Source organism: Rhodococcus sp. NPDC003318 (assembly GCF_042879035.1).
In the GTDB taxonomy this organism is placed as follows: domain Bacteria; phylum Actinomycetota; class Actinomycetes; order Mycobacteriales; family Mycobacteriaceae; genus Rhodococcus_G.
Map to the genome: position 1 here is coordinate 950,548 of NZ_JBIAOU010000001.1, position 56,569 is coordinate 1,007,116.

The 56,569-nt window shown below is 70.9% G+C and carries 55 protein-coding genes and 1 pseudogene (2 of these 56 running past the window's edge); 15 read left to right on the forward strand and 41 right to left on the reverse strand.

Features of this window, described 5'->3' with window-relative positions; all coding sequences use genetic code 11:
* The 3 genes from ACFYVR_RS04230 to ACFYVR_RS04240 all read right to left on the reverse strand — a co-directional run.
* Nucleotides 1-73, reverse strand: the 5' portion of a protein-coding gene (locus tag ACFYVR_RS04230) for a 6-phosphofructokinase (protein ID WP_387469894.1). Its footprint begins 959 nt before the window's first position; the window shows 73 of its 1,032 coding nt (coding positions 1-73); it begins with the start codon at nt 71-73; its stop codon lies off the left edge, out of view.
* 93 nt (nt 74-166) lie between these two features.
* Nucleotides 167-829: a response regulator gene (locus ACFYVR_RS04235; protein WP_387469896.1), complete on the reverse strand. Its 663-nt coding sequence runs from the start codon at nt 827-829 to the stop codon at nt 167-169.
* A 9-nt stretch (nt 830-838) separates the two neighbouring features.
* On the reverse strand, nt 839-2,041 hold the full coding sequence (locus ACFYVR_RS04240) for a sensor histidine kinase (RefSeq protein ID WP_387469898.1): 1,203 nt from the start codon (nt 2,039-2,041) through the stop codon (nt 839-841).
* A 232-nt stretch (nt 2,042-2,273) separates the two neighbouring features.
* Here ACFYVR_RS04240 and ACFYVR_RS04245 point away from each other — a divergent pair, with 232 nt between their 5' ends.
* From ACFYVR_RS04245 to ACFYVR_RS04255, 3 genes and pseudogenes are all read left to right on the forward strand, one after another.
* Nucleotides 2,274-3,002: a hypothetical protein gene (locus ACFYVR_RS04245; protein WP_387469900.1), complete on the forward strand. Its 729-nt coding sequence runs from the start codon at nt 2,274-2,276 to the stop codon at nt 3,000-3,002.
* Nucleotides 2,999-4,345 (forward strand): alpha/beta-hydrolase family protein, encoded by a 1,347-nt coding sequence (locus tag ACFYVR_RS04250; protein ID WP_387469902.1) that lies wholly within the window; start codon nt 2,999-3,001, stop codon nt 4,343-4,345. The genes ACFYVR_RS04245 and ACFYVR_RS04250 overlap by 4 nt, the downstream gene beginning before the upstream one ends.
* Before the next feature lie 94 nt (nt 4,346-4,439).
* Nucleotides 4,440-4,990, forward strand: a pseudogene (locus ACFYVR_RS04255) (SLC13 family permease); the annotation flags it as partial.
* On the opposite strand, the gene ACFYVR_RS04260 reads toward ACFYVR_RS04255, so the two are convergent.
* A complete protein-coding gene (locus tag ACFYVR_RS04260) occupies nt 4,935-5,582 on the reverse strand; it encodes a succinate dehydrogenase (RefSeq protein ID WP_387469904.1) in 648 nt (215 codons plus the stop codon). The pseudogene ACFYVR_RS04255 and the gene ACFYVR_RS04260 overlap by 56 nt on opposite strands.
* A 229-nt stretch (nt 5,583-5,811) precedes the next feature.
* On the opposite strand from ACFYVR_RS04260, the gene ACFYVR_RS04265 reads away from it, so the two are divergent.
* The 4 genes from ACFYVR_RS04265 (at nt 5,812) to ACFYVR_RS04280 (ending at nt 10,525) form a co-directional block, all read left to right on the forward strand.
* On the forward strand, nt 5,812-6,549 hold the full coding sequence (locus ACFYVR_RS04265) for a hypothetical protein (RefSeq protein ID WP_387469906.1): 738 nt from the start codon (nt 5,812-5,814) through the stop codon (nt 6,547-6,549).
* 64 nt (nt 6,550-6,613) lie between these two features.
* Nucleotides 6,614-7,750, forward strand: coding sequence for an NAD(P)/FAD-dependent oxidoreductase (locus ACFYVR_RS04270; protein ID WP_387469908.1), 1,137 nt, complete (start codon nt 6,614-6,616; stop codon nt 7,748-7,750).
* Between the two features lie 97 nt (nt 7,751-7,847).
* A complete protein-coding gene (locus ACFYVR_RS04275; RefSeq protein ID WP_387469910.1) occupies nt 7,848-9,998 on the forward strand; it encodes a molybdopterin-dependent oxidoreductase in 2,151 nt (716 codons plus the stop codon).
* An 8-nt stretch (nt 9,999-10,006) separates the two neighbouring features.
* On the forward strand, nt 10,007-10,525 hold the full coding sequence (locus tag ACFYVR_RS04280; protein WP_387470358.1) for a DUF664 domain-containing protein: 519 nt from the start codon (nt 10,007-10,009) through the stop codon (nt 10,523-10,525).
* Nucleotides 10,526-10,574: 49 nt separating this feature from the next.
* On the opposite strand, the gene gatA is transcribed toward ACFYVR_RS04280, so the two are convergent.
* Nucleotides 10,575-12,047: an Asp-tRNA(Asn)/Glu-tRNA(Gln) amidotransferase subunit GatA gene (gene gatA, locus ACFYVR_RS04285; RefSeq protein WP_387469912.1), complete on the reverse strand. Its 1,473-nt coding sequence runs from the start codon at nt 12,045-12,047 to the stop codon at nt 10,575-10,577.
* Nucleotides 12,044-12,343 (reverse strand): Asp-tRNA(Asn)/Glu-tRNA(Gln) amidotransferase subunit GatC, encoded by a 300-nt coding sequence (gene gatC, locus ACFYVR_RS04290; RefSeq protein WP_387469914.1) that lies wholly within the window; start codon nt 12,341-12,343, stop codon nt 12,044-12,046. Before gatC ends, gatA begins: the two co-directional genes overlap by 4 nt.
* A 284-nt stretch (nt 12,344-12,627) precedes the next feature.
* Here gatC and ACFYVR_RS04295 point away from each other — a divergent pair, with 284 nt between their 5' ends.
* A complete protein-coding gene (locus ACFYVR_RS04295; protein WP_387469916.1) occupies nt 12,628-13,278 on the forward strand; it encodes an amino acid-binding protein in 651 nt (216 codons plus the stop codon).
* An 18-nt stretch (nt 13,279-13,296) separates the two neighbouring features.
* On the opposite strand, the gene ACFYVR_RS04300 is transcribed toward ACFYVR_RS04295, so the two are convergent.
* The 9 genes from ACFYVR_RS04300 to ACFYVR_RS04340 all read right to left on the reverse strand — a co-directional run bounded on the left by ACFYVR_RS04300 (nt 13,297) and on the right by ACFYVR_RS04340 (nt 23,232).
* Nucleotides 13,297-13,785, reverse strand: a complete 489-nt coding sequence (locus ACFYVR_RS04300; protein ID WP_387469918.1) for a GNAT family N-acetyltransferase — start codon at nt 13,783-13,785, stop codon at nt 13,297-13,299.
* Between the two features lie 257 nt (nt 13,786-14,042).
* Nucleotides 14,043-16,136 carry an NAD-dependent DNA ligase LigA gene (gene ligA / locus ACFYVR_RS04305; RefSeq protein ID WP_387469920.1) on the reverse strand — a complete coding sequence of 698 codons (2,094 nt, stop codon included), beginning with the start codon at nt 16,134-16,136 and terminating at the stop codon, nt 14,043-14,045.
* A gap of 41 nt (nt 16,137-16,177) precedes the next feature.
* The gene (locus ACFYVR_RS04310) at nt 16,178-17,209 is read right to left on the reverse strand and encodes a methionine synthase (protein ID WP_387469922.1); all 1,032 of its coding nucleotides are present in this window, start codon (nt 17,207-17,209) and stop codon (nt 16,178-16,180) included.
* Nucleotides 17,206-18,321 carry a tRNA 2-thiouridine(34) synthase MnmA gene (gene mnmA, locus ACFYVR_RS04315; protein WP_387469924.1) on the reverse strand — a complete coding sequence of 372 codons (1,116 nt, stop codon included), beginning with the start codon at nt 18,319-18,321 and terminating at the stop codon, nt 17,206-17,208. The genes ACFYVR_RS04310 and mnmA overlap by 4 nt, the downstream gene beginning before the upstream one ends.
* Nucleotides 18,321-19,592, reverse strand: a complete 1,272-nt coding sequence (locus tag ACFYVR_RS04320) for a cysteine desulfurase family protein (RefSeq protein ID WP_387469926.1) — start codon at nt 19,590-19,592, stop codon at nt 18,321-18,323. Before ACFYVR_RS04320 ends, mnmA begins: the two co-directional genes overlap by 1 nt.
* Before the next feature lie 60 nt (nt 19,593-19,652).
* On the reverse strand, nt 19,653-20,510 hold the full coding sequence (locus ACFYVR_RS04325) for a lysophospholipid acyltransferase family protein (protein ID WP_387469928.1): 858 nt from the start codon (nt 20,508-20,510) through the stop codon (nt 19,653-19,655).
* Nucleotides 20,510-21,301, reverse strand: a complete 792-nt coding sequence (locus ACFYVR_RS04330; RefSeq protein WP_387469930.1) for a GNAT family N-acetyltransferase — start codon at nt 21,299-21,301, stop codon at nt 20,510-20,512. The genes ACFYVR_RS04325 and ACFYVR_RS04330 overlap by 1 nt, the downstream gene beginning before the upstream one ends.
* Nucleotides 21,302-21,444: 143 nt before the next feature.
* The gene (locus tag ACFYVR_RS04335; protein WP_387469932.1) at nt 21,445-22,401 is read right to left on the reverse strand and encodes an electron transfer flavoprotein subunit alpha/FixB family protein; all 957 of its coding nucleotides are present in this window, start codon (nt 22,399-22,401) and stop codon (nt 21,445-21,447) included.
* A 45-nt stretch (nt 22,402-22,446) separates the two neighbouring features.
* Nucleotides 22,447-23,232 carry an electron transfer flavoprotein subunit beta/FixA family protein gene (locus ACFYVR_RS04340; protein ID WP_387469934.1) on the reverse strand — a complete coding sequence of 262 codons (786 nt, stop codon included), beginning with the start codon at nt 23,230-23,232 and terminating at the stop codon, nt 22,447-22,449.
* A 235-nt stretch (nt 23,233-23,467) separates the two neighbouring features.
* Between ACFYVR_RS04340 and ACFYVR_RS04345 the strand changes: the two genes are divergently transcribed.
* From ACFYVR_RS04345 to ACFYVR_RS04355, 3 genes are read left to right on the forward strand one after another with little or no spacing between them, the layout of a single operon-like run.
* Complete coding sequence (locus ACFYVR_RS04345; protein ID WP_387469936.1) at nt 23,468-24,286, forward strand: methyltransferase domain-containing protein; 819 nt, start codon at nt 23,468-23,470, stop codon at nt 24,284-24,286.
* A complete protein-coding gene (locus tag ACFYVR_RS04350) occupies nt 24,283-25,854 on the forward strand; it encodes a 1,4-alpha-glucan branching protein domain-containing protein (RefSeq protein WP_387469938.1) in 1,572 nt (523 codons plus the stop codon). The genes ACFYVR_RS04345 and ACFYVR_RS04350 overlap by 4 nt, the downstream gene beginning before the upstream one ends.
* A complete protein-coding gene (locus ACFYVR_RS04355; protein WP_387469940.1) occupies nt 25,851-27,095 on the forward strand; it encodes a glycosyltransferase family 4 protein in 1,245 nt (414 codons plus the stop codon). Before ACFYVR_RS04350 ends, ACFYVR_RS04355 begins: the two co-directional genes overlap by 4 nt.
* Nucleotides 27,096-27,161: 66 nt before the next feature.
* Here ACFYVR_RS04355 and ACFYVR_RS04360 read toward each other — a convergent pair whose 3' ends face one another.
* Nucleotides 27,162-27,902: an acyltransferase gene (locus ACFYVR_RS04360; RefSeq protein WP_387469942.1), complete on the reverse strand. Its 741-nt coding sequence runs from the start codon at nt 27,900-27,902 to the stop codon at nt 27,162-27,164.
* 174 nt (nt 27,903-28,076) lie between these two features.
* Between ACFYVR_RS04360 and ACFYVR_RS04365 the strand changes: the two genes are divergently transcribed.
* Nucleotides 28,077-29,378 carry a PQQ-binding-like beta-propeller repeat protein gene (locus ACFYVR_RS04365; protein WP_387469944.1) on the forward strand — a complete coding sequence of 434 codons (1,302 nt, stop codon included), beginning with the start codon at nt 28,077-28,079 and terminating at the stop codon, nt 29,376-29,378.
* 56 nt (nt 29,379-29,434) lie between these two features.
* On the opposite strand, the gene ACFYVR_RS04370 is transcribed toward ACFYVR_RS04365, so the two are convergent.
* The 6 genes from ACFYVR_RS04370 to ACFYVR_RS04395 form a co-directional block, all read right to left on the reverse strand.
* Nucleotides 29,435-30,427, reverse strand: a complete 993-nt coding sequence (locus ACFYVR_RS04370; RefSeq protein WP_387469946.1) for a sulfate/molybdate ABC transporter ATP-binding protein — start codon at nt 30,425-30,427, stop codon at nt 29,435-29,437.
* Entirely contained in the window at nt 30,424-31,230 is an 807-nt protein-coding gene (gene cysW / locus ACFYVR_RS04375) for a sulfate ABC transporter permease subunit CysW (RefSeq protein WP_387469948.1), read from the reverse strand. Before cysW ends, ACFYVR_RS04370 begins: the two co-directional genes overlap by 4 nt.
* Entirely contained in the window at nt 31,227-32,150 is a 924-nt protein-coding gene (gene cysT / locus ACFYVR_RS04380; RefSeq protein ID WP_387469950.1) for a sulfate ABC transporter permease subunit CysT, read from the reverse strand. The genes cysW and cysT overlap by 4 nt, the downstream gene beginning before the upstream one ends.
* A 7-nt stretch (nt 32,151-32,157) precedes the next feature.
* Nucleotides 32,158-33,207: a sulfate ABC transporter substrate-binding protein gene (locus tag ACFYVR_RS04385; protein ID WP_387469952.1), complete on the reverse strand. Its 1,050-nt coding sequence runs from the start codon at nt 33,205-33,207 to the stop codon at nt 32,158-32,160.
* A 174-nt stretch (nt 33,208-33,381) separates the two neighbouring features.
* A complete protein-coding gene (locus ACFYVR_RS04390) occupies nt 33,382-33,471 on the reverse strand; it encodes an Ms4533A family Cys-rich leader peptide (protein ID WP_354003507.1) in 90 nt (29 codons plus the stop codon).
* Nucleotides 33,472-33,604: 133 nt separating this feature from the next.
* Nucleotides 33,605-33,817, reverse strand: coding sequence for a hypothetical protein (locus tag ACFYVR_RS04395; protein WP_387469955.1), 213 nt, complete (start codon nt 33,815-33,817; stop codon nt 33,605-33,607).
* A 64-nt stretch (nt 33,818-33,881) separates the two neighbouring features.
* Between ACFYVR_RS04395 and ACFYVR_RS04400 the strand changes: the two genes are divergently transcribed.
* The gene (locus ACFYVR_RS04400; protein ID WP_387469957.1) at nt 33,882-35,876 is read left to right on the forward strand and encodes a glycoside hydrolase family 15 protein; all 1,995 of its coding nucleotides are present in this window, start codon (nt 33,882-33,884) and stop codon (nt 35,874-35,876) included.
* A 25-nt stretch (nt 35,877-35,901) separates the two neighbouring features.
* Here ACFYVR_RS04400 and ACFYVR_RS04405 read toward each other — a convergent pair whose 3' ends face one another.
* From ACFYVR_RS04405 to ACFYVR_RS04420, 4 genes are all read right to left on the reverse strand, one after another.
* Complete coding sequence (locus ACFYVR_RS04405; protein WP_387469959.1) at nt 35,902-36,831, reverse strand: NAD(P)H-dependent flavin oxidoreductase; 930 nt, start codon at nt 36,829-36,831, stop codon at nt 35,902-35,904.
* Between the two features lie 81 nt (nt 36,832-36,912).
* Nucleotides 36,913-38,727, reverse strand: coding sequence for a translation elongation factor 4 (gene lepA, locus ACFYVR_RS04410; RefSeq protein WP_387470360.1), 1,815 nt, complete (start codon nt 38,725-38,727; stop codon nt 36,913-36,915).
* Nucleotides 38,728-38,867: 140 nt separating this feature from the next.
* Complete coding sequence (locus ACFYVR_RS04415; protein ID WP_387469961.1) at nt 38,868-39,734, reverse strand: SGNH/GDSL hydrolase family protein; 867 nt, start codon at nt 39,732-39,734, stop codon at nt 38,868-38,870.
* A gap of 63 nt (nt 39,735-39,797) precedes the next feature.
* Nucleotides 39,798-40,658, reverse strand: coding sequence for an SGNH/GDSL hydrolase family protein (locus ACFYVR_RS04420; protein WP_387469963.1), 861 nt, complete (start codon nt 40,656-40,658; stop codon nt 39,798-39,800).
* A 156-nt stretch (nt 40,659-40,814) separates the two neighbouring features.
* On the opposite strand from ACFYVR_RS04420, the gene ACFYVR_RS04425 reads away from it, so the two are divergent.
* Complete coding sequence (locus ACFYVR_RS04425; protein WP_387469965.1) at nt 40,815-41,363, forward strand: type II toxin-antitoxin system PemK/MazF family toxin; 549 nt, start codon at nt 40,815-40,817, stop codon at nt 41,361-41,363.
* A gap of 58 nt (nt 41,364-41,421) precedes the next feature.
* Here the strand turns inward: ACFYVR_RS04425 and ACFYVR_RS04430 are convergent, their stop codons facing one another.
* The 4 genes from ACFYVR_RS04430 to ACFYVR_RS04445 form a co-directional block, all read right to left on the reverse strand.
* Entirely contained in the window at nt 41,422-42,195 is a 774-nt protein-coding gene (locus ACFYVR_RS04430) for an aquaporin (protein WP_387469967.1), read from the reverse strand.
* Between the two features lie 70 nt (nt 42,196-42,265).
* Nucleotides 42,266-43,108: a transglutaminase domain-containing protein gene (locus ACFYVR_RS04435; protein ID WP_387469969.1), complete on the reverse strand. Its 843-nt coding sequence runs from the start codon at nt 43,106-43,108 to the stop codon at nt 42,266-42,268.
* A complete protein-coding gene (locus ACFYVR_RS04440; RefSeq protein WP_387469971.1) occupies nt 43,105-44,109 on the reverse strand; it encodes an alpha-E domain-containing protein in 1,005 nt (334 codons plus the stop codon). Before ACFYVR_RS04440 ends, ACFYVR_RS04435 begins: the two co-directional genes overlap by 4 nt.
* The gene (locus tag ACFYVR_RS04445; protein ID WP_387469973.1) at nt 44,096-45,730 is read right to left on the reverse strand and encodes a circularly permuted type 2 ATP-grasp protein; all 1,635 of its coding nucleotides are present in this window, start codon (nt 45,728-45,730) and stop codon (nt 44,096-44,098) included. Before ACFYVR_RS04445 ends, ACFYVR_RS04440 begins: the two co-directional genes overlap by 14 nt.
* 217 nt (nt 45,731-45,947) lie before the next feature.
* Between ACFYVR_RS04445 and rpsT the strand changes: the two genes are divergently transcribed.
* Complete coding sequence (gene rpsT / locus ACFYVR_RS04450; RefSeq protein ID WP_387469975.1) at nt 45,948-46,208, forward strand: 30S ribosomal protein S20; 261 nt, start codon at nt 45,948-45,950, stop codon at nt 46,206-46,208.
* Between the two features lie 103 nt (nt 46,209-46,311).
* Here rpsT and holA read toward each other — a convergent pair whose 3' ends face one another.
* From holA to ACFYVR_RS04505, 11 genes are all read right to left on the reverse strand, one after another.
* Nucleotides 46,312-47,274, reverse strand: a complete 963-nt coding sequence (gene holA / locus ACFYVR_RS04455; RefSeq protein WP_387469977.1) for a DNA polymerase III subunit delta — start codon at nt 47,272-47,274, stop codon at nt 46,312-46,314.
* Nucleotides 47,271-49,619 (reverse strand): DNA internalization-related competence protein ComEC/Rec2, encoded by a 2,349-nt coding sequence (locus tag ACFYVR_RS04460; protein WP_387469979.1) that lies wholly within the window; start codon nt 49,617-49,619, stop codon nt 47,271-47,273. The genes holA and ACFYVR_RS04460 overlap by 4 nt, the downstream gene beginning before the upstream one ends.
* The gene (locus ACFYVR_RS04465; protein ID WP_387469981.1) at nt 49,616-50,467 is read right to left on the reverse strand and encodes a ComEA family DNA-binding protein; all 852 of its coding nucleotides are present in this window, start codon (nt 50,465-50,467) and stop codon (nt 49,616-49,618) included. The genes ACFYVR_RS04460 and ACFYVR_RS04465 overlap by 4 nt, the downstream gene beginning before the upstream one ends.
* An 88-nt stretch (nt 50,468-50,555) precedes the next feature.
* A complete protein-coding gene (locus ACFYVR_RS04470; RefSeq protein ID WP_387469983.1) occupies nt 50,556-51,446 on the reverse strand; it encodes a DegV family protein in 891 nt (296 codons plus the stop codon).
* A gap of 5 nt (nt 51,447-51,451) precedes the next feature.
* Nucleotides 51,452-52,228, reverse strand: a complete 777-nt coding sequence (gene octT, locus ACFYVR_RS04475; RefSeq protein WP_387469985.1) for a diglucosylglycerate octanoyltransferase — start codon at nt 52,226-52,228, stop codon at nt 51,452-51,454.
* Complete coding sequence (locus tag ACFYVR_RS04480; RefSeq protein ID WP_387469987.1) at nt 52,218-52,868, reverse strand: histidine phosphatase family protein; 651 nt, start codon at nt 52,866-52,868, stop codon at nt 52,218-52,220. The genes octT and ACFYVR_RS04480 overlap by 11 nt, the downstream gene beginning before the upstream one ends.
* On the reverse strand, nt 52,865-53,356 hold the full coding sequence (gene rsfS / locus ACFYVR_RS04485; protein ID WP_387469989.1) for a ribosome silencing factor: 492 nt from the start codon (nt 53,354-53,356) through the stop codon (nt 52,865-52,867). Before rsfS ends, ACFYVR_RS04480 begins: the two co-directional genes overlap by 4 nt.
* On the reverse strand, nt 53,357-54,109 hold the full coding sequence (nadD, locus tag ACFYVR_RS04490; protein WP_387469991.1) for a nicotinate-nucleotide adenylyltransferase: 753 nt from the start codon (nt 54,107-54,109) through the stop codon (nt 53,357-53,359).
* Between the two features lie 29 nt (nt 54,110-54,138).
* Nucleotides 54,139-55,587: a VWA domain-containing protein gene (locus tag ACFYVR_RS04495; protein WP_387469993.1), complete on the reverse strand. Its 1,449-nt coding sequence runs from the start codon at nt 55,585-55,587 to the stop codon at nt 54,139-54,141.
* 31 nt (nt 55,588-55,618) lie between these two features.
* On the reverse strand, nt 55,619-56,500 hold the full coding sequence (locus ACFYVR_RS04500) for an AAA family ATPase (protein WP_387469995.1): 882 nt from the start codon (nt 56,498-56,500) through the stop codon (nt 55,619-55,621).
* A 32-nt stretch (nt 56,501-56,532) separates the two neighbouring features.
* A protein-coding gene (locus tag ACFYVR_RS04505; RefSeq protein WP_387469997.1) for a glutamate-5-semialdehyde dehydrogenase crosses the window boundary here: on the reverse strand, nt 56,533-56,569 show its 3' end. The gene runs 1,238 nt beyond the window's last position; 37 of the gene's 1,275 nt are visible here — the last part of the coding sequence; the start codon falls outside the window, past its right edge; the stop codon is at nt 56,533-56,535.

Below are 56,569 nucleotides of genomic sequence, written 5' to 3' on the forward strand. Positions count from 1 at the left end.
GCACGGCGCCGCGGATCACGGCGTTGAGCCCCGGGCAGTCGCCGCCGCTGGTGAGAATCCCGACCTTCGTCATCCGCACACCTCATCCCGGCTCCACCGATTCGGCCCCGTGACCAATACTGCACCTGCCCACGGCCCGCGGCATCTCGATGGTTCCGGCGCGGTGTCAGCCGGGCGTGACCACCCCGGTCTCGTAGGCGAGGACCACGGCCTGCGCCCGATCCCGCAGGTGCAGCTTCCCGAGGACCTTCCCGACGTGGGTCTTGACGGTCTGCTCGGCGACGAACAGCGTCTCGGCGATCTCCGTGTTGGACAGGCCCCGCGCGATCAGTTCGAGCACCTCGCGTTCGCGGGGTGTCAGGGTCGCCAGTTGCGCCGGTTCGGCCCGGCGGGCCGCCCGGCGGTGGGTGACGTCGGCGATCAGCCGCCGGGTCACGGACGGCGCCAGGAGCGCCTCGCCGTCCGCCACCACCCGCACCGCACGGATCAGTTCCTCGGCCGGGGCGTCCTTGAGCAGGAATCCGCTCGCCCCCACCCGCAGCGCCTCGTAGACGTAGTCGTCGATGTCGAAGGTGGTCAGCATCAGCACCCGCACCGGCGGCTGCAGCGCCGCCCCGAGGATGCGCTCGGCGGCCTCGAGCCCGTTCAGTTCCGGCATCCGCACGTCCATCAGCACGACGTCGGGCCGCAGCCGCAGCACCTCCTCGACGGCGACCTTGCCGTCGGGGGCGTCCCCGACGACGCTGATGTCGGGCTGGGCGGCGAGCAGCGCCCCGAATCCCTGCCGCACCATCGCCTGATCGTCCGCAATGAACACCGTGATCGCCACCCGGCCAGCCTAGGCCCGGCCGGACGCAGGCTCCGCATACACGGCGCCGGGAACCGACGGGATCCTGGCGCACACCTCGAAGCCGCCACCCGGACGGACGTTCGCGGTGAGCGTGCCGCCGACCGACAGCGCCCGGTCGCGCATCCCCGAAATACCGTGACCACCAACCACATCCGGAACCGATGTCGCAGCCGAACCGACCGCCGGCGCCGGAGCGGCGTCGTTGGCGACCGTCAGCACCGCATGCACGGTGTCACCGAACAGGCGCACGTGGACCTCCGCGCCGGGCGCGTGGCGTGCGGCGTTCGACAGGGACTCCTGCGCGATCCGGTACAGCGCGAGACCGGCCGTGTCCGACAGCGGCGGCAGCGGGCCACGCTCCACCGTCACCGACATCCCGGCCCGACGGCTGCCGTCGACAAGCTCGTCGATCCGGTCGACACCGGGCATCGGCGCGTGCTCGGGGAGGTGGCCGTCGCTGCGCAGCACGCCGAGCATCCCGCGGATCTCGTTCAGCGCCTCCCGCGCGGTGGCCCCGATCGAATCGAACTCCGCCTTGGCCTCGTCGTTCAGGCCGGCGAGCCGGTAGGGCGCGCTCTGCGCCTGCACCACCACCATCGACATGTGGTGCGCGACCACGTCGTGCAGGTCGCGGGCGATCCGTGCCCGCTCCTCGAGGATCGCGCGCCGCGCCCGCTCGACCTCGGCGACCTCCTCCTGCCGCGCGAGTTCCCGGCGCGAGAGCACCAGCCAGCGGATCAGCAGCCCGAACGCGACCAGCGCGGTCAGGCCGAATGCCCAGCCCCGGCCGTCCTGGCCCGGTGCGTACGCGAGGAAGAGCAGCGCGGTGGACACCCAGGCGACGCCCACGACCGGCAGCGGCGATCGCATGCTGACGGCGAGCAACAACGCCATCAGGACCATCACGTGCACGACCTGCCACGGGAAGTCGTAGTCGGGGGTGCGGTCGTACACGATCGGGATCACGAGGGCGCTCGCCGCCGAGATCGCCCATCCCAGAGCGGGATTCGCCCGGACGAGCAGCAACGGCAGTGCCGCGAGGCCCGCAACCACCGGCTGCACACCCGCCGGCACGTGGTGCGTCAGGTGCAGGGTCGGCCAGGCGACGGTGAACAGCACCCCGGTCACGAACACCACCAGGACGTCCGCCCACTGGCTTCCGCTCAGACGCGCCAGCCGCGGTCGGGCCACCGTCGAAGCCCTGCGCGCGCTCCTGCCCAGTGCTCGTCTCGTCGTGCCTGCTCTCATCCTGCCCACGCGAAGAAGACTAGGAACCCGGACACCGAATGTCCTCATACCGTGGAGTGAAGTCGGCCTGCCTCCACAGGGTGAGCTCGCCGGTCGGGGTCGCTCCCCCGGAGGCGTGACGGACGGCACCGCAGGGTGATGTTCGCTGGTACAGGGCATTTCTAGCGTCGGATCCATGCGGAAATCCACCTGGACCGTGATCACCGCGGGGTGCGCGATCGCCCTCGCCACCGCCGCCTCGCCGCAGCAGGCCCACGCCGTCCGGCCGGCTCACCCCGGCCCCGCAGCGACGGCGATCGAGGCACTGACCACCTCCGACCCCGTCGCGGCCGCGGCCGCCGTTCCGGCCGACTTCGCCGACGTCTCCGGCTACCGACCCGTGCTGCGAAACGGGATGCTGGTGAATCCGCGCGGCGACTGTTCGTCCCCCGTTCCGCTGCCCGGCGAGTTCGACGCCGCCTGCCAGGGCCACGATCTCGGCTACGACCTGCTCCGGTACGCGGACCGCGCCGGGGAACAGCTCGGTCCGTGGGCGAGACAGAGCCTGGACCGCCAGTTCGACGAGCGGTTGCACGCCGCCTGCGCGATGCGCCCCGACGACGTCACCGACCCACCACCTTCTGACCGGCTGAAGGCCACCTTCATGCGCCTGGGCGGCACGAAGGTGGCCTTCGGCCGGGCGTGGTGTGACGCGGCCGCGACCGCTGCCGCGGCGGCCGTCGGCGCCAACTCGTGGCGGCAGCACTACGGCGCGCCGCGGCCCGAGCCGATCACCGCCTGTGCGGTGGGTTCGGGGTTCGCGCTGCTCGCCGGTGCCGCGGCGGCACACCGCGGCCGAGCCGCGCGGAATGACCGCGGCCGAGCCGCGCGGGGTGTGCGTTCTGCGCAGGCGGTTCCGGCATGACCGCGGTCCTGACCCGCGCGTGGAGTGCGCCGCGCACGGCGACCGCGCCGCGGGTGGCGACCACGGTGTGCGTGGCGACGGCGGCGACGGTCTCGCTGGCTCCGTCCCTGCTCCCGCGGGCCGCGGCGGTGCAGGCGATCGTCACCGGGGTCCTCGTCGCGGTCGGTTGGGGGCTGGCGTCACTGGTGCGGCGGGCGTCCCGGAAGTCCACTGGGGCAGTCGAATCCGGTTCGCCGGTTCGCATCGCCGTGGCGTGGGCGGGGGCCGTGACGACTGCGGCCGCCCTGCTGCTCGCGCAGCACTGGCAGAACGCAGTGCGGGCGGCGATGGGCGAGCCCCCGACCGGGGTGGCGTACTGGATGGTGGTGGTCGTCGGCAGCGTCGCGGTCGCCGGGACGCTGGTGGTGATCGCGGCCGGAATCCGATCCGTGCATCGGAATCGCGCGGTGCGGCGCGTCACGGCAGCCGTGCTGGCCGCCGCGGTCGCCATCGTCTTCTGGGTCGGTCCGACGGCCCGGGTCGCCGGCGCGATCGACGCGGCGGATGCGGCGGCGGAGCTGTCGCTGCCGCGTCCGCAGTCCCCGTCGCTGTCGGGCAGTGCCGACTCGCTCACGCCGTGGCAGACGCTCGGAGGGCAGGGCAGACGGTTCGTGACGGCCCCCGCGTCGCCGTCGACGGTGCGCACCTACGTGGGGCTGGGCAGTGCCCCCGACCTCGATTCCCGGGTCCGCCTCGCGATCCGCGAACTCGAGCGTGCGGGCGGATTCGCTCGCTCACATCTGGTGATCACGGTTCCCACCGGATCCGGGTGGATCGACGCGAACGCGGTCGCGGGGTTCGAGAGGCGGTTCGGCGGCGACGTGGCCGAGGTCGCGGTGCAGTACTCGTCGGCCCCGAGCTGGGCGACGTTCGTCTTCGACCGCGGGAGTGCCGAGGTGTCGGCGCGGGCGCTGTATGCGGCGGTCGTGCACCGGTTGTCGGAGCTGCCCGCCGAGTCGCGTCCGGCGCTGTACGTGTACGGCCAGAGCCTCGGTGCGGTGGGGGCTGCCGCGGCGGGGGCGTCCTGCGGGGTCCTCCTCGCCGGACCGCCCGGTGGCCGCCTGCCCGCTCCCGGAGTCGCCGTGCTGGCCAATGCCTCGGATCCGGTGGTGCACTGGTCACCACGACTGCTGGTGTCGCCGTTCCGGCGCGACGGGACGCGTCCCGACGCCCCCACTCCGCCGTGGGTGCCGGTCGTGAGTTTCCTGCAGACGACCGTCGACCTGCTGACGGCACTGGACTCGGCGCCCGGCCACGGGCACCGGTACGGCACCGATCAGGGTCTCGGGCTGCCCGACTGCTGACCGCGACACGGGACGGCCCGCACTGAAATCCCCGGTGGCACGGGTGACAATCGATCCAGCCGAGGCACGCCACGCGTCGAATCGAGGATCCGCGATGACGGAGAAGGCCCTGCAGGACCAGCCCACGGCAGCGGACCGGCCCTCCCTGGTGCAGCGGTCGTACAAGGCGGTCGTCCCGATCGTCATCGGCCTGGTCATCTACTCCTGCCCGCACCGGACGGTGTCGATCCGAACGGCATGCACATGCTCGGCATCTTCGTCGGGACCATCGTCGCGTTGATCCTGCTGCCGCTGCCGACCGGCGCCGTCGCCCTCGTCGGCCTGGCCGTCGCGATGATCACCCAGACGGAGACGCCGACCGAGGCACTGTCCGGGTTCAGCAACACCACGATCTGGTTGATCGTCGCCTCGTTCTTCATCGCTGAGGGATTCCTGGTCACGGGCCTGGGCAAGCGGATCGCACTGCTGTTCGTGACGCGCCTCGGACGGTCGAGTCTCGGCCTGTCCTACGGCATGGCGCTGACCGATCTGATCCTGTCCCCGGCGACACCGTCCAACACCGCCCGGGCCGGTGGTGTCGTGTACCCGATCATTCGAGCGACCGGCCGCCGCCGCGGTGTACGCCCTCGCGATGCTCGCGCTCGGGGCGCACCTCGCACACGGGTTGTGGAGTGCCGTCAACGATCTCGGCGTCACCGGCCACCGGGTCCGGCAGGTGTGCCTGGCGCTGTCCGGGGTTCTGGTTCCTGGTTGCCGGTTCGTAGGCCGCGCTGCCCACGGGCGGGGTACCCGTGGTCAGGTCGAGGATGTGGAACACGACGAAGGCCAGCAGCACCACCCCGGTGACGGGCATGGTGCGGGCCGTGAACGAGCGCCACCCCAGCCCTTTTCGCCGGAAGGGGCCGCGGGCGCGGCGCGCCCGGAGCGTCAGCAGTACCGCACACCACACGTGCCCGACCACCGCGACCAGCAGCACCACGCGGAGGATCCACAGCAGACCCTCGTACGGCAGGAGCGGTTCGAACACGGTACGCAGCCAGTGCGCGTAGTCGTTGAAGTGCTGGGCGCCGGTGAACACCTTCAGGTTGCCGATCATGTGCGCGAGGACGAAGAGGGCGAACAGCACGCCCGTCAGCGCCATGATCACCTTGCAGGTGACGTTCGAGGGACGCGGCCGGTGCGCGGGCGCACGGCGGGGCGGCGTCGGAGCAGTAACGACGGTGTCAGCAGCGCTCATCGGGGCCTTCCACGCAGTGTGGTGGGCGCGGCCACCAGGGTGCCGGTCGGATGTCGCCACACTATCGCCGCGCACCCCGAGACGCAGGGCGACGCGGCCCGAGTTCTCGACCGGCAACAAACCAGACCACTTGGTATCGTGACGGGTGATCACGTCGCACCTCGACATCCGGCCGGAGCGTCGCACTCGCCGGCGCACCGGCCTCACCAGCGAACGCAGGGAGACATCGATGACAGGTTGGGGTTCTCGGTCCGCCGCGGCAGCGTCCGCCGCGGCAGCGGTGTTGATCGCACTCGCCGCGCCGGCGGCCGCACAGAGTGACGGCTCTGTCGGAGGAGGCTCGGAGAGCAGCAGCGGATCCGAGAGTTCGGCGCCGCCGTCCCTGCTCCCTCCCGGCTTCCCGTGCCTGCACACCGATGTGTATCCGGTGGCGAGTTGGGGCTGGTTGCCCCTCGATGCGGAAGCTCCCCGGTTCGTGGAGGGCGAGGAGGCGTCGGGAAAGGGCTGGCTGGACACGTCCGTGCCCGACGGTGGCCGGGTCAGCTTCTTCCACGCGGGCATCAACACCCCGCTTCGCGACCTCGCGGCCGATCCCGCGAGTCTGGCGTTCACCCATCAGGGCCGCTACACGAGTTTCCAGCTCCGACTGCGCGGCGCCGACCGGCCCGACGATCCGAGCGGCTTCACCACGCTGGTGTGGTGGCCGACCGCGAACGGTGACGCGGGCGTGGACGGCTGGTCCACCGACAGCCTCACCGGCGGCCAGTGGTGGTCGACGACCGCCATCGGCGGCCTGGCCGGCGGTCAGGGCTCGACCGCGACACTCGCCGAGATCTCGGCGGCCAACCCCCGCGCGTTCGTGACCTCGTACGGCGTCCTCAACGACAGCGGCACCGGCGGCGCCGACGACGTCACCTACGGCTGCGCGAGGTGGGATTTCGAGCCGCTGCCCGCGGGGTCGAGCTAGACGCTGCCCGACAGCTCGAGCTCGGGCACTGTCGTTTCCGGCCCGGCAGGCGGATACTCGGTGAATGCACACCGTGCTGGTCCTGGGCGCAGGGTTCGGCGGGCTGGAACTCGCCGCGTGCCTGTCGGAGGCGGCTTCGGACGAGGTCCGGGTGATTCTTCTCGACCGCAGCGACGGCTTCGTCTTCGGTTTCTCCAAGCTCGACGTACTGTTCCGGGGCCGCACCGTCGACGAGGTCCGGATCCCGTACGCCACGGTGCAGCGGCCGGCGGTCGAGTTCCGGCAGGAGACCGTCACGGGGATCGATCCGCGGACCCGGCGCGTCACCACCGACCACGGCGAGTACAGCCCGGACACCCTGGTCGTCGCGCTCGGCGCCGAGTACGACTGCGGCGCCACTCCGGGATTCACCGCGGACGGTCACGAGTACTACTCCCTCGACGGCGTCCGGCGACTGCGCGGGCGCCTCGACACCTTCACCGGCGGCACCGTGCTGCTCGCGATCCTCAGCGTCCCGTTCAAGTGTCCACCCGCACCGTACGAGGGTGCCCTGCTGCTCCACGAGGAGCTTGTGCGGCGCGAGCTGCGCGGCGCGACCCGCATGCACGTGCTCACGCCGATGGACTCGCCCGTTCCGGTGTCCCCCGACACCAACGCCGCGATCGTCGGCGCACTCGCCGACCGCGACATCGAGTACACGACCGGCACGCGAGTGCATGCCCTCGACCCGGCGGGTCACACGGCGTCGACCCACGCCGGTGACCTCGACTACGACCTGTTCATCGGAATTCCCCGGCACCGGGTTCCCGAGGTCGTGGAGGCGTCCGGACTCACCGAGGGCGGTACGGACGGCTGGATCCACGTCGATCCGGCCACCCTGGCGACACCCTTCCCGGGCGTGTACGCGATCGGCGACTGCGCCGACGCGCCCGTGCCCCGGGCGGGTGTGTTCGCCGAGACCGCGGCGCGAACGGTCGCGTCGGACATCGTCGCCCGCCTGCACGAGGACGGGCAGGGAGACAGGTACCGCGGACAGGGCACCTGCCACATCGAGTTCGGTGGCGGCCTGGTCGGGAAGGTGGACGCGGACTTCCTGTCCGGCCCCGTCCCCGTGGCGCCGTTCCACGGCCCCTCCCCCGAACTGGCCACGGAGAAGGCCCAACTCGCCGCCGCCCGCCGGCGGCGCTGGTTCGGGACGTGAAGCGAGTCGTGCGTGGGTGCGGACCGGCCGACTGAAAACACCTGTGCGCAGACAGGGCCGGTGCTAGTTTGCGACAACGACCGCGGAGGGGGCCGCCATGTCCACACGTACCGTCGCCCGCCAGTGCACGCTCTGCGAGGCACACTGCGGCATTCGGGTCACCGTCGACGACGATCGGGTCACGCGCGTGCAGGGCAATCCCGACGACGTGCTCTCGCACGGCTACATCTGCCCGAAGGCCACCGCGATGGCCGATCTGCACCACGACCCCGACCGGCTGCGCCGTCCGGTGCGCCGGGTGGGCGACGGTTTCGAGGAGATCGGCTGGGACGAGGCGTTCGCGCTGATCGGGCGAGGGCTGCGCGACGTCCGGCGCAGGCACGGCCGCGACGCGGTCGCGATGTACCTCGGCAACCCGGCGGCGCACAGTTCGTCGGTGATCTACGGAGCCGCCCTGCGTGCCGCGCTGCTGACGAAGCACTTCTACTCCGCGTCGTCGATCGACCAGTTCCCGCAGGAGTTCGCGGCGTGGAAAATGTACGGCTCGAACGTGCTGATGCCGATCGCCGACATCGACCGCACCGACCGTCTGCTGATCCTCGGTGCCAATCCGGCGGTGTCGAACGGCTCGGTCACCACGATGCCCGACGCGAAGGGACGCATCCGCGCAGTGCGCCGGCGCGGCGGCACGGTCGTGGTCGTCGACCCACGGCGCACCGAGACCGCGCGACTGGCCGACGAGCACGTCGCGATCCGGCCCGGCGGCGATCCGTACCTGCTGCTGGGCATGCTGAACACACTCGTCGCCGACGGCGCGACCGAGCCGCAGGGGTTCGTCCCGGTCGCGGGGTGGGATGCGCTCGCCGAACTCGTCGCGGCCTGCACACCGGAGGCGATGGCGGACCGGGCGGGCGTCGACGCGGACACCATCCGCAGGCTGGCGCGTGCCCACCGCGACGCCCGGTCCGCGGTGGCGTACGCGCGAATCGGCGTGTGCCACCAGGTCACCGGCACCCTGACCCACTGGCTGGTCAACACGCTCAATGCGGTCACCCGGAACCTGGACCGCCCCGGCGGGCAGATGTTCGCGACTCCCCCCGTCGACGCGGCTCGACTGCTCCGCCGGCTCGGATCGGGATACGGCCTGTGGACCGACGGCGGCGACCGGAAGTCGTTCCGCACGGAACTTCCCGTCGTCGGTCTCGCCGACGAGATCCTCGGCGACGGCACCGGTCCGGGGCCGGTTCGAGCCCTGATCACCTACGCCGGCAACCCCGTGCTGTCCACCCCTCAGGGCGGGCGCCTCGACGACGCGCTCGACGAACTCGACTTCCACGTCGCCGTCGACATGTACCTCACCGAGACGACCCGGCACGCCGACGTCGTGCTGCCGCCGACCTCGCATCTCGAACGGGAGGAGTTCGACCTCCTCTTCCCGGTCTTCTCCGTCCGCAACAACGCACGCTACAACGCGCGCGTCGTCGACCCGCCGGCCGGCGCGCTGGACGACTGGCAGATCCTGGCGGGCGTCCTCGCCGAGGTGCTCCCCCTGCCCCTGCGGTCCGTCCTCACGCGGCCGTTCCGCCGACTCGTGGACCTGCTCAGCCCGCTCCGGCTCGCCGCGATCGGCGTACTCACCGGGCCCCACGGCGTGCTGCGGAAGGGACCGCGAGGCCTGACGATGGGTCGCATCCGGCGCGCCCCCGGTGGTGTCGATCTCGGTCCGCTCGAGCCGCGGCTCGCGACCCTGATCGCGACCCCGGACCGGCGGGTGCACCTCGCTCCCCCGGAATTCCTCGCCGAGACCCGACGACTGCTCGGCGAGGACGAATCCGATTCGGAGAAAGCCGAATTCGACCTCCGACTGATCGGACGCAGACACCTGCGCTCGAACAACTCGTGGCTGCACAACATCCCGACGATGGTCAAGGGCCGCGACCGCTGCACCGTGCTGATGCATCCCGACGACGCCGCGCCCCGCGCCCTGACCGACGGCCAGCCGGTGACGGTGCGATCGCGCGTCGGCCGCATCGAGGTGCCCGTCGAGATCAGCGACGAGATCCGGGTCGGCACCGTCGCGATCCCGCACGGTTGGGGTCACGACGAGAAGGGCGTCGGCTGGACGACGGCCGCGGCACACCCGGGCGCGAACGTCAACGTCCTGCACGATCCGGCGGTGACCGACACGTTCACCGGCAACGCCGCGGTGAACGCGACGATGGTGTGTGTCACCGCGGTGACGCCGTGAGCGGACCGATGGACGCGGTCGCGGCCCGTGACATCCTCCGGGACAGCTTCGAGCGGGTCCGGGAACTGGTGGTCGCGCTCACCGACGGACTGACCCCGGAGATGTCCGCCTACCGCCCTGGCCCGCAATCGAATTCGATTTCCTGGCTGATCTGGCACCTGACCCGGGTGCAGGACGACCACGTGAGTGACGCCGCCGACGTCGAGCAGGCGTGGACTTCGCGCGGCTGGCGGGAGCTGTTCGCGCTCCCCTTTCCGGCCACGGACATCGGGTACGGGCACAGCAGCGCCGACGTCGCCGCAGTCCACGCGGACGCGCGGTTGCTGGCCGATTATCACGGCGACGTCCACCTGGCGACGCTCGCGTACGTCGACGAGCTCACCCCGGGCGAGCTCGACCGCATCGTCGATCGCCGTTGGGATCCACCCGTGACGGTCTCCGTGCGCCTCGTCAGCGTGATCGGCGACTGCCTGCAGCACCTCGGTCAGGCCTCCTACGTACGAGGACTGTTCGAGGCCCGGGCCTGACGGGAACGGCCCGGAATCCCTCGGGACTCCGGGCCGCTCGCGGTCGCGGTCAGCGCGTGACGGGTCCGCGGGCCGTCTCGTAGGCGGCGGCGACGCGGTACAGCCGCTCGTCGGCGAGGGCCGGGGCCATGATCTGCAGGCCGACGGGCAGTCCGTCGTCGGCGGACAGGCCGGACGGGACCGAGATCGCGCAGTGCCCGGCCAGGTTCGTCGGCAGGGTGCACAGGTCGGACAGGTACATCGCCAGCGGGTCGTCGACCTTCTCGCCCAGCTTCCACGGGGTGAACGGGCTGGTCGGCGAGACCAGGACGTCGACCTTCTCGTAGGCGGCGTCGAAGTCGCGGGCGATCAGGGTGCGGACCTTGAGCGCGGAGCCGTAGTAGGCGTCGTAGTAGCCCGAGGACAGCGCGTACGTGCCGATCATGATGCGGCGCTTGACCTCCTTGCCGAAGCCGGCGGCGCGGGTCGCGGCCATCACCTGGTCGGCACTCATGTTGCCGTCGTCGACGCGCATGCCGTACCGCATGGCGTCGAAACGCGCGAGGTTCGACGACACCTCGCTGGGCAGCACCAGGTAGTAGGACGCGAGCGCGTACTCGAAGTTCGGGCAGGACACCTCGACGACCTCGGCGCCGAGCGCCGTCAGCTGCGCGACCGCCGCGTCGAACGAGGCGATCACGCCGGGCTGGTAGCTGTCGGAGTGCAGTTCCTTCACCACCCCGACCCGCAGGCCCTTCAGGTCGCCGTGCGCACCCTGGCGGGCGGCCTCGACGACCGGCCGGACCGGGGTGTCGATGGAGGTGGAGTCGCGCGGGTCGTAACCGGCGATGACCTCGTGCAGCAGCGCGGTGTCGAGGACCGTGCGTCCGCACGGTCCGCCCTGGTCGAGGGAGGACGCGCACGCGACGAGGCCGTACCGCGACACGGTGCCGTAGGTGGGCTTGGTGCCGACGGTCGCGGTGACGGCCGCGGGCTGCCGGATGGAGCCGCCGGTGTCGGTGCCGATCGCCAGCGGCGCCTGGTTCGAGGCCAGCGCCGCCGCGCTGCCGCCGCCGGAGCCGCCGGGGATGCGGGTGGTGTCCCAGGGGTTGCGCGTCGGACCGTATGCGGAGTTCTCGGTGGACGAGCCCATCGCGAACTCGTCCATGTTCGTCTTGCCCAGGACCGGGATACCGGCCTGCCGCAGCTTCGTGGTCAGCGTCGCGTCGTACGGCGCCACCCAGCCTTCGAGAATCTTCGACCCGCAGGTGGTCGGCGAATCCGTCGTGGTGAAGACGTCCTTGAGCGCCAACGGAACTCCCGCGAGCGCGGACACCGGGGCCGCACCCGACGCGAGAGCGTCGTCGACCTGCCTGGCGGCCGCCAGAGCAGCCTCACCCGACACGTGCAGGAAGGCGTTGTACTCGCCGTCCACCGCGGCGATGCGGTCCAGGTGCGCCTGGGTGACCTCGACCGAGGACACCTCGCGGGCATGGATCTTCGACGCCAGGGCGGCGGCGTCGAGGGTGGTCAGGTCGGTCACTGCTCTTCTCCGAGGATCTGCGGGACGGCGAACCGCTCCTGTTCGACGGCGGGCGCACCGGAGAGCGCCTGCTCGGGCGTCAGGCCCGGAACGATCACGTCCGGACGGGTCACGTTGGTCAGCGCGTAGGGGTTCGCGGTGGGCGGCACATCGTCCGTGGCGACCTCTGCGACGGCCTTGACATGGCTGAGGATCGAGTCGAGCTGACCGGCGAACTCGTCGAGTTCCGCGTCGGTCAGCGCGAGCCGGGACAGCCGGGCGAGGTGGGCGACCTCGTCGCGGGAGATGGCAGGCACCCGTTGGCCCCTTTCAGGTCGGCAGAAGGAGATCAGCGCCTAAGCCTATCGGCTGCGGTCGACCGGCCTGCAACCAGCGCCGCGGCGGCGGCGATCTGTTTCCGTTCCAGGACACGCACGTGTCACCGAAATGACGTTTCCCGCCGCGAACTGGGCATTCACGGTGGTGGACGGACTGCACCGACGCAACCTGCGGTGCAGAGTGGGAGGATGGTCGCCGCGGGGGCATCGACGACTCCCGTTCGACCGGATCACCGGCCGATCAGTTGTCACAAAGGACTTCCGTGTCGTACCTACTGCGTGTCCAGCTACCCGATCGACCCGGCAGCCTGGGCTCGCTCGCAGTCGCGCTCGGCTCGGTCGGCGCAGACATCCTCTCCCTCGACGTCGTCGAGCGAGGCGACGGATACGCCGTCGACGACCTCGTGGTCGACCTGGCGCACGGGTCGCTGCCGGACACGCTCATCACCGCGGCCGAACAACTGAACGGGGTACGAGTGGACTCGATCCGGCCGTACACCGGCCTGCTCGACACCCACCGCGAACTCGAACTGATCGACCAGGTCGCAACCGCGCACGACGACCGGATGCAGGTCCTCGTCGACGGCGCCGCCCGAGTGCTCCGCGTCAGCTGGGCGATCGTGGTCGGGATCGGACCGCACGGCGCGTTCCGCGTGGTCGGCAGCGCCGGAGCGCCGGAAACCCACGCCGGCGACGTGCCGTGGATGCCACTGCAGAAGCCGACGATCCTCGACGGTCACGCAGACTGGGTCCCGGACGTGTGGCAGAACATGGACACCACACTCGCGGCGGCTCCGCTGGGTCACTCGGGTCGCGTCCTGCTCCTCGGCCGGTCCGGCGGACCCGAGTTCCGGCCGTCGGAGATCGCGCGGCTCGGCTACCTCGCGGGGATCGTGGCAACGGTCCTCGGCTGAGCCCTCCCGACGGGCACGTCAGACGATCTCGCGGACCAGGACCGTCAACCCCATGCCGGGGGCGGGTTCCCAGTCCCGATCCGGCATGTGGACGAAATCGTTGCGGTCGTAGATCCGCCGGGCGTCGACCATCTCCGGCTCGGTGGAGATGACCACGGCGTGCAGGCCACGGTCGTAGGCGGCGTCGAGCACGTGCCGTACCAGCGCGGAACCGGCACCCTTGCGGCGCGCGGCGCTCGATACGGCGAGCATCCGGAACTCGAGTTCGCCGGTCCGGGCGACGTCGGAGTACGCCGTGCCGGGCTCGGCGATCGTCACGGAGCCGACGACCTCGCCCTGCCACTCGGCGACGACGACCTCGGCCTGCTCGGCACGGCCCGCGGTGTCCCGCAGGTGCCGCACATAGCTGCTGGCCTCGGCGACGAATCCGCCCCCGACGTACGACTCCACGGTCAGGTCGGCGACGGCGTCGAAATCGGCGGGGTCGACGGGGCGAATGGTGATCATGGCGTCACTATCGCAGCAATCTCACGCCGCACTCAACCTCCCCGTGCGCACTGCGCACACCCGTCCTCGTCGGGGTCAGGCCACCGCGGGCAACCGGTTGCCGGCGCGCTGACCTGTGAAATCGCTCCGAATCTGCCCCTCGGACACGGTGCAGCACATTCCGCCCCGCACCGCCGTTCGGGGTGATGTTCACCACGCGCACCGGCGGGGGTGCGCGCCGCAGCGCCGAAAGACGCTGCGCGCCGCGGGCTTCCCGATCACGCGTCGGCTGCGTCGCCGTCCGACGCGGTGACCGCCTCCGGTCCGTTCTCGAGCAGGCGGGCGAAGCCCTCCTCGTCGAGGATCGGGACCCCGAGCTGCTCGGCCTTGTCCGCCTTCGACCCCGGCGCCTCGCCGACCACCACGAACGCGGTCTTCTTCGACACCGATCCGGCGGCCTTGCCTCCGCGCTGCAGGATCGCCTCCTTCGCGCCGTCGCGGGTGAACCCGACCAGGGACCCGGTGACGACGATCGACAGGCCCTCGAGGTTGCGTTCGATCGACTCGTCGCGCTCGTCCTCCATCGACACCCCGGCCGCGCGCCACTTCGTGACGATGTCGCGATGCCAGTCGACCGCGAACCACTCCACGACCGCCGCCGCGATGGTGCCGCCGACGCCGTCCACGGCGGCCAGCCCCTCGACCGACGCCGACTCGATCCGCTCGAGGCTGCCGAACTCCGATGCCAGCGCCCGGGCAGCGGTGGGGCCGACGTGCCGGATGGACAGCGCGACGAGCACCCGCCACAGCTGCTGGGACTTCGAGCGGTCGAGGTTGTCGAGCAGGCGGCGCCCGTTCGCGGACAACGCGCCGGCCTTCGTGGTGAACAGTGCGGTCTTCATCAGGTCGTCGGCCGTCAGCGAGAACAGGTCGCCCTCGTCGCGGATCACGCCGACCTCGAGCAGCGCGGTGGCCGCCTCGTAGCCGAGCACCTCGATGTCGAACGCGCCGCGGCCCGCCACGTGAAACACGCGCTCCCGCAACTGCGCCGGACAGGACCGCTGGTTGGGGCAGCGGATGTCCGCGTCGCCCTCCTTCGCCGGGGCGAGTTCGGTCCCGCACTCCGGGCAGTGCGTCGGCATCACGAATTCGCGTTCGGTGCCGTCCCGCAGGTCCACCACGGGGCCGAGAACCTCCGGGATCACCTCGCCCGCCTTGCGGATGACCACGCTGTCGCCGATCAGCACGCCCTTGCGCTTGACCTCCGACCCGTTGTGCAGGGTCGCCAGCGACACCGTCGATCCCGCGACGGTGACCGGCTCCATGTACGCGAAGGGTGTGACCCGGCCGGTGCGGCCGACGCTGACCCGGATGTCGAGGAGCTTGGTGGTGGCCTCCTCCGGCGGGTACTTGTATGCGATCGCCCAGCGCGGCGCGCGGGAGGTGGCGCCGAGCCTGCGGTGCAACGACATCTCGTCGACCTTCACGACCAGGCCGTCGATCTCGTGTTCGACGTCGTGCCGGTGCTCGTCCCAGTAAGCGACGCGCTCCACCACCGCGTCGGCGCCCTGCACCCGCAGGGTGTGCGTCGACACCGGCAGTCCCCAGGCCGCGAGGGCGGTGTACGCGTCGTGCTGGCTGACCGGGTCGAAGCCCTCGGTGCGGCCGAGTCCGTGGCAGATCATGCCGAGCCGGCGTCGCGCGGTGACGGCTGGGTTCTTCTGTCGCAGCGACCCGGCCGCGGAGTTGCGGGGATTCGCGAAGGGCGCCTTGCCCTCGGCGACGAGCGAGGCGTTGAGCGCCTCGAAGTCCTCGAGCCGGAAGAACACCTCGCCGCGCACCTCGAGCAGGGCGGGCACCGGGTACTCGCCGGTTCCCGTGAGGGTGTGCGGGATGTCGTCGATGGTGCGCGCATTGAGCGTGACGTCCTCACCGGTGCGGCCGTCCCCGCGGGTCGCGGCCCGGACCAGTTTTCCGTTCTCGTACACCAGGTTCAGCGCGACGCCATCGATCTTCACCTCGCACAGGTAGTGGAGATCGGGACCGGTCTCGACCTCGACGCGGGAGATCCAGGTGCGCAGTTCGGCCTCGTCGAAGACGTTGTCCAGACTGAGCATTCGTTCGAGGTGGTCGACCGCGGTGAACTCAGTCGCGAAGCCGCCGCCGACGAGTTGCGTCGGCGAATCCGGTGCGCGCAGGTCCGGATGCCGGTCCTCGAGGTCGGTCAGCCGACGCAGCAGCACGTCGAACTCGCCGTCGGAGATGGTGGGCGCGTCCTTGACGTAGTAGCGGAACTGGTGCTCGCGCACCTCTTCCGCGAGCCGCTGCCATTCGTCGCGTTCGTCGGAGGTCGCTGCCACGTTCTCGGTCACGCCAGAAAGGCTATCCCAGCCCGCCGACACCCCTCGACAGGTCAGGAGGCGGTCCCGAACTCCGCACCCTCGGCGAAGGCTCGGGCCACCTCGGACGCGGACCGCAGCGCCTGACGCGACCACTGCGCGCCCGCCCCGGCCAGCCCGCAGGCCGGGGTGACCAGCACCCGTTCGGCGAGCACGGTGTGCGGGAAGCCGAGCCGGTCCACCAGGGTCACCGCAGGCCGGGCCAGGTCGCGCCAGCCCGGCACCCGCTCGGGCGCGGCGGAGGGCACCATCCCCAGCGCCAGCGACAGGCCGTCCTCGAACAGTTCGCCGACTCCGTCGAGGTCGGCGGCGCGCAGCACCCCCAGGTCCAGACCGATCACCGCGGCTCCGCTGCGGCGCAACAGGTCCAGGGGCGGCGTCGCGGCGCAGCAGTGCACCAGCACCGGCGCGGCGACGGCCTCGATGGCGGACTGGAGCACGGCGAGCGCCTCGGGCTCGGGCAGTGCGCGCGGCGTCTGCAGGATCGACACGCCGGTCAGCGAGCCGTCGAGCACCGCGCGCAGGCCCGGTTCGTCGAACTGCACGAGCACGGGCGACCCGAGGCGTCGTTCCACCTCGGCGACGTGTGCGCGAACCCCCTCGGCCAGCGACTCGGCGAGATCCCGCAGCGCACCGGGGTCGGTCAGCGCCCGGTGGCCGCCGACGAGTTCGACCTGCGACGCCAGCGTCAGCGGTCCGACCGCCTGCACCTTCACCGGCTGGTCGGTGCCGCGGCGGCCGGCGACCTCCCACGCCTCCTCGAGCGCGTCGAGGTCGCGGGCGAGCAGGTCCCGCGCCCTGCGGGTGGCGGGACCGGGCCGCTGGGCGACGCGGTAGCCGGTGGTGGAGGTGTCCAGTGGAAGGTCGACGAGCAGCGCGGCGGCGCGGCCGATCATGTCGGCACCGAGCCCGCGGTCGGGCAGCTCGACCAGGTGCGGCAGGTGCGGCAGCTCCCCCACGACCACGACGGCGGACTCCCGCGCATCGGCACCCGGCCAGGATCCGGCGCCCGTCGCGATCCCGACAGGGAAGGCCTTGTCGGTCAACGTGATTCACTGCCGGCGGTGCCGGGCTCGTCGACACCGCCGGTGTCGGCGATGGTGCCGCTGCCGAGCACGATGTCCCCGGCGGCGTCGCGGCGGTAGAGCACCACCGCCTGCCCGCGGGCCACGCCGGTCAGCGCCTGCCGCAGCCGGATGTCGAGACCCCCGTCGACCTCCTCCACCACGGCGTCGGCGAGTCCGCCGTGCGCGCGGACCTGAACGATGCACTCGACCGGACCGTCCGGCGCGGAGCCGGACGTCCAGATCGCCCTGTCCGCGCGAATTCCCCACACCTGCAGGCGCTCCGCTGACCCGACCTTGACCGTGCCGGTCTCGGGTTCGATGGCCGTGACGTAGCGGGGCCGACCGTCCGCGGCGGGACCCTCGACCCCGAGCCCCTTCCGCTGACCGATGGTGAAGCCGTGCACGCCGTCGTGGTCGGCAAGTTCGGCGCCGGTGTCCGCGTCGACGACCTTGCCCGGCCGCACACCGATCGTCGCGCCGAGGAACGCACGGGTGTCGCCGGAGGGGATGAAGCAGATGTCGTGGCTGTCCGGCTTGTCGGCGACCGCGAGCCCGCGGGCCGCGGCCTCCTCCCGGATCTGCGGCTTCGGGGTGTCCCCGACCGGGAACATTGCGCGCGAAAGCTGCTGCGCCGTCAGCACTCCCAGCACGTACGACTGGTCCTTGTCCGCGTCGACGGCGCGGCGCAGGACACCGTCGGAGAGGCGGGCGTAGTGCCCGGTGGCGACGGCGTCGAAGCCGAGCGCGATCGCGCGGTCCGCGAGCGCGGCGAACTTGATCTTCTCGTTGCAGCGCAGGCACGGATTCGGCGTCTCACCCGCGGCGTAGGCGGCGACGAAGTCGTCGATGACGTCTTCCTTGAACCGGTCCGCGAAGTCCCACACGTAGAACGGGATGCCGAGCACGTCCGCGGCGCGGCGCGCGTCGCCCGCGTCCTCCTTCGAGCAGCAGCCGCGCGAGCCGGTGCGCAGGGTGCCCGGCGCCGTGGACAGCGCCAGGTGCACCCCGACCACCTCGTGCCCGGCCTCGACCGCGCGGGCCGCCGCCACCGCGGAGTCGACTCCGCCGCTCATCGCCGCCAGTACCCGCATCAGCGCGTCCCTCCCGTGCTCTCGAACCGCCGCGATCCGGCGCCGGCCAGTCCGGCGGCGCGGGCCCGTTCGACGACCTGCGGCAGCGCCGCCAGCAGCGCGTCGACGTCGGCGTCGGTGGATGTGTGGCCGAGCGAGAAGCGCAGTGATCCCCGCGCGGTGCGGGAGTCCACGCCCATCGCGATCAGCACGTGACTGGCGCTGGCGACACCTGCGGTGCACGCCGATCCGGTCGAGCACTCGATCCCGGCCGCGTCCAGCAGCATCAGCAGCGAGTCGCCCTCGCATCCCGGGAAGGTGAAGTGCGCGTTGCCGGGCAGCCGGCCCGCACCGACGGGTCCGTTGAGCACCGCGTCGGGCACCAGGGCGTGCACGCCGTCGATCAGCCGGTCCCGCAGGCGGATCAACTCGCCGGCACGGAACTCCTGCTCCGACACGGCCTTCCGCAGCGCGGCCGCGGTGGCGACCGCCGCCGCGGTGTCCAGGGTGCCCGCCCGCAGGTCGCGCTCGTGCCCGCCCCCGTGCAGCAGCGGCACACACGGCACCTGCCTGCCGAGCAGCAGGGCACCCGATCCGTGCGGGCCCCCGAACTTGTGCGCGGCGATGCTCAACGCGGACAGCCCGCTGGCGGCGAAATCGACGGGTAGGTGCGCGGCGGCCTGGACCGCGTCGCTGTGCATCGGGACGCCGAACTCCGCCGCGACGGCGGCCAGTTCGGCGATCGGCATGACAGACCCGACCTCGTTGTTCGCCCACATCACGGTCACGAGGGCGGTCTCGTCGGCGTGTTCCTGAAGTTCGCGGCGCAGGTCCGCCGGGTCGACGAGGCACTGCGCGTCCACCGGCAACCACGTCACCTCGGCGCCCTCGTGCAACGCCAGCCACTCGACCGCGTCCAGCACCGCGTGGTGCTCGACGGCGCTGGTGACGATCCGGCGGCGGCGCGGGTCGGCGTCCCGTCGCGCCCAGTAGATGCCCTTGACGGCGAGGTTGTCGGACTCGGTGCCCCCGGAGGTGAAGACGACCTCCGAGGGTCGCGCGCCCAGGTCCGCCGCGATCGACTCCCGTGACTCCTCCACCCGGCGGCGCGCCGCCCGCCCGGAACCGTGCAGCGACGACGCGTTCCCGACGGTCGCGAGGACCTCGGTCATCGCGGCGACCGCCTCCGGCAGCATCGGGGTCGTGGCGGCGTGATCGAGGTACGCCGGGGCGGACCGCGCCGGACGGGCGCGATCGACGGTGCCGGCGGTCTGGGGACGGGGTGAAGTCATGGCCCGACCAGGATAGCCCGTGTCCGGATGCGCCCGGCGACGGCGACCGTGCAGGTGGTGCTAGGCGACCGGCTCCCGCCGCGTCCGCGCCGCACCCAGGAGGACGTCGGCCTCACGCGCCCGGGAACGGCCACCGTGCACCAGGCGCTCGCAGCGGGCGGCCAGCTCCCGCCGATCGGCACCCGGTTCCTGCAGCGGTCCCCGGCGGACCTCGGCGAGCACACCGCGCAGCCGGACGGTGCGGCGCAGGCTCGCGACGAGCGTCTGGTCGCCCACGAAACACACACCGGTCTCGGCCGTCCCGTCCGCACGCAGGTACCTCAACTCGACGGGTTCGACGACGGCACCCGAATCGACTGCGGCCTGGAACAACGCCGGCCGCAGCCGCCCGAACGCCCGGCCGCACCACGTGGTGCCCTCCGGGAACGCGACGACACGCGCGCCGGTCCGCAGCCGTTCGGCGGCCTCGTCCACCACACCGGGGAGCTCCCGCAGGCGGCCGCGGTCGATCGGGACGACCCGCGCCCGCCGTGCCAGTGACCCGAGCAGCGGCCAGTCCAGCAGGTCGGCCCGCGCGACGTAGTCGCCGGACTCGACGGCGTTCAGCACGAGAATGTCGAGCCAGGAGACGTGACCGGCGACGGCGAGCACCCCGCGACCGGGCTCCGAGGGCCCCCGCTCGTCCCGGACCTGCAGCCGCACACCGAGCGCCCGCAACGCGATCCGGGCGTGCCTACGGTGGACTCCGCGGCGCCACCGAGACGGGAGCAACGCGGCCGCGGGCAGCACCGCGGCGGCGACGACGGTCGTCACGACACTCGCGTAGCGGAACGCGACGAGCGCCGCCCCGGCCCGGCGCTCGGGGTCGGAGTGGCAGCCGTCACCGCACGGACTCGACGGCATCCAGGCGTGGGTCATCACGCACTCACCGTCACCGTGGCCGCGACCGCCCGCAGCCGCGTCAGGTACCGGGCGTCGGCCTCCTCCATGCCGAGCAGTGCCACGAAGTCGGCGACACCGAAGTCCGGGTCGTGCCCGGGCTCACCGCAGATCCGCGCCCCCAGCCGCAGATAGCCGCGCATCAGCGGCGGCAGAACGGCTTTCGCCGACGGATCGAGGGCGTCGAGACCGGGGACCGGGCGCAGCGGCCGGACCCGCCGGTCCACCGGACTCGCGTGGTCGGCGAGCAGCCGGTCGCGCACGGCGCGGACGTTCGCGCCCGGCACCTCGTCGGCACCCAGCCGCATCGGCACCGACACGCAGCCGACAGCCCAACGGTGGCCGGTCAATTCGAGGTAGTTCAGCATACCGGCCCACATCAGTGCGAGCACCGCACCGCTGCGGTGGTCGGGATGCACGCATGCCCGGCCCAGCTCGACCAGATCGGGACGCAGACCGTCGAGGGCCGTGATGTCGAATTCGGTTGCGGTGTAGAGACCTCCGGCCGCGCGGGCACCGTCGGGACCGAGAATCCGGTAGCAGCCGACCGTGTCGTCGGAGACCTCGTCGCGGACCAGGAGGTGGTCGCAGTGCTCGTCGAAGCGGTCGGCGTCGAGTCCGTCCGCACTGGCACCCGGGGTGAACCCCGGTTCGGCGGCGAACACGGTGTGCCGCAGGCGTTGTGCGGCTTCGCGGTGTTCACGGTCGGAGGAGAGCAGAAGCGAGTAGCGGGCCGAGGAGACCCGGTCGTGGACCCCGGTGGTGGTCATGCACGAAGCGTCGACCGCGCGGGCGACGGCACGGCGTCAGCGACGTGTCGTGCCGTCGGCGACCCGGTGAAGAAACGGGTGAGGGGAACCCCGTGCCCGGGCGGACCGGGCGGGGGTTCCCCTCATCGTGGAACGAGCGGGTGTCAGCCCTTGTGAGCCTTGACGGCCTCGGTGAGCTGCGGCGCGACGTTGAACAGGTCGCCGACGACGCCGTAGTCCGCGATCTCGAAGATCGGGGCCTCTTCGTCCTTGTTGACCGCGACGATGGTCTTCGAGGTCTGCATGCCGGCGCGGTGCTGGATGGCGCCGGAGATGCCGAGCGCGATGTACAGCTGCGGGGAGACCGTCTTACCGGTCTGACCCACCTGGAACTGGCCCGGGTAGTAGCCCGAGTCGACCGCGGCGCGCGAGGCACCGACCGCGGCACCGAGCGAGTCGGCGAGCTCCTCGACGACCGAGAACTTCTCGGCGGAGCCGACGCCGCGACCACCGGAGACGACGACCGACGCCTCGGTCAGCTCGGGGCGGTCGCCACCGACGATCGGCTGACGCGAGGTGATCTTGACCGCGTTCTCCTCCTGCGCCGGAACGTCGACGGCGACGCGCTCGGCGGCGGCGGCCTGCGGCTGCGCCTCGACGGCACCCGGGCGAACCGAGATGACCGGGACCTCGCCGTTGGCCTTGGCGTCGACGGTGAACGCGCCACCGAAGATGGAGTGCACGGCGCTGCCGTCGGACTTGATCTCGATGACGTCGACGAGCAGGCCGGAACCGATGCGCGCGGCCAGGCGACCGGACACCTCCTTGCCCTCCGTCGAGGCGGCGGTCAGGACCGCGGCCGGGGAGACGGACTCGACCAGCGAGGCGAGGACGTCGACCTTCGGGGTGACCAGGAAGCCGTCGATGTCGTCGGACTCGGCGGCGTAGACCTTGACGGCACCGGCCGCGGCCAGGGCGTCCTGCAGCTTGTCTGCGGTGCCCGCGGGGCCCGCGACGACGGCGGCGGGCTCACCCAGCGCACGGGCGGCGGTGATCAGCTCGGTGCTGACCTTCTTGAGCGCGCCCTCGGCGTGCTCGACGAGCACGAGTACTTCAGCCATTGCTTCTTTCTCCTACGTGTGTGTCTGCTGGTTGAGGGGCGCGAATCAGATGATCTTCTGACCGACCAGGTACGCGGCGATCTGGTTGCCGCCCTCACCCTCGTCGGCGACGCGCTCACCAGCGGTACGCGGGGGCTTCGGGGTGGACGCGGTGACCGTGGTGGCCGCGTTCTCGACACCGAAGATGGACGGGTCCAGGCCGATCTCGGCGAGGGTCAGGACCTGAACTTCCTTCTTCTTCGCGGCCATGATGCCCTTGAAGGAGGGGAAGCGGGGCTCGTTGATCTTCTCGGTGACCGAGACGATCGCGGGCAGCGGCGCCTCGAGCGCGAAGACACCCTCGTCGGTCTCCCGCTCACCGATGGCCTTGCCGTCGGCGACGGTCAGCTTGCGCAGGTGCGTCAGCTGCGGCAGGCCCAGGTACTCGGCGATGATCGCGGGCACGGCACCGGCGCGACCGTCGGTGGCCTCGTTACCGGCGATGACCAGCTCGACGCCCTCGATCTGGCCGAGTGCAGCGGCCAGGGCGTACGCGGTCTGGATCGCGTCCGAGCCGTGCAGCGCCGGGTCGTTGAGGTGGATCGCCTTGTCGGCACCCATGGACAGCGCCTTGCGGATGGCGTCGGTGGCGCGGTCGGGACCGGCGGACAGCACGGTCACCTCGCCGCCCTGGGCCTCCTTGATGAGCAGGGCTTCCTCGACGGCGCGCTCGTTGATCTCGTCGAGCACGGCGTCCGCGGCCTCACGGTCGAGCGTGAAGTCACCGTCGGTCAGCTTGCGCTCGGACCAGGTATCGGGAACCTGCTTGATCAAAACGACGATGTTCGTCATGGGTCTACGTCGACCTCCTGTGTCAGTCTTCTCAGCGAGCGGCTCCGCGGTGGCCGAGCTCTCGGGTGTTCATCTACTTCGCACGATGACCGTGCGTCAGATTACAACACGCTAAGCTACCGGCTAGTAACTTAGCGGCGAATCCCGTCCACCATAAGACCGAAAGGTCCCGGAATCGTCTGTGATGTGAACCACCACGCCCCGCACTGGAACACGTACCAGTAATCTGACTCCGGTGACCGACTCTTCTGTTCCGACCACCGGCACCGCCGGTGCGCCGACCACCGCCGCGACCGGCGACCACGCGACCCTGCCCTTGACCGGCGAGCGCACCGTCCCCGGCGTACCGGAGGAGAACTACTGGTTCCGCCGCCACGAAGTGGTGTACCAGCGCCTGCTCGGACGCTGCGCGGGACGGGTCGTGCTCGAGGCCGGATCAGGAGAAGGCTACGGCGCCAACATGATTGCCGATGTGGCCGAGGCAGTGATCGGGCTGGACTACGACACCTCCGCGGTCGAGCACGTGCGCTCGCGCTACCCGCGGATCGACATGCGCCAGGGTAACCTGGCCGCACTCCCCTTGTCCGACAGCACCATCGGCACGGTCGTCAACTTCCAGGTCATCGAACACCTCTGGGACCAGGCGCAATTCCTCGCCGAGTGCTTCCGGGTGCTGACTCCGGGCGGCGAACTGCTGATCAGCACGCCCAACCGGATCACCTTCTCGCCCGGCCGCGACACCCCGCTCAACCCCTTCCACACCCGTGAACTCGATGCCGCGGAACTGACCGACCTGCTCACCCAGGCCGGTTTCGAGGTGACCGTGATGACCGGCGTCCACCACGGCCCCCGACTGCGGGAACTCGACGCCACCCACGGCGGATCGTTCATCGACGCCCAGATCGACCGCGCACTGGCCGGGGAGCCGTGGCCCGCCGACCTGGTCCGCGACGTCGAGTCCATCACCGTGGACGACTTCGCCCTCACCGAGGCCGACATCGACGCGAGCCTCGACCTGGTCGCCGTCGCCCGCAAGCCGGAAGTGCGGGGATGACGACGCCCACTGCGCCGGACCGGCAACCGGGGATGTTCGCCCTGGTGCTGCACTCCCACCTGCCCTGGCTGGCCCATCACGGCCGCTGGCCGGTCGGCGAGGAATGGCTCTACCAGTCCTGGGCGGCGTCCTACCTGCCCGTGGCCCGGGTGCTGCGGACCCTGGCGGACGAAGGCCGAACCCACCTGCTGACCCTGGGTGTCACCCCGGTCCTCGCCGCGATGCTCGACGACCCGCACTGCCTCTCCGGCATGCACCACTGGCTCGGCAACTGGCAGCTGCGCGCCCACGAGGCCGCCCTGATGCCCGGCACCGCGCACCGCGATCTCGGCGCGCGCGAGCACCGGCTCGCGGCCCGCGCACTCGCCGAGTTCGAACAGGACTGGGCGCACGGCGCGTCCCCGGTGCTGCGCCGCCTGGTCGACGACGAGACCGTCGAACTGCTCGGTGGGCCACTGGCTCATCCGTTCCAGCCGCTGCTGCATCCGCGGCTGCGCAGGTTCGAGCTCACCGAGGGCCTTGCCGATGCCGCAATACGCTGGGGTACAAGGCCTTCCGGGATCTGGGCACCGGAGTGCGGCTACACCCCCGGGATGGAACGCGAGTATGCGGACGCCGGGATCACGCACTTCATGGTCGACGGCCCCGCACTGCGCGGCGACACCTCCACCGGCCGGCCCGTGCGCGAATCCGACGTCGTCGCGTTCGGTCGCGACCTGCAGGTGTCCTACCGGGTGTGGTCGCCGAAGTCCGGCTATCCCGGCCACGCGGCCTACCGCGACTTCCACACCTACGACCACGACACCGGACTCAAACCGTCGCGGGTGACGGGCAAGACCGTCGACTCGAAGGACAAGGCCCCCTACGACCCCGAACTGGCGGCCGCGGCCGTGGACCGGCACGTCGAGGACTTCGTGCGCACCGTCGTCGACCGGATCCGCAGCGAGCACGACAGGACCGGCCGCCGAGCCCTCGTCGTCGCGGCCTTCGACACCGAACTGTTCGGGCACTGGTGGTTCGAGGGACCACAGTGGCTCGAGAAGGTGCTTCGCGCACTGCCCGAAGCGGGCGTGCAGGTCGGCACCCTCGCCGAGGCCCGCGCGAACGGATACGTCGGCGAGCCGGTCCAACTCGCCGACTCGTCGTGGGGCAGCGGCAAGGACTGGCGGGTGTGGGCCGGCGATCCGGTCGCGGACCTCGTCCAGCTGAACACCGAGGTCGTGCAGACCGCCCTCGACACCGTCGACAAGGCTCGCGGCGCCGGCCGCGCACCCGGCCGCCCCGAACTGCGTGACCGTGTCAACGACCAGATCCTGCGGGAGACGATCATGACCGTGCAGAGCGACTGGGCGTTCATGGTCAGCAAGGACTCGGCCGCCGGTTACGCCCGCGACCGCGCCCACAAGCACGCCCACGCGACCCGGGAGATCGCCGAGGCGGCGACCACGGGACGTCCGGAGCGCGCCGCCACGCTGGCCGCCGGCTGGAACCTCGCCGACGGACTCTTCCCGGGTCTGGACGCGCGGCGCCTGCCCGAGGACGATGGCACGACAGGGGGTACGAGATGAAGATACTGATCGTGTCGTGGGAGTATCCGCCGGTGGTCGTGGGCGGCCTCGGCAGGCACGTCCACCATCTGGCGACCGAGCTGGTCAAGGCCGGGCACGAGGTCGTGGTTCTGTCGCGGCGGCCGACCGGCACCGACGCGTCCACCCATCCGACGATCACCCACATCGCCGAGGGCGTCCTCGTCGTCGCGGTCGCGGAGGATCCACCCCACCTGGTCTTCGGCGAGGACATGCTCGCCTGGACCCTGGCGATGGGCCACGCGATGGTCCGGGCCGGCGTCGGGCTGGCGCGACCGGGCATCGGCGAGGGCTGGCGACCCGATGTCGTGCACGCCCACGACTGGCTGGTCGCGCATCCCTCGATCGCGCTGGCCGAGTACTACGACGTGCCGCTGGTGTCGACGCTGCACGCCACCGAGGCGGGCAGGCACAGCGGCTGGCTGTCCGGCACGATCAACCGGCAGGTGCACTCGGTCGAGTGGTGGCTCGCCCACGAGTCCGACTCGATCATCACCTGCTCCGCCTCGATGGAGGAGGAGGTCAGCGAGCTCTACGGACCAGACCTGTCCCCGATCACGGTGATCCGCAACGGAATCGACGTCGCGACGTGGAACTACCGCGACCGCGCACCGCGATCCGGGCCACCCCGACTGCTGTTCGTCGGCCGACTCGAGTACGAGAAGGGCGTGCAGGACGCGATCGCCGCCCTCCCGCGGATCCGGCGCAGCCACCCCGGCACCACCCTCGCCGTCGCCGGGGAGGGCACGCAGTACGAGTGGCTCCGCGAACAGGCCCGCACCCACCGGGTGGCGCGGTCGGTGAACTTCCTCGGCGCCCTCGACCACACCGAACTCCTGGGCTGGCTGCACGGCGCGGACGCGATCGTGCTGCCGAGCCGCTACGAACCGTTCGGCATCATCGCCCTCGAGGCGGCCGCCGCGGGCACGCCGCTGGTCGTGTCCACGGCGGGCGGTCTCGGCGAGGCGGTGGTCGACGGGGTGACAGGCCTGTCGTTCCAGCCCGGCGACGTGGACGGGCTGACGTCGGCGGTCCGCGAGGTCCTCGACGACCCCACCGCCGCGCAGCGACGCGCCCGGGCGGCGCGCGACCGGCTGACCGAGGACTTCGACTGGCACCAGGTCGCGCTCGACACCACCCAGGTGTACCTCAGCGCGAAACGACGGGTCCGCCACCCACTGGCCCGCCCCGACATTCCGCAGCGCCCCCTGCCCGGGAGGTAGGCGCTCCGCGCCAGTGGTGCACTTTCGGACGTCGCGAGGTCCGAAAGTGCACCACTGCGCGAAGCGCTATCCCGCGGAGGCCTTCTTGCGTTCGATGTCCTCGAGCGCGGCGATGTACTTGGCGCGGTCCTCGGCGCCCGCCTCCCACGCCTCCTTGCGGTTCTTGACGACCTTCGCGGGAGCGCCGACCGCGATGCTGTAGTCCGGGATCTCGCCCTTGACCACCGCGTGCGCACCGAGGACGCAACCGCGTCCCGTGATGGTGTTGCGCAACACGGTCACCTTCGCCGCGATCCAGGTGTCGGGACCGATGCGCACCGGTCCCTTGACGATGCCCTGATCCTTGATCGGGGTGTTCACGTCATCCATGCGATGGTCGAAATCGCAGATGTAGCACCAGTCCGCGACGAGCGTGGACGCGCCGATCTCGATGTCGAGGTAGGTGTTGACGACGTTGTCCTTGCCGAACACGACCTTGTCGCCGATGCGCAGCGACCCCTCGTGGCAGCGAATGGCGTTGCCGTCGCCGAGGTGGACCCACCGGCCGATCTCGAGCCGGGACAGGCCGGGCGTGGAGTGGATCTCGACCCGCTTGCCGAGGAACACCATGCCGCGCAGGACCACGTGCGGGTTCGCGAGCTTGAACTTGGCCAGACGGTAGTAACGCACCAGGTACCACGGCGTGTAGGCCTTGTTCGCGATCACCCAGCGCAACGAGTCACGGGTCAGGAATTTCGCCTGATCCGGGTCGGTCCGCCGGGATCCACGCCACCTCGTGCGCAACGGTGCGCCCCACATGCTGGTCATGACCCGACAGCCTACGGTCACCCCTGGCGCTCGGTCACTGCCCGGCATCGACGCCGCATCGCCGCGACCTCCGCCGTCGGCCGCATCACGGTCCCGCTCCCCAGGGCGGGTGCATCCTCACACCGGTGCCGCCCGATAGGGTTCAGCGAGCGAAATCCACACGAGGAGTGATGAATGCGCCCTGTCCTTCGGTCGGCGACGGTAGCCCTGGCAACCGCGTCGGCGCTGGTCACCGCCGGATGCGGCAGCGACTCGCCCGTCCCCGGCATCTACGCGGACGGCGGCTGGCCGGCGATCCACTCCGATGCGCACAACAGCGGCACCGCCGCGGTGACCGGTTCCCGCTCGATCTCCACCGCGTGGTCACGACCCCTCGGCGCACCGGTCGCCACCGCCGCCTCGGTCGGGGCCACCGGACAGATCTTCGTCACCACCCGCTCCGACCAGGGCTGCAACCTCTGGTCGTTCCAGATGGACAGCGGACGCAAACGGTGGTGCACCCGCCTCGGCCCCGGCGTCGCCATGTCCACGCCCCTCGTGGACCGCGCGACCAACGTGTACATCGGCGAGGACGGCGCGATGAGCTCGTTCAACGAACACGGGCAGCTCCGTTGGCGCACGGTGGTCAGCGGGACACCGGTGTCGGCGCAGTTCACCGGCGACGGGAACGTGCTGTTCGTCACGCACTTCGGTGTCGTCTCGGTACTCGATCCGCAGACCGGCAAGGTCGTGGTGCCGTCGTACCAACTGATCCCGGCCCCGACCGTGGACCAGGCGCAGGACGTTCCCCTGCCCGCGGCGGCGCAGGGACTCGACCAGTGCTTCCTCGGTTCCCCGGACTGCCCCGTGGCGCACGCTCCCGCGATCGACCTGAAATCCGGGCGTTTCTACCTGACCGTGTGGCGGCACGGTGACGCGCGGGCCGAACTCGTCGCGATGCGGTACGCCGAGGGCGCACTCACCGAGGAGTGGTCGACCGACGCGCTGCCGGGCGGGGCCGCGTCCAGCCCGACCCTGTCGGCCGACGGATCGACCGTCTACGTGAACGACGGACAGAACTCGCTCTGGGCGCTCGACGCGGTGACCGGGCAACCGCGCTGGCATCACGACATCGGTTACGCCGCGGCCACCGGTCCGTCGATTTCCGGGGACGGTCTGATCATTCCGGCCGGCGGCGGCGAGGGGCACCTGCTCGCACTGCGGGACAACGGCGACCAGGCCGAGGTCGTCTGGGAGCGCACGGATCTGCTGAATCTGGGTGTCCCCGCACAGACCGCCGGGAACACCGCGTACACGGTGCTGCGCGACGGATCCGACGGGCTCGCCGTCCTCACCTTCGACACGGCCACCGGCGAGACCGTCGACGAGGACGGTCTGCCCGGCGCACGGGGCTTCACCGTCGGGACGTCGATCGGCCCGAACGGCGAAGTGCTCACACCCACGCTGATCGGAGAGCTGTTCGTCCTGAAGCCGTGACCTGTGCGCGCTGTCGGCAGCTGGGAGCACCAACAGCGCGCACAGGCGCGCAGCGCCTACGCCGGGATCTGCGGGACGAGCGTCGCGCGGGCGTAGACGGTCTCGCCCTCCTTCAGCTGGAGCGCTTCGCTGTCCCCGCGCGTCACCTGCGCCGAGAAGAGGTCGCCGGTGGCGGCGTTGCGCAGCTCGACGCGGACCTCGAATCCGAGATGCACCACCCGCTCGACCGTGGCGCGGGTGACACCGGCCGACTCCGCGGTGCCCGCCTGCTGCGCTACCGCCATGCTCGGATCGCGTCCGACGCGGATGTCGTGGGGCCGGACCAACTGGCCGTTCAGCTTGGCCACCGGCCCGAGGAACGACATCACGAAGTCGTTGGCCGGGCTGTCGTAGAGTTCACGCGGGGTGCCGACCTGCTCGATCCGGCCCTTGTTCAGCACCGCGATCCGGTCGGCGACGTCGAGCGCCTCCTCCTGGTCGTGGGTCACGAGCACGGTGGTGACGTGCACCTCGTCGTGCAGCCGCCGCAGCCAGGTCCGCAGGTCCTCGCGCACCTTCGCGTCGAGCGCGCCGAATGGCTCGTCGAGCAGCAGCACCTGCGGATCCACCGCGAGGGCCCGGGCCAGCGCCATGCGCTGACGCTGACCACCGGACAGCTGCGCCGGATAGCGGTGCTGGAAACCACCGAGACCGACGATCTCGAGCAGCTCGTTGACCCGCTTGTCGATCTCGGCCTTGGGCCGCTTGCGGATCGTGAGACCGAACGCGACGTTGTCACGCACCGTCATGTGCTTGAACGCCGCGTAGTGCTGGAAGACGAAGCCGATGTCCCGCTTCTGCGGCGGGACCCCGGTGACGTCCTTGCCGGCGATGGAGATCGTCCCCGAGTCGGGGTGCTCGAGCCCGGCGATCGACCGCAGCAGCGTCGACTTGCCCGACCCGGACGGCCCGAGCAACGCGGTCAGCGACCCGGACGGGATCTCGAGTGAGAGGTTGTCGAGGGCGGCGAAGTCGCCGTAGTTCTTCTGGGCGCTGATCACCGAAATCATGCGTTGCTCCTCTTGCGGTCCAACAGCGTCATCAGCAGCAGCGTCACCAGGGCGATGCCCATCAGCAACGTGGCCGCGCAGTACGCCCCGTAGGTGTTGTGATCGTCGATGTACCGCGAATGCACCAACAGGGTCAGGGTCTGGGAGACGCCCGGGAAGCCCGACGACACCATGATCACGGCACCGAACTCACCGAGCGACCGGGCGACGGTCAGCACGATGCCGTACGTCAGGCCCCACCGGATCGCGGGCAGGGTGATCCGCCAGAACGTCTGCCACTTCGACGCGCCGAGGGTCGCGGCGGCCTGCTCCTGCTCGTCGCCGATCTCGTGCAGTACCGGCTCGACCTCGCGCACCACGAAGGGCAACGTCACGAAGATGGTCGCCAGGACCATGCCGGGGAGGCCGAAGATGACCCGGAAGCCGAGCGAGTCGAGGCCACCGAACCACCCGTTGACGCCCCACAGCAGGATCAACGACACGCCCACGACGACGGGCGAGACGGCGAACGGCAGGTCCACCACCGCCTGCATCAGCCCGCGGCCGGGGAACCGGCCACGGACCAGGGCCAACGCCGTCACCACGCCGAAGATCACGTTGATCGGCACGACGATCGCGACGATGAGCAGCGACAGGTTCAGGGCCGAGATCGCCGCCGGCGTCGAGATCGCCTCGAAGAAGCTGACGATTCCCCGTTCGAAGGTGCGCCACAGGATCACGCCGATCGGCACCAGGAGCAGCAGCACCAGGTAACCCAGGGCGATCACCCGCAGTCCGATGCGGGTCGGGGTCGAGACGTTCACGCCGACTGCTCCTCTCGCCGCTGACTACGGCTCGCCAGGACGCGGAGTACCAGCAGCGTCACGAAGGCGATCGCCAGCAGCGCGACCGACACCGCGGCCGCGTTGACCGGGCGGTCGATCTCGATCTGCTGCTGGATGTACTGCGACGTCATCTGGGTCTCCCGCGGGATGTTGCCGCCGATCAGGACCACGGAACCGTACTCACCGATCGCCCGGGCGAACGCGAGACCGGCGCCACTGACGATCGCCGGAACCAGCGTCGGCAGCACGACCCTGCGGAAGATGGTCCAGTTGTTCGCACCGAGTGATGCCGCGGCCTGCTCGACCTCCCGATCGGTCTCGATCAGCACCGGCTGCACCGAACGCACCACGAACGGGAGCGTGACGAAGGCCAGTGCGACGATCAGGCCCGGCTGGGTGGCGTTGAGGTGGATGTCGACCGGGCTGTTCGGCCCGTACAGCGACAGCAGCACGATGCTGGCGACGATCGTCGGCAGCGCGAACGGCAGGTCGATCAGCGCGTTGACCACCCGCTTGCCGGGAAACTCGTCGCGCACCAGCACCCACGCGATCAGGGTGCCCATCACGACGTTGACCAGTGCCACGACCACGGAGACCCACACCGTGACCCACAGCGACGCGAGCGCGGCCGGACTGGTCACGGCGTTCCAGAAACCGGCGATGCCGTCCTCGAACGCGGTCACGGTGAGCGCGGCCAGCGGCAACAGCACGATCACGCTCAGCCACAGCATCGTGACTCCGATGCCGAGCGGGCCGACCGTGCCGGTGACGGTGAACCACCGCCGCCACCACGGCCTGCGCGAGGGCGACGGATCCGGGGACGCCGGAGTGTCCGGCACGGAGTCGGTCGGACCGGTGATCGAGGACACCGATCCTCCCGTCGTCGTCTTGATGGTCATGGTCAGGCTACTTGCTCGCGGAGTCGTAGATCACGGCGATCGAACCGGTGCCCTGCTTGAAGAGGGTCTCGTCGACCGTCTTCCAGCCACCGAGGTCGGCGATCGTCCACAGCTTGTCCGGGTTCGGGAAGTCCGACGCGAACTTCTCGGCGACCTCCGGGTCGACCGGGCGGAAGCCGGCCTCGGCCCACAGCGTCTGGCCCTCGGTGGTGTAGAGGTAGTCCTTGAACGCGTTCGCCTTGTCGAGGACCTTGCTGTTCTGGAGGACCGCGACGGGGTTCTCGATCTTGAAGGTGACCGGCGGGGTGACGTGCTCGACCGGGTCGCCGTTGCGCTCGGTGAAGATCGCCTCGTTCTCGTAGCTGATCAGGACGTCACCGGTGCCCTGCAGGAAGGTCTCGGTGGCCTCACGACCGGACTTCGGCTGCACCTTCACGTGATCGGTGACGAGTGCGTCGACGTAGTCGAGGCCGGCCTGCGGGTTCTTGCCGCCGTCGCTCTTGGCCGCGTACGGGGCGAGCAGGTTCCACTTCGCCGAACCCGAGCTGAACGGGTTGGGCGTGACGACCTCGACACCCGGCTGGAGGAGGTCGTCCCAGTCCTTGATGTTCTTCGGGTTGCCCTCGCGGACGACCAGGGTGACGACCGACCCGAACGGAATTCCGTTGTAGGCGTCCTTGTTCCAGTCCGGGCTGACGAGTCCGGCGTCGACCAGGCGCGTGATGTCGGGCTCGACCGAGAAGTTGACGACGTCGGCCTCGGCGCCGTCCTTGACCTTGCGGGACTGGTCGCCCGACGCGCCGTAGGACTGCTGGAACTCGACGTTGGCGCCCTCGTCCGTCGCCTGGAAGCCCGGGATGACCTTGTCGAAGCCGGGCTTCGGGACGGCGTACGCGTACAGGCTGATGGTGCCGCCGCTGCCGTCGCCGCTGCCACCGCCCTCGCCTCCGCCGACGGTGTCACTGGACCCGCCGCTGCACGCGGTCAAGGCGACAGCTCCCGCGGTGACGACGGCGGCCAGGAGGCCGAAACGGGAGATGCGGGCACGAACACTCATCGGAGATGCCTTTCACGGGTTCGCCACTGTCGGCGAGATACGGGTGGGGGTCGTCGAGACCGCCGTGACCGCCGCGGCCGGGGGCTGCGGTCGTCACGGGCACAGAATTGTCATGGGGATTCGCCCACTACGTGGGGCGCACCGGCCTGGCGCTGGGCGCCGCGGCGGAATCGATCAACAACAGTCGATATCGGCGACTGCGAGCATGCCGACAGCGATCAACGCCAGTTCATGGCGGACCTGATGCACGGCGGTGGCAGACACGCGGACGAATCTAGCAGAGCGGCCGTGGCGAATCTAACCGAGATCGGGGGAAATGGTCAGCGGGTCAGCAGCCAGCCGGCGAGGACGAGGATCAGCAACGCGACGAGCATCAGCGTGACGCGGGAGCGGGGCATCAGCGCTCACCCGTCACGGCATCGCCGACCGGCGTCTCGACGTGGTCGCGGCCGAGCAGCGCGAGCGCCCACGCGAGCACCACGTCGAAGACCCGCGCGAGTGCGTACGCGGCGGGCAGTGCGACCGCCGTCACCAGCAGCAACTGCGGAACGTAGGGCAGGCCGATGATCCACAACTCGAGGCCGTCCCACCACGTGGCGATCTGATTCACCCCCTCACCCTACGCGCGGCCCGCTGCACTGGACGACGGCGCCCACCGGCCTGATGATGTGCACATGACGGCCACCGAACACGACGTGAACGGACGCGGGACGAACGCGGACGAGGACCTCCCCGCGAACCTCCCGGCACTGGTCGAGCGCCAGTCCCACAGCACCTTCCCGCCGATCGACGACTACGCGTTCCTGTCGGACTGCGAGACGACGTGCCTGATCGCCCGCAACGGCTCGGTGGAGTGGATGTGCATCCCCCGGCCGGACTCGCCGAGCGTCTTCGGGGCCGTGCTCGACCGCAGCGCCGGCCACTTCCGGATCGGCCCGTACGGCCAGAACGTGCCCGCCGCACGCCGGTACCTGCCCGGCGGGCTGATCGTCGAGACGACGTGGCAGACCGAGACCGGCTGGCTGATCGTCCGGGACGCGCTGGTGATGGGTCCGTGGCACAACAACGACCAGCGGTCCCGCACGCACCGCCGCACCCCGACGGACTGGGACGCGGAGCATCTGCTGCTGCGCACCGTCAAGTGCGTCAGTGGAACCGTCGAACTGGAGATGAGCTGCGAGCCGGCGTTCGACTACCACCGGTCCACGGCGAAGTGGGAGTACACGGGAAAGGTGTACGAGGAGGCCACCGCCCGCTGTGGTGGCGACGAGCTCGGGGAGCACCCGACGCTGCGCCTGACGTCGAACCTCAAGCTCGGCATCGAGGGCCGGGAGGCGCGCGCCCGCACCCGGATGAAGGAGGGCGACAAGGTCTTCGTCGCCATGTCCTGGTCGGACCTGCCTGCGCCGCAAACCTTCGAGGAGGCCGCTCAGAAGATGTGGCAGACCGCGGAGTGTTGGCGGCAGTGGATCACCATCGGCCGCTTCCCCGACCACCCGTGGCGCGGCTACCTGCAGCGCAGCGCGCTGGCCCTCAAGGGGCTGACGTACGCGCCGACCGGTGCCCTGCTCGCCGCGTCCACCACCTCGCTCCCGGAGACGCCGGGCGGCGAACGCAACTGGGACTACCGCTACGCGTGGGTGCGCGACTCCACCTTCGCGCTGTGGGGTCTGTACACCCTCGGACTCGATCGCGAGGCCAACGACTTCTTCGCGTTCATCTCCGACGTCTCCCAGTCCGAGGACGGGGACGTGAACCCGCTGCAGGTGATGTACGGGATCGGCGGCGAGAAGGTCCTCGAGGAACTCGAACTCGACCACCTGTCGGGCTACGACGGCGCACGCCCGGTCCGGATCGGCAACGGCGCCTACAACCAGAAGCAGCACGACATCTGGGGCACCATGCTCGACTCGGTGTACCTGCACGTGCGGTCCCGCGACCAGGTGCCGGACGCCCTGTGGCCGCTGGTCAAACGGCAGGTCGAGGAGGCCATCGCCCACTGGCGCCAGCCCGACCGCGGCATCTGGGAGGTGCGCGGCGAACCGCAGCACTTCACGTCGTCGAAGGTGATGTGCTGGGTTGCGCTCGACCGCGGCTCCAAGCTCGCCGCCCTGCACGGCGAGAAGGGTTACTCGGCGCAGTGGGCGGCGATCGCCGACGAGATCAAGGCCGACGTCCTCGAACACGGCGTCGACGAGCGCGGCGTCTTCACGCAGCGGTACGGGCATCCGTCGCTCGACGCGTCGCTGCTGCTGGTGCCGCTGCTGCGGTTCCTGCCCGCCGACGACCACCGGGTCCGGGCGACGGTGCTGTCGATCGCCGACGAACTCACCGAGGACGGACTGGTGCTTCGGTACCGCGTCGAGACCACCGACGACGGCCTGTCCGGCGAGGAGGGCACCTTCACGATCTGCTCGTTCTGGCTGGTGTCGGCACTGGTCGAGATCGGCGAACTCGCGCGGGCGAAACACCTGTGCGAGCGACTGCTCGGGTTCGCCAGCCCCCTCAAGCTGTACGCCGAGGAGATCGACACCCGCACCGGCAGGCATCTCGGCAACTTCCCGCAGGCCTTCACCCACCTGGCGCTGATCAACGCGGTCGTGCACGTCATCCGCGCGGAGGAATCCGCGGACACCGGGGCCTTCCAGCCCGCGCACTCCCCCACCTGAGGTCGGTGCCCGCGGTCCGGGTGCTTCAGGACCAGCGGGAGAGCAGCCGCTCCGCGTCGGCGGCGATCTGCCGGACGATGTCGCCGGCGGGCCGGGCGCCGTGCACGAGTCCGACCGCCTCCCCCGCGTACACCACACCCCGGCGCGGGTCGGCGGGATCGTACGTCTCCTCGAGCCGGGAGTCGGCCACGTCGGCGCCGTGGAACTCGCGGGTGAAGTCGTTGACGATCGCCCGACCACCCCACCGCTGCGGCCACGGCTGGTGCCGCGCCCGGTCGAACACGGACGTGTAGACAGTGTCGGCGCTGCCCGCCGCGACCACCGCGTCGCGCGCGTAGTCGGGGCCGACGGTCTCGGGACTGGCCAGCAGCGCGGTGCCGATCACCGCGCCCTGGGCGCCGGCGGCGAGCACGGCCGCCAGACCGCGTCCGGTGCCGATGCCACCCGCCGCCAGGACGGGCAGGTCGGTGGCGTCGAGCAGTTCCTGCAACAGGGGCAGCGTGCCGATCCGCCCGGTGTGCCCACCGGCCTCGCCGCCCTGCGCCACGACGGCGTCCACGCCGGCGCGCTCGGCGATGCGCAGGTCGTCGAGTGTGTTCACCTGGGAGACAACGGGAATCCCGGCCGCATGGACCCGAGGCACGTACGGTGCCGGATCACCGAACGACAGCGACACCAGCGCGGGCTTCTCCGCGATCGCGGCGTCCAGCAGACTGTCGTCGGCGTCGAGGGACCACGTCATCAGGCCGATTCCGACCCGGCCGCCGCGGTCACGCGCCACCGCCGCCTCCGCCGAGATCCAGTCCGGCGTCGTGTACCGCGCCGCACCGAGCATGCCGAGGCCGCCCGCCTTCGACACCTCACCGGCGAGTTCGCCGCCGGCACGTCCGCCCATCGGGGCGCCGAGAATCGGCGCCCCGAGCCCGAACGTCGTCGTCAACCAGGTCTCGAGCACACCAGTTCCCTTCCGCGGCTGCGCCCCCGTGAGTCCTTTCGGCCCGCACCCGGACCAGAAGTACTCACGGGCGCGGAGCGCCTACTTCTTCGGCTTGTCCGCCACCGACTCGTTCGACAGCGCCGCGACGAAGGCCTCCTGCGGGACCTCGACCCGGCCGATGGTCTTCATCCGCTTCTTGCCTTCCTTCTGCTTCTCGAGCAGTTTGCGCTTCCGGCTGATGTCGCCGCCGTAGCACTTCGCGAGCACGTCCTTACGGATCGCCCGAATGTTCTCGCGCGCAATGATCTTCGAGCCGATCGCCGCCTGGATGGGCACCTCGAACTGCTGACGCGGGATGAGCTCGCGCAGCTTGGTGGTCATCTTGTTGCCGTAGGCGAACGCGGCATCCTTGTGCACGATCGCGCTGAACGCGTCGACGGCCTCACCCTGCAGCAGGATGTCGACCTTCACCAACGCGGCCTGCTGCTCGCCGGCCTCCTCGTAGTCGAGGCTGGCGTAGCCCTTGGTCCGCGACTTGAGCGCGTCGAAGAAGTCGAACATGATCTCGCCCATCGGCAGGGTGTAGCGCAGCTCCACCCGCGTCTCCGACAGGTAGTCCATGCCTCCGAGTTCGCCGCGCCGGCTCTGGCACAGTTCCATGATCGCGCCGGTGTACTCGCTCGGCGCGATGACGGTGCACTTGGCCATCGGCTCGTACACCTCCCGCACCTTGCCCTCGGGCCAGTACGACGGGTTGGTCACCTCGTGCTCGGAGCCGTCCTCCATGATCACGCGGTACACGACGTTCGGCGCGGTGGAGATGAGGTCGAGCCCGAACTCCCGCTCGAGCCGGTCGCGGGTGATCTCCATGTGCAGCAGACCGAGGAAGCCGCAGCGGAAACCGAAGCCGAGCGCCACGGACGTCTCCGGCTCGTAGGCCAGCGCGGCGTCGTTGAGACGCAGCTTGTCCAGCGCGTCGCGCAGCACCGGGTAGTCGGAGCCGTCCATCGGGTACAGACCGGAGTAGACCATCGGCTTGGGATCGCGGTAGCCGGTCAACGGCTCCTCGGCGCCGTTGCGGAAGGTGGTCACGGTGTCGCCGACCCGGGACTGGCGGACGTCCTTGACGCCGGTGATGAGGTAGCCGACCTCGCCGACGCCGAGGCCGACGGTGGCCTTGGGTTCGGGCGAGATGATGCCGACCTCGAGCAGTTCGTGGGTGGTGCCGGTCGACATCATGGTGATCTTCTCGCGGGGACGGATCTTGCCGTCCACGACGCGCACGTAGGTGACGACGCCGCGGTAGGCGTCGTAGACCGAGTCGAAGATCATCGCGCGGGCCGGGCCGTCCGCGTCGCCGACCGGCGCCGGTACCTGCTTGACGACCTCGTCGAGCAACTCCTTGACGCCGACACCCGTCTTGCCGGACACCCGTAGCACGTCCTCCGGCTCGCAGCCGACGATGTGCGCGATCTCCGCGGCGTACTTGTCGGGGTCGGCGGCGGGCAGGTCGATCTTGTTGAGCACCGGGATGATGGTGAGGTCCTTCTCCATCGCCAGATACAGGTTCGCGAGGGTCTGCGCCTCGATGCCCTGGGCGGCGTCGACGAGCAGGACGGCGCCCTCGCACGCCTCGAGCGCGCGGGAGACCTCGTACGTGAAGTCGACGTGGCCGGGCGTGTCGATCAGGTGGAGGACGATCTCCTCCTTGCTGCCGTCCTCGTGCTCGACCATCCACGGCAGCCGCACGTTCTGCGCCTTGATCGTGATGCCACGCTCGCGCTCGATGTCCATCCGGTCGAGGTACTGGGCCCTCATCGCCCGCTCCTCGACGACACCGGTGAGCTGCAACATCCGGTCGGCCAGCGTCGACTTGCCGTGGTCGATGTGCGCGATGATGCAGAAGTTCCGGATCCGGGCCGGATCCGTGAACGTCGTGTCGGCGAACGTGCTGATGGCGGGCTCCTGAACTCGTCACTGGCGGCGGCCGCACCGGCCGCTGTCACCTATGCAGAATATGCCAGCGTCGGCTCCGCACCTTCCCCGGTGCGCGATCAGCGCCCCAGTTCGGCGGCGATCATGTCGGCGACGGCCTGCATCCCCCGCTCGTTGAAGTGTCCGGGCTGCGCCTCGGAGGTCGGGATCAGGCCCTCGAACCACTTGTCCTCGGGGGCGGCGCACGGGTCGTGGCCGCCGTCGACGGCCGCCCGCCCGACGTCGACGAACGTCGCGTCGTACCGCTGCGCGGCGTCCCGGTATATCTGGTTGAACCGGTCGAAGTAGGTGACCAGCCACTGCGCGTCGGCGTCGGAGTACGGCACGGACGGCCAGCAGCCCCGATTCCCGATCGCGCCGCCGTGACCGACGATCACGATATTCGCGTTCGGGGCCTCGGCCCGGATCGCGCCGACGACGCGGTCCACCTTGGGTCCCGCTGCGGCGATGCCCGAGACCGCCTGCTCCTCGACCACCGGGTTGTCGCGGCAGTCCCGATCGGTGTCGGGGGTCAGGGCGGCGCAGCCCTCGCGGGTGATCACGACGTGGTTCGATCCGACGCCGCCGATGCTGAGGGTGACGAGGTCGGTGTCGGGACCGACGGCATCGATCTGGGGTGGGGACACCGTCGGACCGAGCCGTTGCGGGGTGTCGACGATGTTCTCGGTGCGGGCGGCGATGCAGGTGACGTCGGTGAAGGAGGCGACGTCGATCATCCGGGCCAGTTTCGCGGCGTAGTTCTGATCCGATCGCATGCAGAAGTCGCGATGCGACGCGGGGTCGATGAACGGCCCGGCGGCGCGCGAGTCGCCGAGCGCCACGTAGTGCAGTCCGCCGGCCACCGGGTCGGAGGGTACGGCCGCCGTCGCGACCGCCGGCGACGAGGCGAGCACGGCCACCGCCGCCACCGCAGACCAGATGCGCACCGGCGCCACTCCCTTCCTCCGGCACCGGGGCGAGCGGCGATGCCCGCCCGGGCCTCGGCGACCCTATCGTGCGGTGATCGGGTCCGTGTCGACGTCCGCGACGACGCGGTCCGCGACCGCGGCCATCCCGGCATGGGTCAAGTGCAGGCGCTGTGCGTCCGACTCCGAGAACATTCCCTCGAACCAGCGGTCCTCGGGTGCCGCGCACGCGTCGTGCCCACCCGCGATCGCCGCGGTTGCGATGTCGATCACACGCACGCCCCGCGCGGCCGCCACCGCCGCGAACTCGGCGTTGTAGTCGGCGAAGTACCCGGAGAACCAGGCGGCGTCGGCATCGGACATCGGCACGTTCGGCCAGCATCCGCGGGTGCCGATGGCACCGCCCTCCCCGATCAGGTAGATCCGGGCGTGCGGTGCCCGCTCGGTCAGCGCGGCCAGCACCCGGTCCAGGCCGGCGGCGGCCCGGTCGATGCCCGACGCCGCGACCTTCCGGGTGAGCGGATCGTTCCGGCAACCGCGGTCGGTGCCCGGCCCGGGCGCGGCACACAGCGGCCCGAGCAGCAGATTGTTGGAGTCGTTGCCGCCGATCGACAGGGTGATCAGATCGGTGTCCGGGCGGACGGAGTCGAGTTGCACCGGCCACCGGGCGGGGATCAGCTGTGGCGTGTCGATGATGTTCTCCACCCGCGCCGCGCTGCAGGAGACGTCGGTGAACTCGGCGACGTCGAGTGCACGGGCGATCCTGCCCGCGTAGTTGTCGTACGACCGCGAGCAGTCGTCCGGGTACATCGGTTCCAGTCGCGGCCCCGAGGCCCGCGAGTCGCCGAGCGCGACGAAGACGAGCCCGTCCCCGGAATCGGCCGGTGGCGCCGCGACGCCTGCGGCCGCGGTTCCGGGGCCGGCGAGCACAACTGCGAGCGCCACCGCCGCCGTCGACACCGATCGCCTGAAAACCGACCACCCGGACGCTACGCCCACGAAACTGTCCTCCCGAGTTCTCCGTCGGCGCCGTTCGCCGAGCCGTGCGCTGGCATCATGCCGCACCGCCACCGCCCGTGGGGCACCGTTAGGTTGGGACCCATGGCATCGAGGTGGAGTCGGATCGGTCGGCAGCTCAGCGACATCGCGCTACGTGAGGGGCCGCGCCTGCTGAAGGAACTGCAGAGGTCCGGGGGGCTGTCCGGGCCCAGGTCGGAGAGCCCGGCGAAGCCGGTGCCGGCCGGGCGCCCGGCGTCGACCACCGCGGTCCCGACCGCCCACCGCGCGCGCACCGTGGAGTACGCGCCCGACCTCGACGGTCGAGCCGACCCCGGCGAGGTGGTGTGGACATGGGTGGCGTACGAGGAGGACCCGGGGCAGGGCAAGGACCGGCCGGTGCTGGTGGTCGGGCGCAACGGCGGCACCCTGCTCGGGTTGATGCTCTCGTCGAACGCCGACCGGGACGGGCAGCGGAACTGGATGGGCCTGGGCTCGGGCGCATGGGACGGTGAGCACCGGCCCAGCTGGATTCGACTCGATCGCGTGCTCGACGTGCCGGAGTCCGGGATCCGCCGGAAGGGCGCGATCCTCGAACGAGATCGCTTCGACCGGGTCGCGGCCCGGTTGCGTCGCGACTACAACTGGTCCTGACACGCCGATCGGGCGGCGGCCTGTCACGGCCACCGCCCGATCGTCGCCCGCTGCGGTGTCAGTCGTGCAGTCGGTCGTAGCGGCCGAACAGGGCTCGGTAGGCGAGCGCACCGAGCGCGCCGCCGATCAGGGGGAACACGATGAACGCCCAGACCTGGGCCGGCGCCCCGTCCTGGTACCACGCGACCGCGAAGCTGCGCGCCGGGTTGACCGAGGTGTTGTCGACCGGGATCGACATGACGTGGATCGCGGCCAGGGTGAAACCGATCGCGATCCCGGCCATCGGCACGTCCGAGATCTGGTCGGTCGCCGCGAGGACCACGAACACCAGCAGAGCCGTCAGCAGGATCTCGATGACGACCATCGCCCCGAACCCGTAGCCGTTCTGCAGGACACCGCCGAGCGGTCCCTCGATCGCGGACGGGCTGTGTTCACCCCATCCGTTCGCGCCGAGTCCGGAGACGGACCGGTTGTACGCGGGCAGGCTCTGGGCCACCGCGTAGAGCACTAGACCGGCGAGCAGACCGCCGACGACCTGCGCGACCACGTACAGCCCGGCCCGGGTGGCGTTGATTCGCCCGATCAGGAACTGGCCGAACGTCACCGCCGGGTTCACGTGACAGCCGGACACCGGCCCTATCGAATAGACCAGGAACAGCAGGGTGAGGCCGAATGCCAGTGCCACACCGAGGTTTCCGACCTTGTCGCCGGCCACGACCGCGGTGCCGACCGACACGAACACCAGTACGAACGTTCCGACCGCCTCGGCGATGTACTTCTTGACGTCCGAGATCGGTTCCTTCTCGACGAATTCCTGTGCCGTGGGAGACATGCGCCGCCTTTGCTCGAGGGTTCGATCACACAGTTCGATCACACAGTGAGGAAGGTCTCGGATTCGGACGCTACGCGAGGCGAATGATCTCCACAACGACATCGAGGTGTGTCGAGCCACCCCCGGAGAAGATCCCTTTCAGGGGCGACACGTCGGCGTAGTCCCGGCCGACGGCGACGGAGACGTGCTGCTCGTTCACCGGCGCCGCGTTGGTCGGGTCGTAGCCCCACCACGACCCGGTCCATGCCTGCACCCACGCGTGCGACTCGCCACCCACCGACTCCCCGATCGCCGCCTCGGGGTGCGGATGCAGGTATCCGGACATGTAGCGTGCCGGAATTCCCATGGTGCGCAACAGGAGCAGCGTCAGGTGGGCGTAGTCCTGGCAGACCCCGCGCCGGTCCTCCCACGCCTCGAGCGCCGAGGTGTGCACGCCGGTCGCGCCCCGCACATAGGACATCTCGTCGTGCACCCAGTTCGCCGCCGCGACCACGGCCTCGGCCGGCCGGTGCTCGCGGCGCAACCGGGCCGCCGTCTCCGCGAACAGGTCGCTCTCCGGGACATACGCAGTGCCGGAGAGGTATTCGCCGAACCGGTCGCGGACACCCTCATCCTCGAGCTGATCCCAGTCGACGGCGTCGTCGGGAATCGTGACCGCCTCGGTCTCGACCACCGACGTACCGGTGACGGACAGGGCGGTGTGCGGAGCGTGAAGGTCGAACGCCGTCACCGCACTGCCCCAGTAGTCCGTGTACCGGTAGGCACGAGTGACGGGAGTCGTCTCGACCCGGTTGTGGATGACGTTCTGCCTGCCGTCGCTGCGCGGCGTCAGCCGGGCCTCGTTGAACGACGACGTGACGGGCGCGTCGTACTCCAAACCGGTGGTGTGCACCACTCGCAGTCGCCAGGTCATCGGCCCCCCTCCACACCCGCGGACACACTCGCACCCGCGTCGGTCCACGCGACCCACGGAGCCGAGTGGAAGTACTGCTGCGCAATGACTTCGCCGAGTTCACGGCAGGTGTCCTGCAGGGCGAGCAGCCGCACCTGCAGGTCCTCCATCACCATTCCCGGTGGCAGGAACTCCAGCTCGCTGCGCGCCCGACCCAGGATGCGCTGCGCCTCGTCCCGGGTCCCGACACGACTGTGCGGCCGGGTGTCGAGCTGGTCGAGGCACAGTTCGGCCTGCCGGATCGCGTGGAACACCGACCTCGGGAACAACCGGTCGAGCAGGATGAACTCGACCACCCGGTGCGCGTCCAGTGCGCCGCGGTAGGTGCGCAGATAGGTGTCCTGGGCACCGGCCGACCGGAGCACCGTCACCCACGCGGGTGAACTGTTCCGGTCGCCGACTCGGGAGAGCAGCAGACGCACGATCATGTCGACGCGTTCGACCGAGCGACCGAGCAGCAGGAAGCGGTAGCCGTCGTCGCGGCTGAGGGTGGAGTCGGCCAGGCCGGCGAACATCGCGGCACGGGTCTCGACGTAACTGAAGAACTCGTGCGGGCCGAGTCGGCGTGAGGCCCGTTCGCGCTCGGCGAGCCCGTTGTACGTCGTGTTGAGGCACTCCCACATCTCGGTCGAGGTCACTTCCCGGGCACCGCGGGCGTTCTCCCGGGCACGGGACACCGAGTCGACGATCGAGCCGACCGCACCCGACGTTCCCGTGGCGCCACCGACCGGGTTCCGGTCGCGCCCGAAGGCGACCAGGTCCGTCAGCGACCAGACGTCGAGCGGCCCGGCGGGTGGGTCGATCCCGAGCACCCGCAACAGCAACCGGGACGAGCGGTCCGGGTCGACCGTGGAGTCCTCGAACAGTTGGTGCACCGCGACGTCGAGGATGCGGGCCGTGTCGTCGGCGCGCTCGACGTAGCGCCCGATCCAGTACAACGACTCCGCGTTACGCGCGAGCATCGGCGTTCCTCCCGTTCTGCTGCTGTTGCTGCTGTTGCTGCCCGGCGGACAGTTCCGGGCCGAGTTCGCTGTGCCGCGGTGGCACCGGCTCGCCGACCAGTTCGCCGCCACCGAGTTCGCGTTCGGTCTCGGTGACGCTGCTCGCGAGCACCCAGGTGTCCTTGCTGCCGCCGCCCTGGCTGGAATTGACGACGAGCGACCCTTCCGGCAGCGCGACCCGGGACAGCCCGCCGGGCAGCACCCACACGGAGTCCCCGTCGTTGACCGCGAACGGCCGCAGGTCGACGTGGCGCGGCGCGAGGACGTCGCCGACCTTCGTGGGGACGGTCGACAGCTGCACGACCGGCTGCGCGATCCAGCCACGGGGATCGGCGCGGATCTTGCCCGCGATCTCGGCCAGCTCGGCACGGCTCGCATCCGGCCCGAACACGATGCCGTATCCACCGGATCCCTCGACCGGTTTGATCACCAGCTCGGCCAGCCGGTCCAGCACCTGTTCGAGCTCGTCGGGCAGCCAGCACCGGTAGGTGTCGACGTTCGCCAGCAGCGGCTTCTCCCCGAGGTAGTACTCGATGATGGTCGGCACGTACGTGTAGACCAGCTTGTCGTCCCCGACCCCGTTGCCGATGGCGCTGGAGATGACGACGTTGCCGGCCCGCGCCGCGTTGAGCAGCCCGGCGACTCCGAGCACCGAGTCCGGCCGGAAGTGCATCGGGTCGAGGAAGTCGTCGTCGATGCGCCGGTAGATGACGTCGACCTGCCGCTCACCCTCCGTCGTGCGCATGTAGACGACATTGTCGCGGCAGAACAGGTCTCGGCCCTCGACGAGTTCGACGCCCATCTGCCGGGCGAGCAGGGAGTGCTCGAAGTACGCGGAGTTGTGGACACCGGGCGTGAGCACGACCACGGTCGGGTCGGCGGTGTTGACGGCGGCCGACGCCCGCAGCGCCCGCAGCAGGTGCGCCGAGTAGTCACCGACGGCCCGCACCCGATGTGAGGAGAACAGGTCCGGGAACACCCGGGCCATCGTGCGACGGTTCTCCATCACGTAGGAGACACCGGACGGCGAGCGCAGGTTGTCCTCGAGGACCCGGAACGTGCCCGCGGAGTCGCGGATGACGTCGATGCCCGCGACATGGATACGGACACCGTTTGGCGGAACGATGCCCGCGGCCTCGCGATGGAAGTGCTCGCAGGAGGTGACCAGGCGTTTCGGGATGACGCCGTCACGCAGGATCTCCTGGTCGCCGTAGATGTCGGCGAGGAACATCTCGAGCGCTCGGACGCGCTGGGTGATGCCGCGTTCGAGCCCGGCCCACTCCCGTTCGGCGATCACCCGCGGAACCAGGTCCAGGGGGAACGGCCGCTCCTGCCCGGACAGGGAGAAGGTGACGCCCTGATTGACGAAGGCGCGGGCCAGCGCGTCGGCACGGGCGGCGAGGTCGGCGGCGTCCGACGGTGCCAGTGCGGCGAGAATTCCCTCGTAGGGGGGACGAACGGCGCCGTCGGCGTCGAACATCTCGTCGTACGCGAGGGCGTAGCGACCGATGTCTGCGTAGCCGTCGAAGACGTCTCGTATCCCCGACGCCGGCGTCGGCGTCGTTGCGGTTCGGGCGTTCATCGGCCAATGTTCCCCCGGCAGTGGCAAACCAGCAGCGCACTCGGTAACGCCCAGGTGAGCACAATGAAACAAACATGTTTCACAGGACCTGCGGCGGGTTGCACGCACCGCCGGTTTGGGTCATCGCGGCCGCGACTGGTAGCCTGGTCAATCGGTGCCCAGGAGCACCCGAAGCTTTCTCAACCAGAAAATCAGCGAAGACGACAGGATTTTACGCGTGGCCAACATCAAGTCCCAGGTGAAGCGGATCCGCACCAACGAGCGTCAGCGACTGCGCAACCAGTCGGTGAAGTCCTCGCTGCGCACCGCCATCCGTTCCTTCCGCGAGGCAGCCGCCGCGGGCGACAAGGACAAGGCCAACGAGCTCCTCGTCTCCGCGAGCCGCAAGCTCGACAAGGCCGCCAGCAAGGGCGTCATCCACGCCAACCAGGCTGCCAACAAGAAGTCGGCGCTCGCGCTGGCCGCGAACAAGCTCTGACAGTGCCCATGTGACGGCACCGCCGTCGCTGGATGTCATCGCTGGAGACCGCCCTGTCCTCGACCGGGCGGTCTTTGCGTGTCCCGGGGCAGGCCCGCCGCTGTCAGCCGCGCAGCCCGGCGACCCGCCGGACCGCATACTCCACGGCGTGATCGGGATCGGCCGCGGCACCCTTGACGTCCGCGTTGAGCTGCGCGACGACCTCGAGTGCGGTGCCGAGCGTCTCCGGGCTCCAGCCGCGCGCCTGCCCCTGCGCCTTCTTCACCTTCCACGGGGCCATGCCGAGGCCGGACGCCATCCGGAACGGGTCTCCGCGGCCGGCCGAGTCCACCCGGGCGATGGTGTGGACGGCATCGGCGAGCGCGTCGGCCAGCAGGACGTGCGGTACCCCCCGCAGCATCGCCCACCTCAGCGCCTCCATGGCGCCCGCCCGGTCCCCCGCGACGGCCAACTCGGCGACGTCGAACCCGGACACCTCGGCCTTGCCCGAGTAGTACCGCTGCACGGCCGCGGTGTCGATCCGGCCGCCGGTGTCGGCCGCCAGCTGCGAGCACGCCGCCGCCAGCTCCCGCAGGTCCGACCCGACCGCGTCGAGAACCACCTGGATCACCTCCGGGGACACCCGCACCCCCGCGGCCCGGAACTCGCCACGAACGAAGTCGACCCGCTCACCCGGCTTGGTCAGCTTGGCGCACTCGTGCACCTGCGCACCGGACTTCTGGAGCGCACCGACCATCGCCTTGGCTCGACCGCCACCGGAGTGCAGCACCACGAGGGTGAAACCCTCGGGAGGGGCGGCGGCGGCGTCGAGAACCAACGTCACCGCGTCCTTACCCGCTTCGGCGGCCGCCTCGAGCACGATCACCTTGTCCTCCGCGAACAGTGACGGGCTCAGCAGTTCCGCCAGTTCGGCGGCGCTGGTGTCACCCGCGCGCAAGCGGTTCACCGGGACGTCGGCGGGATTGTCGGACGCCGCACGCACGTCCGCGACGATGGACGCGACGGCGCGTTCGACGAGTAGTTCCTCGTCTCCGAGGACGAGGTGCAACTGCGCGGGGGTGCTCACCGGACGATCGTCCCACGCCGCACCGTCACCGCCACACCCCCGCCGCCCGACCGGCTGACCGCGATGTCGCCGTCCCGGTCGGTGCGCGCCACCGTCGCGCCCATGTCCTCGAGAGCACTCAGGATCCGGGGGTGGGGGTGGCCGAATGTGTTGTCCGATCCGACCGACACGATCACCAACCGGGCCCCGACCGCCCGGAGGAACTCGGGTGTGGTGGTGCGCGACCCGTGATGCGGCAGCTTCAGGATGTCCGCGGCGACCGGCGCCCCGTCCCGCATCAGGTCCCGTTGACCGTCGGCCTCGACGTCCCCGGTCAGCAGGATGCGTCCGGCGTCGGTGTCGACGGACATCACCAGCGACTGGTCGTTGGCGGCGTCGTCGCCGGACGCCGGGTCGCGGGGTGCGGGCAGTGTCGGGCCGAGCACCCGCAGCGTCAGTGATCCCGCCGAGAGGACCTGGCCCGCCGTCGCCTCGACGACCGGCACTCCGGCCGCCGAGGCCTGGTCCCGGACCTGACGGGCAGCCTGCGCAGGCAGCTGCATCGGCCCGGTGACGATGCGGCCCACCGCACGCCCGCGCAGCACGCCGGGCAGCCCGCCGATGTGGTCGGCGTGCAGATGGGTGAGCACCACCGCCGCGACCGAGGTCACCCCGAGGCGGTCCAGGCAGTCGTCGACCGGTCCGGGCTGCGGACCCGCGTCGACGACGACGACCTCGGCACCGGCGTTGAGCACGAGCGCGTCACCCTGTCCGACGTCGCAGGCGACGAGGACCCAGTTGCGGGCCGGCCAACCTGGCCACAGCACCCGGATCGGCACCCACACGACGGCCAGACCCAGCACGACGGCGATCAGGAGCACCCGCGGTCGCGGCAACGCGACCGCGACGATCAGGACCACCGACACGGCGGCGGCGAGCCCGAAACCGGCCGCCCCCGACGGCACCGTGATCGTCGCACCGGGTACTCCGGCGGACTCGCGGGCCACCCACAACAGCCACGACAGCGGTGGGCCGGTGGCCCGGGCGGCGAGCGCGCCGAGCGGCACCCAGACCACCGCCGCGGCCGCGGCGATCGCGCCGAGCACGGTGATCGGCGCGATCACCGGGGCGACCGCGAGGTTGGCGGCGACGGCGACGGTGCTGACCGACCCCGACATCGCCGCGACGATCGGCGCGGTCGCGACCTGCGCGACCACGGCCACCGCGACGGCATCCGCGACCATCCGGGGCCATCCGCGCCGCTGCAGCCACGCAGTGGTGCGCGGCACGGCCACCACCAGCGCTGCCGTGGCGACCACCGACAGCGCGAAGCCGAAGCTGACGGCCAGCGACGGAGACAGCACGAGCAGCACGATCACAGCGGCACCGAGTGCGGGCATGGCCTGCCTGCGCCGGCCGACCACCATCGCCAGCAACACCACCGCTCCCATCGCCGCGGCCCGCAGCACGCTCGGCGACGGCCGGGCGAGGACCACGAAACCGGCCAGCGCGAGGGCGGCGATCACGGCGGACACTCCCGGACCCAGTGCCACGGCGCGGGTCAGCAGCAGGACGGCGCCGAGCAGGATCGTGACGTTGGCCCCGGAGACCGCGGTCAGGTGGCTGAGCCCGGCCGAGGTGAAGTCGTCGGTCACGAGCTGCGGCAGCGCGGAGGTGTCGCCGACGACGAGGCCGGGCAGCAGACCAGCGGCGTCGGGCGGCAGTGCCCGCGCGGCGGCCTCGGCGAACCGGTCCCGCACGTGGCCGGCCGCTCGTTGCGGTGCACTCGGCTCCTCGACCCGGCGGGGCGGTCCGGTCGCCCGGATCACCGCGACGGTCAGGTCGTGGCGATCCGGCTCGCTCACCGCGCCGCGCACCTGCACCCGCTGCCCGGGCAGCAGTGTGCGCCACCCCTCGGCCGGGGCGAACACCAGCACGGTCCCCCCGACCCGCACCGCGGAATCGCCCTCACCGATCGCGTGCACCGTGGCCCGCACCGTCACCGTGTCCCCGCCGGGTGCTCGCACGGGCCTGGGATCGTCGGTGGTGTCCACGGTGAGCGTGACGTGGTGGCCGCGGAGCGCGGCCAGCGGGTGCGTCGCGACCGCATGTTGCCGCACCGCGGCGGCCCCCGCGAATCCCGATCCGACCAGCATCGCGGCCGCGAGCGCCCCCGCGACGGCGGTCCGGCGGGTGCCGCGGAGCGCGACCACGACCGCGACCACCGCGGCGGCGAGTGCCAGGACCGCCAGCCACGACGCGGCCCGCCAGCCGACGCCGACGCCCACCGCGGTCGCGACCCAGCACCCCGCGGCGGACGGCAGCAGCCGCAGGTCGAGGGTGCGCGGCGGGTGCCGGCTGCTCACCCGACCGACACGAGGTCGCGCAGTTTGTCCAGCCGGCCTGGGCCGATGCCGTCCACCTCGCCGAGCTGCTCGACGTCGGAGAAGGTGCCGTTGGCCGTGCGCCACGCCACGATCGAGGCGGCGGTCACGGGCCCGACACCGGGCAGTGCGTCGAGTTGCTCGGCGGTCGCGGTGTTCAGATTCACCTTCCCGCCGGGCGACGCGCCACCCGTGGCGCCGGCCTGCCCGGACCCGACGGTGGCGCTGCCGGCGACCGGGGCCGCGCCGGGCGGCGGCGCCACCCCGACCAGCACCTGGTCGCCGTCGGCGAGCTTCCGGGCCAGGTTGAGCCCGAGTACGTCGGCACCGTCGCGGGTACCCCCGGCGGCGGCCAGCGCATCCGCGACCCGGGAACCCGCGGGCAGGTGCACGAGGCCGTTGACGTGGACGAGCCCGACGACGCTGACCACGATCTCGTCGGTGCGGGGAGGTGCGGGGACGGGCGCGGACGTCTCCCCCCGGGCCGCCGTGACGGCCACCGGTTCCGGTCGGGTGGTCACGACTCCAGGCAGCGGCTCGACGGCCGCCGCGACGGGACGGTCCCGCCACGCCGCGACGGCACCGATTCCGGCCGCGACGAGCGCGACCACGGCCAGTGCCAGGACGCCGCGCCGTCCCAGCGCGAATCGGATGCGTGGATGCTCGGGATCCGGCGCGTCGTCGTGGAGCCACCCGGGTTGGTCGTCGTCCCGGTCCCCGGTCGTGCGGTCCGCGAGATCCGCGTGCTGCGGGCCGGACGGTTCGCCACCTCGGGTGACGACGTCGAGTCGTCGCCGGATCTGCTCGCGTATCTCGTCGGTGCTGCCCATGCCCCGACGCTAGGACCACGCCCGCCCCCGACCGGCCGGGCGACCTGCGGAAGCCTGCCGGCCTGTGGATGGATTCGAGCCCTGTGGACTACTCGTCGACGTCGAGTTCCACGACCGGGTCGGCCACGGCGTCCGCGGTGGCACCTGCGCCGCCGGGTACTACGAGCACGCCGATCGCGCCGGGCCCGACGTGGCTGCCGATGACCGGGCCGAGTTCCGACACGACGAACTCGCTCGCTCCGGGCAGCCGAGTGCGCAGGGCCGCGGCGACCTCGTCTGCGTGTGCGGCCGCACCGACGTGGTGCACCGCGACCGCGACATCCCCCGCACCTGCGAGTTCGGCGGCGCCGTCGACGAGTTTGGCCAGGGCCTTGGTCGTGGTGCGGGTCTTCTCCTTGAGGACCAGTTTGCCGTCCACGAGGTGCAGCACCGGTTTCATCGCGAGCGCGGTGCCGAGCAGTGCGGCAGCGGTCCCTATCCGGCCGCCGCGGCGTAGGTGGTCGAGCCGGTCGACCATGATCAGGACGCGACCGCGGTCGGCGACGTCGACGGCCCGCTCGTACACGGCGCGCAGACCGCCCCCGGCGCGCGCGAGCCGGGCCGCGGCGAGCGCCGCGTAGCCCAGCGCCATTGCGGTGGACTGGGAGTCGACGATCCGGACCTTCTCCCCCAGCGACTGCGCGGCCTGGCGACCCGCTTCCCAGGTGGCGGACAACTGCCGGGAGATGTGCAGGGCGACGACGCCGTCGCCGCCGCTGTCGGCCAGTGCCTGCTCGTACACCGACGTCAGCTCTCCGGGCGAGGCACCGGAGGTGGTGGCGCCGTCCCCGGTGAACAGGTCGGTGGGCATCGGGTCGACACCCTCGCGCAGGTCCCGACCGTCGACGAGAACGTGCAGCGGCACCACCCGGATACCGAGTTGTTCGGCGAGTTCCGGGTCGAGGCAGGCCGAGGAGTCGGTGACGACGACAACTGGCATGAGGACTACCCCGAACCCTCGAGCGCGGTCTCGGACCGTGTCGAGACGAGCGCCGCGCGAATCGTGGCGAGCATCGCCTCGGCGACGGCGACGTGCCCGTCCCAGCCCCAGTGGATGCCGTCGGGGTTGGCGTCGTCGGAGTAGATGTTCGGACGCACCGCCTGGGCGAGGTCCACGAGCGGTACCCCGGTCTCGGCGCTCCACGCCTCCAGTGCCCGCACGGCAGCGGGTCGCCCCGCGTGCACCCGCCCGTAGGCGTCGCACAGGTGGATGGACGGCAGCGACGCGATCACCGGCAACTCGGGGCGCATGTACGCCAGGGACTTCCGGCTCTCCTCGAGGTAGTCGACGCTCAGCTTCGGCGGCAGCGCGACCGGCCAGCCGAGCGGCGCGAGCCGCGGCTGCAGCCACTGGTAGGCCTCGCGGACCCGGCGGCGCAGGGCCGGCGGACGCACGTATCGCAACTGCTCGCGCAGCGCGGTCGGCAGCGGGGACGGCAACGAGTCCATCCCGCCGACGGCGAACACCACCGCCCCGGCCTTCGGGACGGTCGCCCACACCCGGGGATCCTGGATCAGCGCCCAGTAGGCGTCGCGGCAGGTCCATCCGATGCGCGCGACCAGTTCGACGTTCCAGCCCAGTTCGGCGCCGACGAGGGTCGGCCAGATTCGCGGGTGGTCGGCGGGCAGGCCGCCTTCCGGACCGAAGTAGGCCAGGGAGTCGGCGATCACCAGCAGCGTCGGGCGATCGGCACCTGCGGCCGTGACCGCGTCAGAGGACATCGCCGGCCACCGCAGCGGAGGCGTTCCAGACGTCCAGACGCCAGGACACCGCGTCCGGGTCACCGTGCCCGCTCAACTGCACCCAGCTGGTGTTGCCGAGTCCGCCGAACACCGGCCAGCGGTCCACCGGAAGGTCCAGCAGTGCCGCGGTCAGGGCGGCGATCAGTCCGCCGTGCGCGACCAGGACGACCGGGGTCTCCTCCCATTCGGCGCGATCTGCGAGCAGTTCCTGCACGACCGGCACCGCGCGGCGGGCCACGTCGATGCGGCTCTCGCCGCCGGGCGGGGTCCAGGACGCGTCCGCGCGCCACGCCGCGCGGGCACCCGGGTCACTCGCGTCGACCTCGAGGTGCGTCAGGCCCTGCCACTGCCCCAGGTGCGTTTCCCGCAGGCGTTCGTCGGTGGCGACCGTCAGCCCGGCACGTTCGCCGAGTGCGGTGGCGGTGTCGAGCGCCCGGCGCAGGTCCGAACTGACGATCAGGGCGGGTTCCCGGTCGGCGAGCACCCGGGCGACGGTCTTGGCCTGCACCCGGCCCAGTTCGGACAGGTCGGTGTCGAGCTGCCCCTGCATCCGGTCGCTCGCGTTGTACTCCGTCTGACCGTGCCGCAGCAGGATCAGCCGCCGTCCGGGCGGTGTCACCGCCCGGACCCCGGCTCGTCGAGGTCTGCGGCATCCAGATCCGCGGCCTCGATGTCGGGGTCGAGGTCGGCAACGTACTCGTCCGCGACCTCGCCGTCGGAGTCGGCACCCCACTCGGTGCTCCGCGCCTCGATGCCGGCGACGGGGACGACCGGGCAGTCCTTCCACAGCCGCTCGAGGCCGTAGAAGTTGCGCTCGTCGTCGTGCTGGACGTGCACGACGAGGTCCACGTAGTCGAGCAGTGCCCAGCGGCCCTCGCGGGTGCCCTCCTTGCGGACCGGCTTGTGACCGGCCTCGCGCAGCTTGTCCTCGATGTTCTCCACCACCGAGTTGACCTGACGTTCGTTGGACGCGGACGCGATCACGAAGCAGTCGGTGATCACCAGCTGTTCGGACACGTCGAGGACCACGACGTCGTTGGCCAACTTCTCGTCGGCGGCGAGCGCGGCGATCCGCGACATCTCGAGGGCTTCGGCGGATGCGGTCACTTAGGTGTTCTCCCGGTTCTGGGTTGGGCTGGAGCTGTGGGATTGGCTGTTGTGGTGCTGTGGTGCCGGTCCCGACACCGTGACCGCTCCGTCGAGGCGCTGCGCGCCCCGTGGTCGATACAGGTTGCGCTTGGAGATGTACTGCACCACCCCGTCCGGCACGAGATACCAGACGGGACGGTTCTCGCTGGCCCGCAGGCGGCAGTCCGTCGAGGAGATCGCCAGCGCGGGGATCTCGACCAGGGTCAGTGCGTCGGCGGGCTGGTCGGCGAGGTGCTCGGCCAGGTGGTCGGTGCCGAGTTCGTATCCGGGTCTGCTGACTCCGACGAACTTGGCGAGTTCGAACATCTCCTCCCAATTCTGCCAGGAGAGGATCGTCTCGAGTGCGTCGGCGCCGGTGATGAAGTACAGGTCTGCGTCCGGATGCTGCGCGCGCAGGTCACGCAGGGTGTCGACGGTGTACGTGGCCTTGTGCCGGTCCACATCGACGCGGCTGACCGAGAAGCTGGGGTTCGAGGCGGTCGCGATGACCGTCATCAGGTAGCGGTCCTCGGCGGAGCTGACGTTCTTCCCGACCTTCTGCCAGGGCTGGCCGGTCGGCACGAAGATGACCTCGTCGAGCCCGAAGCGGTCGGCGACCTCGCTGGCCGCGACGAGGTGACCGTGGTGGATCGGGTCGAACGTGCCGCCCATCACGCCCAGCCGGCGTCGCCGCACGGACGCTCCCGCACCCGTCTTGTCTCCCTTGTGCACGAGGATCGAGCTTACTGGCACCCGGGAGCTCAGATCGGCAGCAGTCCCGAGACGACCGCGGCCAGCTGCTGGGCGTTGCGGCATTCGTGCATCGGCACCACGTCGGCGTACACCTTGGCGGCGGAGTCGCCGCTGCCCCACTGGCCGCGGGCCTCCGGGTTGAGCCAGTGCGTGTGCTTGGCGACGGTCGCCAGGTTCGTCAGGGCCGCGGTGTTGGGGTCGCGGTAGTTGTTGCGGGCGTCGCCGAGGATCAGGAGGGACGTGCGGCCGGTGAGGGTGCGCGCGAACCGTTCGGCGAACACGCCGATCGCGTTGCCGTAGTCGGAGTGCCCGTCGTAGGCGATCAGGTCCGCCTCCCGGATCATCCGCGACATCGATGCGCCGAGGTCGGCTCCGGAGTCGAAGAACCGCGTGACCTCGTCGGTGGTGTCGATGAACGCGAACACCCGGACCCGGGAGAACTGCTCCCGCAGTGCGTGCACGAGCAGCAGCGTGAAGTTCGAGAACCCCGCGACCGACCCGGACACGTCGCACAGCACGACCAGTTCCGGTCGCGCCGGACGCGGATTGCGCAGGACGAGGTCCACGGGCACGCCGCCGGTGGACATCGACTTGCGCAGGGTCTTGCGGAGATCGATCGCGCCGGCCCGGGCCCGCTTGCGGCGCGCGGCGAGCCGGCTCGCGAGCTTGCGGGCGAGCGGGGTGACGGTGCGCCGCAGGGCAACCATCTCCGAATCCGACGCCCGCAGGAAGTCGACCTCCTCGGCGAGCTTCGGCACGCCGTAGCTCGCGACACGTTCCTTGCCCAGATGCTCGGCGGAGCGGCGGCGGGTCTCGATCTCGACCATCTTCCGGAAGTCCGCGACCCGCTGCGCGGCGGTGCGGCGGGCGATCTCGGTGGCGTAGTCCGCGGCCTCGTGCTCGCCCTCGACGGTGTTGCCGAGGAGACCGTCGAGGATCCGGGAGACCAGCGTCTCGGGGGCGACCTCGCGCATCGCCTGGTAGGCGGAGAACGACGGCCCCTTGGCGGACTGGTACTGCCCGAGTTGCTCGACGAGTTGCGCGGTCAGCTGCTCGATCAGGTCCAGCGCTTCGGGTGACCCGTCGACGAGCAGGCCCGCGATCAGTTCCCGCAACGCCTCGAAGTCGACCGCGCCGTCCTCGCCCCGGGGTATCTCGACGAAGACGTCACCGGTGCCGTCGGTGCGGGCACCGACCGCGGCCGGGAACCACAGGTCGAACAACGCGTCGTAGGTGGCGCGGTGGGTGGGCCGGCGCAGCAGTGCGCACGCGAGCCCCTCGCGCAGCGCTTCGCGGTCGAGCAGATCCAGGACGGACATCACTCGTCCGGCGTCGACCGTCTCCGACGGCCCGACCGCGATGCCTCGGGTGCGCAGCGCCTCGACGAAATCGACGAGGTGGCCGGGCAGCCCGTGAGGAGCCGCGGGAACCCCGGACGTGCGGCCGGCGACGACCATGACGCCTCCTGTGTCTCTCGCGCGGGCGACGCTAGTTGAGCCGCAGCTCGGCGGCGGCCCGCTGCTGATCCGACTGGTGCTTGAGGACGACGCCCATCGTCGCGCGGATCGCGTCGTCGTCGAGGGTGTCCATCCCGAGTGCGAGCAGGGTGCGACCCCAGTCGATGGTCTCCGCGACCGACGGCAGCTTCTTGAGCTGCATGCCGCGCAACACCCGGATGGTGCGCACCAGTTGCTCGGCCACCGCCTCCGGGAGTTCGGGGACGCGGCTGGCGAGGATCCGCCGCTCCAGGTCGGCGTCCGGGAAGTCGAGGTGCAGGAACAGGCAGCGCCGCTTGAGCGCCTCCGACAGCTCGCGGGTGCCGTTCGAGGTGAGCACCGTGAACGGCTTGCGGGTGGCGGTGATCGTGCCGAGTTCGGGGACGGTGACGGCGAAGTCGCTGAGGACCTCGAGCAGCAGCCCCTCGATCTCGACGTCGGCCTTGTCGACCTCGTCGACGAGCAGCACCGTCGGGTCCTGGCGACGGATGGCGGTCAGCAGCGGACGCGAGAGGAGGAACTCCTCCGCGAACACGTCCTGCTTCGTCTCGTCCCAGCCGTGTTCGCTGCCGGCCTGGATCCGCAGGATCTGCTTGGCGTGGTTCCACTCGTACAGCGCGCGGGACTCGTCGACCCCCTCGTAGCACTGCAGGCGCACCAGTTCGGCGTCCGCGGTCTGCGCGACCGCACGCGAGAGTTCCGTCTTGCCGACCCCGGCCGGGCCCTCGATGAGCAGTGGCTTGCCGAGCCGGTCGGCGAGGAACACCGCGGTCGCGGTGCCCTTGTCGGCGAGGTAACCCGTCTCGGCCAGCCGTGTGACGACGTCGTCGACGCTCGCGAAGACCGGAGGGGTGGTCGGGACTGCTCGATCCACGGCGGGAACCTTTCGTGCGGGACGCGGGGAAGTCAGGCGGGACGGATGTGGCCGTCGCCCCACACCACC

Excerpts from the sequence above, each read along its gene's own strand:
- ACFYVR_RS04355 (WP_387469940.1), top strand. The coding sequence starts at position 25,851 with ATGAAGATACTGATCGTGTCGTGGGAGTATCCGCCGGTGGTCGTGGGC.
- ACFYVR_RS04365 (WP_387469944.1), top strand. The coding sequence starts at position 28,077 with ATGCGCCCTGTCCTTCGGTCGGCGACGGTAGCCCTGGCAACCGCGTCG.
- ACFYVR_RS04445 (WP_387469973.1), bottom strand. The coding sequence starts at position 45,730 with ATGAACGCCCGAACCGCAACGACGCCGACGCCGGCGTCGGGGATACGA.
- ACFYVR_RS04280 (WP_387470358.1), top strand. The coding sequence starts at position 10,007 with ATGGACGCGGTCGCGGCCCGTGACATCCTCCGGGACAGCTTCGAGCGG.
- ACFYVR_RS04265 (WP_387469906.1), top strand. The coding sequence starts at position 5,812 with ATGACAGGTTGGGGTTCTCGGTCCGCCGCGGCAGCGTCCGCCGCGGCA.
- ACFYVR_RS04330 (WP_387469930.1), bottom strand. The coding sequence starts at position 21,301 with ATGACCACCACCGGGGTCCACGACCGGGTCTCCTCGGCCCGCTACTCG.
- cysT (WP_387469950.1), bottom strand. The coding sequence starts at position 32,150 with ATGACCATCAAGACGACGACGGGAGGATCGGTGTCCTCGATCACCGGT.
- ACFYVR_RS04360 (WP_387469942.1), bottom strand. The coding sequence starts at position 27,902 with ATGACCAGCATGTGGGGCGCACCGTTGCGCACGAGGTGGCGTGGATCC.
- ACFYVR_RS04385 (WP_387469952.1), bottom strand. The coding sequence starts at position 33,207 with ATGAGTGTTCGTGCCCGCATCTCCCGTTTCGGCCTCCTGGCCGCCGTC.
- ACFYVR_RS04495 (WP_387469993.1), bottom strand. The coding sequence starts at position 55,587 with ATGGTCGTCGCCGGCCGCACGTCCGGGGTTCCCGCGGCTCCTCACGGG.
- ACFYVR_RS04430 (WP_387469967.1), bottom strand. The coding sequence starts at position 42,195 with ATGTCTCCCACGGCACAGGAATTCGTCGAGAAGGAACCGATCTCGGAC.
- ACFYVR_RS04425 (WP_387469965.1), top strand. The coding sequence starts at position 40,815 with ATGGCATCGAGGTGGAGTCGGATCGGTCGGCAGCTCAGCGACATCGCG.
- ACFYVR_RS04300 (WP_387469918.1), bottom strand. The coding sequence starts at position 13,785 with ATGATCACCATTCGCCCCGTCGACCCCGCCGATTTCGACGCCGTCGCC.
- ACFYVR_RS04440 (WP_387469971.1), bottom strand. The coding sequence starts at position 44,109 with ATGCTCGCGCGTAACGCGGAGTCGTTGTACTGGATCGGGCGCTACGTC.
- ACFYVR_RS04465 (WP_387469981.1), bottom strand. The coding sequence starts at position 50,467 with ATGGGCAGCACCGACGAGATACGCGAGCAGATCCGGCGACGACTCGAC.
- ACFYVR_RS04270 (WP_387469908.1), top strand. The coding sequence starts at position 6,614 with ATGCACACCGTGCTGGTCCTGGGCGCAGGGTTCGGCGGGCTGGAACTC.
- ACFYVR_RS04350 (WP_387469938.1), top strand. The coding sequence starts at position 24,283 with ATGACGACGCCCACTGCGCCGGACCGGCAACCGGGGATGTTCGCCCTG.
- ACFYVR_RS04275 (WP_387469910.1), top strand. The coding sequence starts at position 7,848 with ATGTCCACACGTACCGTCGCCCGCCAGTGCACGCTCTGCGAGGCACAC.
- ACFYVR_RS04325 (WP_387469928.1), bottom strand. The coding sequence starts at position 20,510 with ATGACCCACGCCTGGATGCCGTCGAGTCCGTGCGGTGACGGCTGCCAC.
- ACFYVR_RS04245 (WP_387469900.1), top strand. The coding sequence starts at position 2,274 with ATGCGGAAATCCACCTGGACCGTGATCACCGCGGGGTGCGCGATCGCC.
- ACFYVR_RS04335 (WP_387469932.1), bottom strand. The coding sequence starts at position 22,401 with ATGGCTGAAGTACTCGTGCTCGTCGAGCACGCCGAGGGCGCGCTCAAG.
- ACFYVR_RS04400 (WP_387469957.1), top strand. The coding sequence starts at position 33,882 with ATGACGGCCACCGAACACGACGTGAACGGACGCGGGACGAACGCGGAC.
- mnmA (WP_387469924.1), bottom strand. The coding sequence starts at position 18,321 with ATGCGGGTACTGGCGGCGATGAGCGGCGGAGTCGACTCCGCGGTGGCG.
- ACFYVR_RS04260 (WP_387469904.1), bottom strand. The coding sequence starts at position 5,582 with ATGAGCGCTGCTGACACCGTCGTTACTGCTCCGACGCCGCCCCGCCGT.
- ACFYVR_RS04250 (WP_387469902.1), top strand. The coding sequence starts at position 2,999 with ATGACCGCGGTCCTGACCCGCGCGTGGAGTGCGCCGCGCACGGCGACC.
- ACFYVR_RS04435 (WP_387469969.1), bottom strand. The coding sequence starts at position 43,108 with ATGACCTGGCGACTGCGAGTGGTGCACACCACCGGTTTGGAGTACGAC.
- ACFYVR_RS04340 (WP_387469934.1), bottom strand. The coding sequence starts at position 23,232 with ATGACGAACATCGTCGTTTTGATCAAGCAGGTTCCCGATACCTGGTCC.
- octT (WP_387469985.1), bottom strand. The coding sequence starts at position 52,228 with ATGTCCTCTGACGCGGTCACGGCCGCAGGTGCCGATCGCCCGACGCTG.
- ACFYVR_RS04320 (WP_387469926.1), bottom strand. The coding sequence starts at position 19,592 with ATGACTTCACCCCGTCCCCAGACCGCCGGCACCGTCGATCGCGCCCGT.
- ACFYVR_RS04470 (WP_387469983.1), bottom strand. The coding sequence starts at position 51,446 with ATGCCAGTTGTCGTCGTCACCGACTCCTCGGCCTGCCTCGACCCGGAA.
- ACFYVR_RS04370 (WP_387469946.1), bottom strand. The coding sequence starts at position 30,427 with ATGATTTCGGTGATCAGCGCCCAGAAGAACTACGGCGACTTCGCCGCC.